This is a genomic window from Prosthecobacter sp., assembly GCF_044373815.1.
In the GTDB taxonomy this organism is placed as follows: Bacteria; Verrucomicrobiota; Verrucomicrobiia; order Verrucomicrobiales; family Verrucomicrobiaceae; genus Prosthecobacter.
The window spans coordinates 1-43,840 of record NZ_JBIPNG010000005.1 but is presented as its reverse complement, the minus strand read 5'-3'; the positions used below and the strand labels follow the sequence as shown (position 1 = coordinate 43,840).

Annotated in this window: 41 protein-coding genes and 1 other RNA gene; 9 read left to right on the top strand and 33 right to left on the bottom strand. The window is 59.4% G+C overall.

Annotated features, from left to right (window positions below; all coding sequences use genetic code 11):
- Window positions 1–1,411, bottom strand: a 1,411-nt coding sequence (locus ACIREA_RS01000) for a sialate O-acetylesterase (RefSeq protein ID WP_397379655.1), incomplete at its 3' end; no start/stop codon positions are given.
- Window positions 1,412–1,502: 91 nt separating this feature from the next.
- Here ACIREA_RS01000 and ACIREA_RS00995 point away from each other — a divergent pair.
- Window positions 1,503–1,946 (top strand): thioesterase domain-containing protein, encoded by a 444-nt coding sequence (locus ACIREA_RS00995; RefSeq protein WP_397379653.1) that lies wholly within the window; start codon window positions 1,503–1,505, stop codon window positions 1,944–1,946.
- A 14-nt stretch (window positions 1,947–1,960) separates the two neighbouring features.
- On the opposite strand, the gene ACIREA_RS00990 is transcribed toward ACIREA_RS00995, so the two are convergent.
- The gene (locus ACIREA_RS00990; protein ID WP_397379651.1) at window positions 1,961–3,001 is read right to left on the bottom strand and encodes an OmpA family protein; all 1,041 of its coding nucleotides are present in this window, start codon (window positions 2,999–3,001) and stop codon (window positions 1,961–1,963) included.
- A 158-nt stretch (window positions 3,002–3,159) separates the two neighbouring features.
- Here ACIREA_RS00990 and ACIREA_RS00985 point away from each other — a divergent pair, with 158 nt between their 5' ends.
- A complete protein-coding gene (locus tag ACIREA_RS00985; RefSeq protein WP_397379649.1) occupies window positions 3,160–4,029 on the top strand; it encodes a sugar phosphate isomerase/epimerase family protein in 870 nt (289 codons plus the stop codon).
- 71 nt (window positions 4,030–4,100) lie between these two features.
- Here ACIREA_RS00985 and ACIREA_RS00980 read toward each other — a convergent pair whose 3' ends face one another.
- Window positions 4,101–4,787: a hypothetical protein gene (locus tag ACIREA_RS00980; protein ID WP_397379648.1), complete on the bottom strand. Its 687-nt coding sequence runs from the start codon at window positions 4,785–4,787 to the stop codon at window positions 4,101–4,103.
- Between the two features lie 96 nt (window positions 4,788–4,883).
- Between ACIREA_RS00980 and ACIREA_RS00975 the strand changes: the two genes are divergently transcribed.
- The gene (locus ACIREA_RS00975; RefSeq protein ID WP_397379646.1) at window positions 4,884–5,492 is read left to right on the top strand and encodes a hypothetical protein; all 609 of its coding nucleotides are present in this window, start codon (window positions 4,884–4,886) and stop codon (window positions 5,490–5,492) included.
- A 7-nt stretch (window positions 5,493–5,499) separates the two neighbouring features.
- Here ACIREA_RS00975 and ACIREA_RS00970 read toward each other — a convergent pair whose 3' ends face one another.
- Entirely contained in the window at window positions 5,500–7,134 is a 1,635-nt protein-coding gene (locus ACIREA_RS00970) for an RNA polymerase sigma factor (RefSeq protein WP_397379644.1), read from the bottom strand.
- Window positions 7,135–7,364: 230 nt separating this feature from the next.
- Here ACIREA_RS00970 and ACIREA_RS00965 point away from each other — a divergent pair, with 230 nt between their 5' ends.
- Window positions 7,365–7,883, top strand: a complete 519-nt coding sequence (locus ACIREA_RS00965) for a hypothetical protein (protein WP_397379643.1) — start codon at window positions 7,365–7,367, stop codon at window positions 7,881–7,883.
- 6 nt (window positions 7,884–7,889) lie between these two features.
- Here the strand turns inward: ACIREA_RS00965 and ACIREA_RS00960 are convergent, their stop codons facing one another.
- From ACIREA_RS00960 to ACIREA_RS00945, 4 genes are all read right to left on the bottom strand, one after another.
- Window positions 7,890–8,780, bottom strand: coding sequence for a phosphotransferase (locus ACIREA_RS00960; RefSeq protein WP_397379641.1), 891 nt, complete (start codon window positions 8,778–8,780; stop codon window positions 7,890–7,892).
- A gap of 20 nt (window positions 8,781–8,800) precedes the next feature.
- Window positions 8,801–9,475: a tRNA (N6-threonylcarbamoyladenosine(37)-N6)-methyltransferase TrmO gene (gene tsaA, locus ACIREA_RS00955; RefSeq protein WP_397379639.1), complete on the bottom strand. Its 675-nt coding sequence runs from the start codon at window positions 9,473–9,475 to the stop codon at window positions 8,801–8,803.
- A gap of 63 nt (window positions 9,476–9,538) precedes the next feature.
- Window positions 9,539–10,039, bottom strand: coding sequence for a DUF3592 domain-containing protein (locus ACIREA_RS00950; RefSeq protein WP_397379637.1), 501 nt, complete (start codon window positions 10,037–10,039; stop codon window positions 9,539–9,541).
- Between the two features lie 145 nt (window positions 10,040–10,184).
- Window positions 10,185–10,769, bottom strand: a complete 585-nt coding sequence (locus ACIREA_RS00945; RefSeq protein WP_397379635.1) for a hypothetical protein — start codon at window positions 10,767–10,769, stop codon at window positions 10,185–10,187.
- An 82-nt stretch (window positions 10,770–10,851) separates the two neighbouring features.
- On the opposite strand from ACIREA_RS00945, the gene ACIREA_RS00940 reads away from it, so the two are divergent.
- Window positions 10,852–12,174 carry a hypothetical protein gene (locus ACIREA_RS00940; RefSeq protein ID WP_397379633.1) on the top strand — a complete coding sequence of 441 codons (1,323 nt, stop codon included), beginning with the start codon at window positions 10,852–10,854 and terminating at the stop codon, window positions 12,172–12,174.
- A 71-nt stretch (window positions 12,175–12,245) separates the two neighbouring features.
- Window positions 12,246–13,028 (top strand): DUF1080 domain-containing protein, encoded by a 783-nt coding sequence (locus ACIREA_RS00935; protein WP_397379631.1) that lies wholly within the window; start codon window positions 12,246–12,248, stop codon window positions 13,026–13,028.
- A 132-nt stretch (window positions 13,029–13,160) separates the two neighbouring features.
- On the opposite strand, the gene rnpB is transcribed toward ACIREA_RS00935, so the two are convergent.
- Window positions 13,161–13,598, bottom strand: an RNA gene (gene rnpB / locus ACIREA_RS00930) — RNase P RNA component class A.
- 112 nt (window positions 13,599–13,710) lie between these two features.
- Here rnpB and ACIREA_RS00925 point away from each other — a divergent pair.
- Window positions 13,711–14,193, top strand: coding sequence for a hypothetical protein (locus ACIREA_RS00925; protein ID WP_397379629.1), 483 nt, complete (start codon window positions 13,711–13,713; stop codon window positions 14,191–14,193).
- A 14-nt stretch (window positions 14,194–14,207) separates the two neighbouring features.
- Here ACIREA_RS00925 and ACIREA_RS00920 read toward each other — a convergent pair whose 3' ends face one another.
- The 6 genes from ACIREA_RS00920 to gcvT form a co-directional block, all read right to left on the bottom strand.
- On the bottom strand, window positions 14,208–14,675 hold the full coding sequence (locus ACIREA_RS00920) for a DUF3828 domain-containing protein (RefSeq protein WP_397379628.1): 468 nt from the start codon (window positions 14,673–14,675) through the stop codon (window positions 14,208–14,210).
- A 46-nt stretch (window positions 14,676–14,721) separates the two neighbouring features.
- Window positions 14,722–16,251, bottom strand: coding sequence for a sulfatase (locus ACIREA_RS00915; RefSeq protein ID WP_397379626.1), 1,530 nt, complete (start codon window positions 16,249–16,251; stop codon window positions 14,722–14,724).
- A 25-nt stretch (window positions 16,252–16,276) separates the two neighbouring features.
- Window positions 16,277–19,105: an aminomethyl-transferring glycine dehydrogenase gene (gcvP, locus tag ACIREA_RS00910; protein WP_397379624.1), complete on the bottom strand. Its 2,829-nt coding sequence runs from the start codon at window positions 19,103–19,105 to the stop codon at window positions 16,277–16,279.
- 53 nt (window positions 19,106–19,158) lie between these two features.
- Window positions 19,159–19,983: an aspartyl/asparaginyl beta-hydroxylase domain-containing protein gene (locus tag ACIREA_RS00905; RefSeq protein WP_397379622.1), complete on the bottom strand. Its 825-nt coding sequence runs from the start codon at window positions 19,981–19,983 to the stop codon at window positions 19,159–19,161.
- A gap of 85 nt (window positions 19,984–20,068) precedes the next feature.
- Window positions 20,069–20,449: a glycine cleavage system protein GcvH gene (gene gcvH / locus ACIREA_RS00900; protein WP_397379620.1), complete on the bottom strand. Its 381-nt coding sequence runs from the start codon at window positions 20,447–20,449 to the stop codon at window positions 20,069–20,071.
- 20 nt (window positions 20,450–20,469) lie between these two features.
- Complete coding sequence (gcvT, locus tag ACIREA_RS00895; RefSeq protein WP_397379618.1) at window positions 20,470–21,585, bottom strand: glycine cleavage system aminomethyltransferase GcvT; 1,116 nt, start codon at window positions 21,583–21,585, stop codon at window positions 20,470–20,472.
- A gap of 145 nt (window positions 21,586–21,730) precedes the next feature.
- Here gcvT and ACIREA_RS00890 point away from each other — a divergent pair, with 145 nt between their 5' ends.
- The gene (locus ACIREA_RS00890) at window positions 21,731–23,854 is read left to right on the top strand and encodes a M3 family metallopeptidase (protein ID WP_397379616.1); all 2,124 of its coding nucleotides are present in this window, start codon (window positions 21,731–21,733) and stop codon (window positions 23,852–23,854) included.
- 185 nt (window positions 23,855–24,039) lie between these two features.
- On the opposite strand, the gene ACIREA_RS00885 is transcribed toward ACIREA_RS00890, so the two are convergent.
- The 17 genes from ACIREA_RS00885 to ACIREA_RS00805 all read right to left on the bottom strand — a co-directional run bounded on the left by ACIREA_RS00885 (window position 24,040) and on the right by ACIREA_RS00805 (window position 42,086).
- The gene (locus tag ACIREA_RS00885) at window positions 24,040–24,504 is read right to left on the bottom strand and encodes a hypothetical protein (RefSeq protein ID WP_397379614.1); all 465 of its coding nucleotides are present in this window, start codon (window positions 24,502–24,504) and stop codon (window positions 24,040–24,042) included.
- Window positions 24,501–24,959, bottom strand: coding sequence for a hypothetical protein (locus tag ACIREA_RS00880; RefSeq protein WP_397379612.1), 459 nt, complete (start codon window positions 24,957–24,959; stop codon window positions 24,501–24,503). The genes ACIREA_RS00885 and ACIREA_RS00880 overlap by 4 nt, the downstream gene beginning before the upstream one ends.
- 29 nt (window positions 24,960–24,988) lie before the next feature.
- Window positions 24,989–27,502, bottom strand: a complete 2,514-nt coding sequence (locus tag ACIREA_RS00875) for a hypothetical protein (protein WP_397379610.1) — start codon at window positions 27,500–27,502, stop codon at window positions 24,989–24,991.
- 79 nt (window positions 27,503–27,581) lie between these two features.
- Window positions 27,582–29,183 (bottom strand): hypothetical protein, encoded by a 1,602-nt coding sequence (locus tag ACIREA_RS00870; protein WP_397379608.1) that lies wholly within the window; start codon window positions 29,181–29,183, stop codon window positions 27,582–27,584.
- A gap of 12 nt (window positions 29,184–29,195) precedes the next feature.
- The gene (locus ACIREA_RS00865) at window positions 29,196–29,666 is read right to left on the bottom strand and encodes a hypothetical protein (RefSeq protein ID WP_397379606.1); all 471 of its coding nucleotides are present in this window, start codon (window positions 29,664–29,666) and stop codon (window positions 29,196–29,198) included.
- Window positions 29,663–31,924: a hypothetical protein gene (locus ACIREA_RS00860; RefSeq protein ID WP_397379604.1), complete on the bottom strand. Its 2,262-nt coding sequence runs from the start codon at window positions 31,922–31,924 to the stop codon at window positions 29,663–29,665. Before ACIREA_RS00860 ends, ACIREA_RS00865 begins: the two co-directional genes overlap by 4 nt.
- Window positions 31,925–31,945: 21 nt before the next feature.
- Window positions 31,946–32,383, bottom strand: a complete 438-nt coding sequence (locus ACIREA_RS00855; protein ID WP_397379602.1) for a hypothetical protein — start codon at window positions 32,381–32,383, stop codon at window positions 31,946–31,948.
- A 44-nt stretch (window positions 32,384–32,427) separates the two neighbouring features.
- Window positions 32,428–33,366 carry a hypothetical protein gene (locus ACIREA_RS00850; protein ID WP_397379600.1) on the bottom strand — a complete coding sequence of 313 codons (939 nt, stop codon included), beginning with the start codon at window positions 33,364–33,366 and terminating at the stop codon, window positions 32,428–32,430.
- A 6-nt stretch (window positions 33,367–33,372) separates the two neighbouring features.
- Window positions 33,373–34,194 (bottom strand): chitobiase/beta-hexosaminidase C-terminal domain-containing protein, encoded by an 822-nt coding sequence (locus tag ACIREA_RS00845; protein ID WP_397379598.1) that lies wholly within the window; start codon window positions 34,192–34,194, stop codon window positions 33,373–33,375.
- Between the two features lie 96 nt (window positions 34,195–34,290).
- Window positions 34,291–34,878 (bottom strand): hypothetical protein, encoded by a 588-nt coding sequence (locus ACIREA_RS00840; protein ID WP_397379596.1) that lies wholly within the window; start codon window positions 34,876–34,878, stop codon window positions 34,291–34,293.
- Between the two features lie 148 nt (window positions 34,879–35,026).
- Window positions 35,027–36,568, bottom strand: a complete 1,542-nt coding sequence (locus ACIREA_RS00835) for a hypothetical protein (protein ID WP_397379594.1) — start codon at window positions 36,566–36,568, stop codon at window positions 35,027–35,029.
- 82 nt (window positions 36,569–36,650) lie between these two features.
- Window positions 36,651–37,121, bottom strand: coding sequence for a phage protein Gp36 family protein (locus ACIREA_RS00830; RefSeq protein WP_397379592.1), 471 nt, complete (start codon window positions 37,119–37,121; stop codon window positions 36,651–36,653).
- A gap of 71 nt (window positions 37,122–37,192) precedes the next feature.
- Window positions 37,193–38,221 carry a hypothetical protein gene (locus ACIREA_RS00825; protein WP_397379590.1) on the bottom strand — a complete coding sequence of 343 codons (1,029 nt, stop codon included), beginning with the start codon at window positions 38,219–38,221 and terminating at the stop codon, window positions 37,193–37,195.
- 58 nt (window positions 38,222–38,279) lie between these two features.
- Window positions 38,280–38,867, bottom strand: a complete 588-nt coding sequence (locus ACIREA_RS00820; protein WP_397379588.1) for a hypothetical protein — start codon at window positions 38,865–38,867, stop codon at window positions 38,280–38,282.
- A 67-nt stretch (window positions 38,868–38,934) separates the two neighbouring features.
- Window positions 38,935–39,240 (bottom strand): hypothetical protein, encoded by a 306-nt coding sequence (locus ACIREA_RS00815; protein ID WP_397379586.1) that lies wholly within the window; start codon window positions 39,238–39,240, stop codon window positions 38,935–38,937.
- Window positions 39,241–39,294: 54 nt separating this feature from the next.
- The gene (locus ACIREA_RS00810) at window positions 39,295–40,557 is read right to left on the bottom strand and encodes a phage protease (RefSeq protein ID WP_397379584.1); all 1,263 of its coding nucleotides are present in this window, start codon (window positions 40,555–40,557) and stop codon (window positions 39,295–39,297) included.
- Window positions 40,554–42,086 (bottom strand): DUF935 family protein, encoded by a 1,533-nt coding sequence (locus tag ACIREA_RS00805; RefSeq protein WP_397379582.1) that lies wholly within the window; start codon window positions 42,084–42,086, stop codon window positions 40,554–40,556. Before ACIREA_RS00805 ends, ACIREA_RS00810 begins: the two co-directional genes overlap by 4 nt.
- Before the next feature lie 353 nt (window positions 42,087–42,439).
- Here ACIREA_RS00805 and ACIREA_RS00800 point away from each other — a divergent pair, with 353 nt between their 5' ends.
- Window positions 42,440–42,616, top strand: coding sequence for a hypothetical protein (locus ACIREA_RS00800; RefSeq protein ID WP_397379580.1), 177 nt, complete (start codon window positions 42,440–42,442; stop codon window positions 42,614–42,616).
- Here the strand turns inward: ACIREA_RS00800 and ACIREA_RS00795 are convergent.
- On the bottom strand, window positions 42,611–43,840 hold a 1,230-nt coding region (locus ACIREA_RS00795; protein ID WP_397379578.1), incomplete at its 5' end, for a hypothetical protein. The two genes, ACIREA_RS00800 and ACIREA_RS00795, sit on opposite strands and share 6 nt — an antisense overlap.

The following is a 43,840-nucleotide window of genomic DNA, read 5'->3' as shown; positions in this document are numbered from 1 at the left end:
CGATTTTCGCATCCGCCCAATGCCAGACACGATCTGCGCCGGCAATTTCGAAACGCTTCAGGGTGGTTCCATCACGTGATTTCAATCCTTTGCCAGCATGATCAAAGGTCACACGAACAGCTCCATCTTTGACTTCACTCGATTTGAAAAGCGGACTGCTGTACAACAGATCGCGCCCGTAGTCTTTTGCCAGCGCCCAGCGTGCAAGCCGGTAACCCGGTGTCATTTTATCCTTCGGATGAATGTCGCTTGCCTCACCCACATCATTGATGACGGCCATGCCGGTTTTGGGCGTGCTTTCCAAGATATGGCGCATGCGGTCTTGCAGCAGCGCCCAGGGATCCGGCGTACCCGGCACTGTGGATGACGCGTGGAAGTTGGCCAGCTGCACAAAGTAGAAGGAGAATTCATCGCCCCAGCGCTTGCGCCAGTCGCGGATCATCAGTGGCAGCGTCTGGTCATACGGCACCGCGCCGGCTTTGGCATTGCCTTCCCCCTGGTACCAGACCGCCCCGCGCATGGTGTATCCGGCGAAGGGATGGATCATCGCATTGAACAGCACCCCCGGTTTTCCTTCCGTCTCCAGAGGCGGCTTGGGCTCGGAGGGCTTCTTGGGAAGTCGCTTGCGCTCCTCGGCAGATTTGCCCTTCGCCGCAGCCATCGTGGTCTTCCATTTTTCCAACTGTGTTTCGTAGTTCGCCTTGGCTTTGACGGGATCATAAGCGGCGGCCTCAGACATCAATTTGTCCACCATCTCCTTCGTTCCCGGCAGCGTGTTCAGCGCCTCGCGGCTGGTGAAGGTCTCCACCGGCTTGCCACCCCAGCACGTTTTAAGCACGCCGACAGGCATGCCGAGCTCCTGATGCAGTTTCAGCGCGAAGAAAAACGCGACCGCCGAGAAACCCGGCACCGTTTCCGGAGTGCACAACGACCACTCGCCTGCGATGTCGGCCTGCGGCTTTTCTGCAGTCACCAGAGGTGCATTGAACATGCGCAGGCCCGGGTGGCTGGCCTTGGTCATCAGCTCCGCGTAGGCAGGCGAACGGTTCATGGTGTAAAACATGTTTGATTGCCCCGAAGCGAGCCATACCTCGCCGACGAGCACATCCTTGATCGTTGCACTGTCGGCACCTGCTTTGACCGTCAGTTCCGCGCCCGTCGCGTCGGCTGCGCCTGTCGGGATTGCTGCATGCCAATGACCTTGGTCATCGGCCGTGGCAGTGGCGGCCTTGCCTTTAAAACTCACCGTCACCTCGGATTTCGATGTCGCTGTGCCCCAGATCGCCACCTCTCGCTCGCGCTGCAGCACCATGTGATCGCTGAAAAAGTGTGGCAGCGTGAGCTCGGCCAGCAGGCTGGCGGGCAGGCCCAGGCAAAGGGCGACGGCAAAGAGGCGCGAGAGAGATTTCATGGTGATTGAGTGGGGTGAGAACGATCTGAAAGCACCGGCCTATCGCGAAGATCGTTGCGAATTCGCGCAGCATCCCCACAGTTCCGCATCCATGAACGACGACCTTCTGCGTGACACCGAACGCTTCCTGCATGAGCAGATCCCGCTCACGCAAGCCATGGGTGTGAAAATTGAAAGCTACGACGACACACAGCTCGTGGTGACGGCACCGCTGGAGCCCAATCACAATCATCTCGGCACCGCCTTCGGCGGCAGCCTCAGTGCACTGACCACCCTGACCGGCTACGCCATGCTCTGGCTGCAACTGGGCGACCGCAATGCACACATCGTGATCCGCGAAAGCAACATCCGCTACAAACGCCCGGTAGCAGGCATGCTCCGTGCCGTGTGCACAAGACCGGATGATACCGCACTGGCAGCGTTCAAATCAGTCTTTCAAAGCACCGGCAAAGCGCATCTCAAACTCCAGGTGCAGGTCGTCCACGCAGAGCAAATCTGCGTGCTGTTTGAGGGCGACTTCGTGGCGCTCCGATAGCAACAGCAGCCGGATCACTTGGCCTTCGCCGCGCCCATGTCCACGAGTTCGACTCGGCGGTTCTTCGCACGGCCTTCCTCGGTGGCATTCGTCGCCACAGGAGAAGCGAAGGAAATGCCCACCGGAAACAGCCGCTCTTTGGAAATGCCTTTTCCCGCCAGATTTGCCACCACGGAATCAGCGCGCTTTTGTGACAGGCTGCGATTGTACTCAAAGCTGCCTTCCGTATCCGTGTGGCCGACGACGAGCACGCGCAGGTCCGCCTTTTCCTGCAGCAGTTTGGCGATCTCCGCCAGCGTGGCTTCGGAGTCCGGGCGGATGGTGGCTTTGTCGGTGTCAAACTGGATGCCGTAAAGCGCCACTTTGCCATTGAGGGCAATCTGACTGGCCATTTCTGCCGCCTTTACCAGCACCATCTTCTGCTCCATCGGTTTCACTTCGCAGATGTCCACACGCACAAGGGTGCTCTTCTCAGGAACCTTCAGCGAGGCCGCGGTCCATGAAGCTTCAAATGACCAGACGGAGCAGAACACATCCCCTTCAGGACGTGAGAGGCGGGTGGCAAGGTAGTGCGACTTCGTCTTGTCGGGCCCCTGCATGGCCATGATCTGCGGATGATCCTGGTTCGTGTTCTCCGGCGTCATGCCATAGACTTCCATCGCCAGATTGTTGCCTTTGTTTTTCTCGATCTCCTCGCCCGAGGCACTGAAGAGCATCTCGAATCCTTTTTCCTTCAGTTCATTTTCATACTGTCGCACGCCTTCCAGTGTGCCGATGCCTGCAGGCAAATTATAAAACAGCGTGGTCTTGCGGCCTTCGACCTCCACTTTTTTGAAGGGCTTCATCTTTCCTTCACCATAATCAAAGACGATGCACTCCAGCGCCATCTTCAGTGCGTCGTAGTTCTTCTGCTCATACGCTACCAGCGTGGAGCCTTCGTAGCGCTTGAGCAGCGGATGGTCCTTGCCGCCCTTCACATCTGCGGCAGTTGAAGCCCCAGCACACAAACCACAGACAAACACGGCGATGATCAAGGCGGGCTTAAGAAGCTTCATAATCGGGAAAATGTACTCGGCGCACCGTCTCGCAAGCAAACTCCTTGGATAAAAGGCCGAATCTTGAGAGGAGCTGAACTTGATTTGCTTCGATTCTCGGAATCCCGCTTCCATCCAAGCTTGCAAGAAGTGCGCACGCCTGCCGTTCAAACTTCCCCATGATTCGACAGACACTCCTCTCCATTCTCCTCGGCACGGCCTCCCTGGCTTTGGCTGGACAAACCCTGCCCGAAAGCGCCAAAGTAGGACAGTTTTATGCTGGCTGCCAGGCTTACACCTTCAAGTCGTTTGACTTGATGACGGCTCTCGAAAAAATCGCCGCCGCCGGTGGCAAGACGGTGGAATTTTTCCCCGGCCATCTGCTTTCCAAGGCCGATCCGAAGTCCAAGTTCGATCACAACACCACGGCGGAGCAGCGTGTTCCAGTGAAGGCCAAGCTCAAGGAACTGGGTCTCACACCCGTGGGCTATGGCGTGGTACGCCTGCCGAACAACGAAGAGGAATGCCGCAAGATTTTCGACTTCTGCAAGGACATGGGTGTCGGCCTGGTCGTCAGCGAACCAGCCGATGACGCCTTCGACCTCATCGAAAAACTGGTGAAGGAATACGACATCAAGATGGGAATCCACAACCACCCCAAGAAGCCGCTTGATCGCAGCTATCGCTACTGGGACCCCGAGTATGTGCTCAGCCTGGTGAAGGACCGCGATGCTCGCATGGGCTCCTGTGCTGACATCGGCCACTGGGTGCGTTCCGGCGTGAAACCCACCGACGCCATCAAGATTCTCAAAGGCCGCATCTTTGACAGCCACGTCAAAGACCTCGACGCCTTCGGCGTGCGTGAAGCCAAGGACATGGTCTGGGGCACAGGCCAGTCTGACATCCCTGCTGTGCTGAACCTCTATGCCGAGCAGGGCTTCATGGGCCCGCTGGATGTCGAATGGGAAAAAGACTGGGAGACCAGCCTGCCTGACGTGACCAAATGCCTGGAGTTCGTCAAAAACTTCAAGCCCACGACGAAGAAGTAACCGTCACTTTCTAACTTCATTCCGCAGCGGCGCAGGATCATACATCCTGCGCCGCTTTGTTTTGCTGCCGCTCAAGGCGTGCTGACTCGCACATCATCAATCTGCAGTTTCTTCCCCTGACCGATGAGAAACACCAGGCGCGACTTCGCTACATCAAACACCGTGCCCTGTGCTGAAAGCTTCTGCGTGTCATTCACCACCACCGTCACGTCGTTGCCTTTCAAGGACACATCCAGTTTGATCCAAGTCCCCGGCTGCGCTTGCAGCGGTATGCTGGCCAGTCTTTCGGTGCGGTAGAATTGCGGGTCGGCCAGCTGCTCCGCCGTGGGCGGTGGAGCTTTTTTCCCTCTCTTTGCAAGTGCGGCGCGCAATTTGCCCTGCTGAATATGCGACTCCGGCGTGCCGCGATCCTGGGCGAGGGCCAGGGTGTTGCCATAGATGGATACGCGCAGCAGATGCGCGGAGCCACCGAAGGCGGATTCACCATCGATGAGCATCAGGCAGTTGCCCTTTTCATCGAGCTTCACCTTGCAGCTCACGGCAAGGTCACGCCCTGCCAGAGGCGCGAAAACCGCAGGTCCGTGATCATCCTCCTTCGCGCAAACGCCTTGCAATGCGCCTTCCACCACGGTCCAGGAATTGGCTCGTCCGCCCGTCGTCCAGCCCTTGGGCAGACCGGCAGCGGTGAAATTTTCGTGAATCAGTTCACCCGCAAAAGTGGAAGAACAAAACGCAAGGACAAGCAAATGAGAGCGCATGAAAACGAAACGGCCTGACTCCGTAGGCTGTTGCGATCAGCGCATGAATTAATATCGGAAGCCGCATCCAGCATTGACCGCACAACGTCCGCCACCATGATTCTCACCATGCAAAGCCGCATCCTCCTCATCTCACTTTTCCTTTTCTGCCTTGGCGCAACTCTAACCCGTGCCGATCAGTTCGTGCTCTTTGATGTGACCTTCACTTTCACCCAGGAAGACGCTTTGAATTCGAAGCCCAATCAGTCGCACTACTATGTCAAAGGCGACATGCTGAATGCTGCGCGCCCCAAAGACTGGACGGCACCCGTGGACTACCGCAATGGCACTGTGCATGTACGGCTTGAAGTTCTTGAAAAGCCCGCGGGTGATCAACCCACGACATGGAGCGTCTGCTACATTCCCTACAAGGGCCAGAACCACGGCTACGGCTGCATCGGCACCGGAGTTTATAAGACCACCGGCGTGCATGAGAAGGACCTCGACATGACCACCTTCTGGCAAAACAACGACATCCTCTGGGACCAGGGCATCAAGGAAATGCACCTCGTCATCAAAGACGATCACAACCTCCACGCTCACAAACGCCCTGATCCCGAAAAGTTCTTTGCCACCAAAGTTCGCATGACGCTCGTCCAGGTATCGAAGGGTGCGAAGTATGATCCTTCGAAAGTGCCAGGACTGACGGCAGTAAAACCAAACTGACCTGGTGCTATGCCATGCCCGAGCGGCGCTGCATTTGCCGCGATTTGCGCCAGAGCAATACGAGCGGCAGGAACCAGAAAATATTGAGCAGGACCGCGTAATTCAGCGCCCGCCGGGTGAACTGGAAAAACACACTCTGGTTCATCACCGCCCTGGCAGCAGCATCATTCACATGCTGCGCCACGGCCACATCACCCAGTGCATAATGACGAGCGGCCACCAAGGCGCCCTGCACCGCCTCCCAGCCCACGGCACAGCCACCGTAGGCGTTCCAGCCGAGGGCGCAGCCACCAATGGCCCATACACCGACGGCGAGGCCACCCCAGCAAGCCACGCCTGTCGCCAGTCCGCCCAATGAGACCAGTCCCAATGAACAGGCCCCCAGACTGATGGGCGCAATGGTGCAGGCACCAAAAGCCCCGATCACACCGATGGCAAAGTCCCCCACCGCGAACCATGCCTTCACGGGGCGGACAGGCTCACCGCGTTTCCGGCCCAATCGCATGTGCACAAAGGGCAGTCCCAGCAGCGTCAATTTGCTGCGATACTCGAGCACTGGCACGGCCCATTTTCCGACGGACAGAATTGGTGCTTCTTTGCCCGCTGCTTCCTGAGATGCCAGTCTCCGGTTCTGCCTCAGAGACCATACCAAACCTCCTGCACAGAGCAGCAGACATGCGGCGATCATCCCCGTCAGCAGCGTGACGTATGCTGCAGGATGCTGCAGAGCCAGCCATTGGCCGTTGTATATGAGCGCCACCGTGAATGCGCAGAAAAACAGGATTCCCCCCAGCTGAACCAAGAATAACTTCTTGATCATCCGCTGCTCCTCCACGGACCGCGCGCTGTCCAAGCTCACCTTGTAGCCGATGCCTGCGGCCACAAAAGCAAGCAGCGGGCTCAGCACTCCGTTCATCAAAAAGACAATGAAGGTCTTGCCGCCCGCACCACCTTTGACCAGCGCCACCCCGGCCGTGGCGGCGGAGGCAGACGTGGTGGCCAGCGGCAGCGCCGCGAGCACGCAACAGGTGAAGGCTGCGGTGGGCATGGTCTGGCGCAGTGAGTTTCCCAGCCTGCGCTCCACGTGCTCCACCAGCATCGCACGGCCACGCGCCAGCCGCTGCTTCACCGCGTCTTCAGACAGTCCCAGCGACTCCGCCACCGCGCCCACGGATTCCTGCTGGCGATAGTACAGCACCATGGGTTCTCGATAATTCGATGGCAGGGTCTGCAGCGCGCGCCAGAGCATCGCCGTTTCCTGTTCATTGATCGCGCACTCATCGGGGGAAAGTTCGCCTGATGCCGGATGCATCACCTCATCCAGCTCAGTCGCCATTGCTGTGGGCGTGCGCTGCTGCCGACGCAGGAAATTATGGATGACATGACGCGCGATGCCGCAGAGCCAGCCGCGAAAATTACCCTTCTCACGCAGATTGCGCAGCTGCTGCCAGGCGGTGATGAAGGTTTCCTGAGCAAGGTCTTCGCTCACATGCACATTGCCGCAGGCGCTGTAAGCCAGCCCGCAGACGAGCGATTGGTGCCGCTCCACGATGCGGCCGAAGGCCCGTGTGTCGCCCAGAAGGCTGAGTTCCACGAGTTGGGTGTCGTCTGTAGTTCCAGGGATGAGTGTTGCGGTATTCATGTCATCCTCCAGTGGTCGCCGCCGCACCTGCGGTGACAAAAAATGTGTTCTTTCCCGCGAAACGTCAAACACAACGCAGCCACCAACCACTCGAGCCCGAAACTTGCGCTATCTTATCCAGCAGGCCGTGCCAAAAATCCCCCATGAAATTCCCCGGCTCTTCTTTCTTAACCGGTCTGCTCACCTGCCTTTTTGGAGCTATGCAGCAGACATCGGCTGAACCGATTCAGGTGAAAGCACAATTTGTGCATGAGGATGGCCGTGCGATTTCTGGCATGAACGTGCGCATGGTCATTGGCAGCGAGAAAGATTCACGCGCTCCGAATGCGGGAAAAATCCTCACCACCGACGGCGAGGGCCGCGTGAGCTACACAGTCGATGCCCCCATCAAGGAGCGGAAGATTCAAACCGGCTCCGCCTTCTTCCGTTCGGCATCGCAATTGATCGAGGTCGGCTTCGAGATGGAACTGCTTGGACGTCGGGCGTTGTATTGGATTGAACTGGATCTCGTTAAAGCCGGTCCATTGATGGGCCAGGCTGCCTACGTAGCAGGCTCCAGCGGTCGCTTTGACCAGATGCTCAAGTTCAATGAAAAAACGCATAGCTGGTCTTTTCCTGACGATCCCAAAGGCATGCAACTGACCGGCACGGGAGCCAATGTTCTACAGCATGACATGAAGAAAAACGCAGCAACAGGCCGCTGGGAAATCGATATGAAGGTGGAAAAGCAGAAGTGGGAGCGGCGCTGAAGCAGTTCAAGCCACGGCTATGCAGGCTCCATCCGTGAATGTCTGAAGCCAGTCGATGCGTCGCTGGAGCCTCGATTGACGTTCCTCGTTTGGATTCGGGTAGAGGATCGGATACCAGGCGGTCATCACCGCCGCGCGGCCGATGAGGCTTTGCTGCAAGGCGCAGGCGTCAATGCTCCCGCCTGCCTCGCCATACGCATCACAAATCGCCTGCACCGTGGCGTGGTCTTCTTCCAAAATCTGCGCATTCCAGATGATGGAGGCCACATCCCATTCGATGGGCCCGGCGAAGGTGTCTTCCCAATCGGTCCATAGCAGTCCGCGCGTGGTGTTCATGAGGTTGCCCATGTGGGCATCTCCATGCAGAGCCTGATGCGGATAGCGGTTGAGTACGTCAATGGAGCGCGTGAGGTGATCCCTCAGCATCTGTTGCGTGGCTGCAGGAAACAGTTCACGGTCCTGCAAAATCGCGAGGCTTTCAGTGAGGATCGCCAGCTTGGGAAGAGGCGCCTCAAAACGGCGCATGATCTCGTGGCATTGGCGCAGCGTACGGCCGATCTCGCGAGGATCAGGCTCGGCATCCACGCGGGTGACGAACTGCCAAAAATTCATCGGATAGCCCAGATGCTCATGGGGGCCCGGCGGAAGATCAGGGTGCAGCGGGATCACCGGTGCACCGTTCCCTGTCAGATGGTGGGCGATCGCGTTCTCCCGCGCAAACCACTCCGTGCCCTGCCGTGGCCCGTCCACATCCTGCACCACGCGTGCTACCAAGGTCTCCGTGAGGCGCAGCACCAGCGTGCTGCCGTTTTGCAGAATGTCGCAGCGGTCCGGCGTGATGCCATGGGCGATGGCTGTTTCCGTGGCGGCGCGAATGGGAAGTTCAGTGTCAGTCATAAGCATGAAAGCTCCAAGATTCAGCCCACCCACTCACACGATTTCACGCACGCGCCTGCGAGCGTCGCTGCCCAGCGCACGCGCCAGCCGGCGATCTCCGTGGCATATTCCCGAGCTTCGTCGTCGTGGTAAGCAGGCTGTGGCTGCAGGGCGAGCGATTGGTCAATGATCACACGCACTTCATCCGGCACGCTACTGTCGCAGTCCCAGCGCACTGGCAGCCGTTGCGGGGCTTCATCCGCGAAACCGCTGTGCGCATCAGGCAGCGAATCGGCAAATCGCACGTAGGGTTTGATGTCGAGAATGGGCGTGCCATCGACGAGATCGACGCCCGAGACAAACAGACGTGGTGCGGCATCTCCTTCAAGTTCCACGCGATCCAGCTTCACCACGCTGAGGGTCAGCCGGTTTGGCCGAAAGGGCGAGCGTGTGGCAAACACCCCGCGCCGCTCATTGCCCCCGAGTCGTGGCGGGCGCACGGTGAGGGATGTCGGCTCTTCGGTGACCAGATGAAACTGCGTGATGAGCCACAGGTGGCTGAACTGCTCAATGCCACGCACCGCCTCCATGCGCCGATACGCCGGCTCAAACTCCACGACACCCCACGCGCTGGGCACCAGCCCGGACTGCCGTGGCACACCGAACTTATCGGTGTAGCACGTGCGCAGCGTGGCGATGATGTTCATCGAGATCATGCCGCAACTAGGGCGGACTATCCGGCACGGCAAGGCAGAAGCTCTTGAAACCTGCCGAAGCCCTCACACATTCTCACGGCCCAAAGCGCCAGCACCGCCTTCTCTCCGTGAAGTCTTGAGGAGCCAGAGCCCGGCTGACGCAAAGACCAGGCCCAGCAGCGGCAGCATTATATTTATCATCTCGCATCCAGGTTCCAGCACACTGGCGGCAGGATCCTTCGCTTTGTAGTGAACCTTCACTTCTGTGCCTGCCGGATAGCGTGCCACCACGGCCTCCGCATCCGATGAGCGACTCGACTGATAACTGCCAAACGACACCCGCTGCGACCCGAACTTTTTTCCACCGACAACAAACTCATACTGCACCACGGGAGTGTAGAGACTTTTGGCGCCTGTTCTGGGTGTGCGTACAAACGAAGCCAGCACCTTTCCTTGAGTGGCAGGCCAGGCCTTGCTCGCGCTGGATTCCCAGACTTCCTTCACTCCCACACAAAACATCACCAGACCGACGATGCTGAAAATGAGGGCGAACTGGCGCGGATTGCCTTTCTTGCTTTTGTTCATGCTGAATAAGAGAAGTGAATGCAGGCTGGACTTATCCCGTCGCCTTCCTGCTGTGACACTTCACAGCCAGGGAATTTTTTCCTGCGGGCCATTCAGTCACCGCAGGCACTTCACCATTCACTCCACACGATCTAAAAATCGCCCCCTACTCCAGCACCTTTACCTCGCTGGGCAGCAGCTTGGCGTCTTTGGAGAGTTCTGGGAAGAGCTGCCAGAGCATCTCCGGCTTTTTGCTCACACTGGCATTGTCCAGAAATGTCCATTTCCCGTCCTCCAGCACACAGATGAAAAAGGCCACACTGCTCACCCGCTTGCCCTGGACGGCGATCACCGACTTGCGCGGCAGAAAGCAGAGCTCTCCATCTTTGATCTTCCAGCATTCGGTGGGTTCTCCGTAGACGTTGGACTCGAACTTGAATTCCTTCATCGACACCATCACCTGCCTTGTGAGCGCCTCGAACTGCTCCTGAGGAATGATTTTCGTGATGACCTTGTTGGTGCCCTGGATGATGACGTCCGCATCACCGTTCTCAAAACCCTTCTGCATCGCCTCCGCGGCGGTCAGAAGATAAGTTCTCTCCGCATCCGTTAATTTGCGCGAACCCTCAGCAGCCTCGGCGTACACCTTGCTGACCAGTCCAACCACCAGCAGCATCCCGAGGATGCGGCTGAACATCGCGAAAAAAGAAACCGGCTTCATCGCCCCATTCCAGCGGTTGGGCGCTGGCACGTCAACTCTGGAATGACTTCTCGTCTGCATGTTCTTTCTTCACTCCTTGCCGAATCTGACGGACGCCTCATCTTCAGCTTTCATGCATCCTTCCCGCCTGCTGCTCTCCATCCTGCTCCTCTCCACCTCGGCGCATGCGGAACGCATGAGCTGGCTGGAGATTGACCGCATCAAACTGGGTGTGGATCTTGACCACGGCGGTGCCATCACCTTTCTAGCGAGCGCAAAGGATGGGGCCAATGTGATCAACAACTTCGACCTCGGGCGGCAGGTGCAGCTTTCATTTTACTCCGGCCCAGTACCCTTTGAAGCGAACGGGCAAAAGCCTGCAGAGCACTGGCGGCACATCGGCTGGAACCCCATTCAAACGGGCGACGATTTCAAAAACGCCAGCCGCATTTTGACGCACGAAAACGACGGCAGGCAGATCCACCTCACCTGCGTGCCGCTGCAATGGCCCCTCAACAACGTGCCGGGAGAATGCACCTTCGACTCCTGGCTGGAACTGGACGGCGCTGTGGTGAAGGCGCGGGCACGGCTCACCAACACGCGCAGCGACACCACGCAGTATCCCGCACGCTTGCAGGAGCTTCCCGCCGTCTATGCCAATGGCGCATTCCATCGCGTGGTCAGCTACATGAATGACAAGCCCTTCACTGCGGATGCCATGTCCGCAGCGCCCGTACCTCAGGGCAAACATCCGTGGTCATTCTGGACCGGCACAGAGGGCTGGGCGGCGCTGCTGGATGAGAAAGATTACGGTCTCGGACTCATCACTCCGGGGCGCGTGCACTTCACCGGCGGCTTTGCCGGCAAGCCCGGCCCTAATGACACCCATGGCAACAGCACCGGCTACCTCGCCGGACAGGCACTGGAAATTCTCGATCACAACATCGCCTATGAATTCCGCTACGAGCTCGTGCTCGGCACCGTGCAGGAGATCCGCGCACGTGCAGCCACGCATCGCCCACAGGGATCACCCTCCTGGAGTTTCACGCAGGATCGCCAGGGCTGGCACTACCAAAACGCCCGCGACACTGGCTGGCCGTTGAAAAATCATCTGCACATACAGCTTGAGCAGGACGATCCTCAGTTCATCAGCCCGCAGACTTTCTGGCAGGCGGCAGATGCACCGTATCTCATCATTGATGCCGCATTTCATACCAAGCAGAAACAGGGCACCGTGATGTGGCAACAGCATGGGACACAGGGCTACTCGTCAGAAAACAAGATCGCCTTTCCCATCATCGCTGACGATGAGTTTCACCGCCATGTCATCCTGCTGTCCTCCATCCCTACCTATCGCGGCGGCATGTTGCGCCTGCGGATCGATCCCGTGAGCGGTGCTGAAGCGGGCGCATGGATGAAGGTGCGCAGCATACGGCTCTCGGCCAGGCCCGAGTGAGTTGCATATGGGTGAAACAGTTCACAAGAGTCGGCTTCTTTCTTCGTTAAGTGGGACACCTCTCCATCACCATGCTCCGCTCCGCCCTCTGCTTCTTGTCAATCGCTATTGTTTTACCCCTCGCTGCCAAAGACCAGTCAGCTCCGGAAGGTTTCACCGCCATCTTCAATGGCAAAGATCTCAGTGGCTGGAGCGGCAGCGACAAATACTGGTCTGTCGAAGACGGCTGCCTCACCGGCGTCGCCGATGGCAAACTGGACTACAACCGCTTCATCACCTGGAAAGACGGCAAGGTGAAAAATTTCGAGCTGCGCGTGAAGGTGAAAGTCACCCCCGGCGGCAACAGCGGCCTGCAGTATCGCGGCCAAGAGCGCCCCGACCTCGGCGAGTGGGTCGTCACAGGATATCAGTGCGATGTTGTCCCGGCGAAGGACGACTACAACGGCATGCTCTACGAAGAGCGTGGCCGCCGCATCCTCGCTCACACCGGAGAGAAGGTCATCATCGATCCCCAAGGCCAGCCCTGGGTCGTCGGCAAGCTGCCCATCCAGAACTTCCCCGCCGACCAGTGGCACGACTACCGCATCCTCGTCGAAGGCAACCACCACCAGCACTGGATCGACGGCGTGCAAACCGTGGATGTCATCGACCTCGACGAAAAAGGCCGCGCGCTCGAAGGCGTCATCGCCGTGCAGGTCCACGTCGGCCCCGCCATGAAGATCCAGTACAAAGACTTCTTCGTGAAGCACCTCCCCGCCGATCTGCCCATTCGGACCGCTGCCGAAGCGATCATCCCCGCAGACGCCGTGAAGGTCGTGCCGCAGGGAGGCAAGCCCAAGAAAGCCACGAAGTAATCAGTCACCCACGCGCACACGCTTCCAGTTCCGGACACATCGGATTGAAGAGCCTCACAGCGCGCCAGTGGAGCACCGCGCCCCTGTGGCGCAAAAAAGGCGAAGGCGCCGGGATTTCTCCCGACGCCTTCATTGTGGATCGGCCCTCATAAGCCGGATTCTGTGTCCCCGATGCCCTTCGACACCTGGCTGTGATCATTTATCTGTCAGGCTGATCGCTCAGCCTGCCCCCGCTTGCGCAGTGGAGCGACTATTACCCGGAGGTATCCATCCCTTGCGGGACTTGCGGCCAGGCGGGCCTTTCTCCTGTTCTGTCTTGCACCGCATGAGGTTTGTCGTGCCCCCTTCCTCGCGGTTGGGGCGGTGGGCTCTTACCCCGCCGTTTCACCCTTACCCCCTTTCGCTCTTGCGAGTTACGGAGGGCGGTTTGTTTTCTGTGATACTGTCTGTGACTGCGGCTTGCACCGCAGCCCCCACGCTTTCACGTGGCATGCTGCCCTATGGTGTCCGGACTTTCCTCTGGCATCTCCGCCTTGCAGCAAAAATACCAGCGATCACTCCGACCGACCCGCCGTGAGAGTAAGGGCTTCAGCGAAAAGGGCAAGCCGGGTCTATGTGGAAAGATGTCGCGAAACTTATTCCCCGGCTCCGGTGTTGAAACGCATGCACCCACCACCGCGCCATGAAACTCCTGCCTTCCTTTCTGCTCGCCCTCACAGTCAGCTTCTCTCTGACCCACGCCGAAGACGCCCCGAAACAACGCCCCGATGCTGCAGGCACCGGAGGCCCGGGCCGGGAGAAGATCAAAGAGATGATGCTGCAAAAGTTTGACGCCAATAAAAACGGCACGCTCGACCCCGACGAGAAAGCGGCAGCCATGAAAGCCATGCAGGAACGCCGTGGCGGCAGCCCCAAAGGCGGAGCACCCGGCTCCACCGGCGAGCCCGCAAAAGGCGGCGGCCCGATGCAGGCGATGCTTCTGCAAAAATTTGATGCCAACAAGAATGGCGTCCTCGATCCCGATGAAAAAGCTGCCGCGATGAAAGCCATGCAGGAGCGCAAGGGCAAGTCCGGCGGGTTCCCCGGTGCTGGTGGCACCAGCACGGAGAGTGGCAGCAAGTTCCGCCGTCCGCCAGAAGCGCCGAAAGAAGGCGACGCCAAATAAACCGGCGACCCTCCTTACTTCACAACGCTGTCTTTGAGCAGCTTCAGCAGCGCATAGTCCGCATACTGGATGTCGCTGATTTTCCATGCGCCGCCCTGCTGCACGCATTGGAAGGTGATGCGCTTCTTCTCTTCAAAGTTCACAAAGGTCACCAGGATGGTGGCCTTGCCCTCTTCCGTCTTCGCCGGGTGGATCAAGAAATTCTTGATCTCCATGTCCTGGGCGTCGTAGAGCGGGTCGCCATCGAGCGCGCCGACTTCACCTTTGGAGTCGATGGTATCCTTCCAGAGAAGATCTCCAAGCTCCTTCGTGAAGTAGTGGTCCACCAGCGCCCGGTTCTTGTCTTGGAAAAACGGTGACGCCTTTTTCTTCTCCGACTTGTAGAGCTCCGCGACCAGCGCGTCTGGCGTGGCCGCCTTGTCAGCAGCGTGAAGAGTCAGACCGCAGGAAACAAACAGCAGGAGCAAAGTCAGGAGGCGCATGCGGCTGTTATCGCCGCAAACGCGCCAAAGTCGAGTTCATCGTGCCTCACTCGTCAGCGTCCTTCTTGCCCTTCTTCTTGGGCGCTTCAGGCAGTGGCACGCCGCGCTGGCGGGCCTCCCATTCCGCGTAGCCTTTCTTGCTGTGATTTCCCACATACTGATAGGTGTCAAAAATCGCTCCATTGCCCAGCACGCGGGGATCTTTTTCCTCTTTGAGCATACCCTCTAGCTTCGCCCGCAGTTCCTGCTTCTTCGCCGCAAATTGCGGATTCTTTGCTAGGTTCTTCAGACACTCAGGATCTTGGGCAATATTATAGAGCTCCTCCTCCGGGCGGTAGTTGAACGCGAGATCATAGAAGAGCCCCTTGTTCTCCACGATCCATGATTTCGTGGGCCCATCGTCGCAGTTGCCGTAGCCAGTTTCGGGATTGCAAGCGGGCCAGCGCTCCGGGTGGTAGTTGTGACTGTAGAAAAACTCCGGCGTGCGGATGGCGCGCACGGGATAACCCCAGTCGTTCGGACGCCCCAGATCGTGGCGCTCCTTGCCAGCCAGCATGACTTTGCGGTCTTCCACAAAGCCGCTCTTCTCACTGCGCAAAATGTTCACCAAACTGCTGCCGCTCATCTGCTCATGCTTCGGCAGTCCGGCGATTTCGAGGTAGGTCGGAGCAAGATCGCGCACGTTGATAAAATCTTCGACCACGCGCCCCTGCTTGATCCCCTTCCCCCAGCGCATGGCAAGCGGCAGGTGATAACCGTCCTCATAAATCTGCCCCTTCACCCGTGGAAACGGCATGCCATGATCCGAAGTCACGATGACCAACGTGTCCTCCAGCAGGCCGGACTTCTCCAGCATGTCGAGCGCCTGCCCGATCTGTTTGTCGCCCCATTCCACCTCGATCGCATAGTCAGCCAGATCACCGCGCACCGTGGCGTTGTCAGGCAGGTAACCAGGCACCTTCACGTCTTCAAGTTTCTTGCCCAAACGAACACCGGAATCGAGTTCGTAGGAGCGGTGCGGCTCCTTGAATCCCATCCAGAAACAGAAAGGCAGCGCCTTGTCGCGCTGCGCCAGAAAGGCCTCAAAATTGCGCGGGTAGTCCGTAGTCGTGATGCCCTTCGCTGGCACTTCCTGCTTGAACTCATCAAACGCCGGCCCGGCAGGATTGCGCGTACGGCCTTCCAGTTTGAACTCGCCCGGCCCCCAGCCCTTGCCAGTGAGGCCCACGGTGTAGCCGCCTTTTTCCAGCAGGTCTGGATACACGGCAAACTTCGGCGGGAAGATGCCGCCATGACAAACCGCCTCCTCAAGCTGCCAGGAGTTGCGCCCCGTGAGGATCGTGGCGCGGCACGGACTGCACTTCGGATTGGAGGTGAAGGCGTTCTTAAACAGCACCCCTTCCTTCGCCACGCGGTCAAAGTTCGGTGTCTTCACCCAGTCACAGCCATAGGCGCCCGCATGCTGCCAGCCCCAGTCATCAAAGATGATGAAGAGGATGTTGGGGCGCGGCGCATCCGCAGCACGAATGCCGGCAGCGAAGACGAGAGCAGCAAGGACGACCAGATGGAATTTCATGCGCCGTGAAACGCATGAGAAATCCTCAACTTGCAGCCGCTTCTTCCACACTCACACAGGTGCAGATGAGATGGCGGTCGCCATACACGTTGTCGATGCGCGAGACCGGCGGCCAGTACTTGGACTCCTGCACCCACGGCAGCGGGAAGGCGGCGGCTTCACGCGTGTAGGCGTGCGGCCAGTCGCTCTTCGTGACGGCGGCGGCGGTGTGCGGGGCCTGCTTGAGTGTGTTGTCCGTCGGATGATACTGGCTGCTTTCGACACCGATCATCTCCGCGTGGATGCACTGCATCGCCTCGCAGAAGCGGTCGATCTCCGCCTGGCTCTCGCTCTCCGTGGGTTCGATCATGAGCGTGCCTGAGACCGGCCAGCTCATCGTCGGCGCATGATAGCCAAAATCCATCAGCCGCTTAGCTACATCTTCCACGGTGACCTTGTGGAAATGGCTGAAGTCGAGGATGCACTCGTGCGCGACAAACCCCTTCGAGCCTTTGTACAGCGTGGGGAAATTAGCCTCCAACTTTCTGGCGACATAGTTGGCGTTGAGGATGGCGTACTTGGTCGCATCGACAAGGCGAGGCCCCATCATGGCGATGTACATCCAGGAGATCGTGCAAATGCTGGCACTGCCCCAGGGAGCGGAGCAAACCGCGCCTTCACGGCGGTCCGTCTGCCACGTGTGGTGCCCCGGCAGATGCGCACGCAGATGCGCGGCCACCGCGATGGGCCCGACGCCCGGCCCGCCACCGCCATGCGGAATGCAGAAAGTCTTGTGCAGATTCAGATGGCACACATCCGCACCGATGCGTCCCGGCGAAGTCAGCCCCACCTGCGCATTCATATTGGCGCCGTCCATGTACACCTGGCCGCCATGGTCATGCACCAGTCGGCAGATTTCGACGATGGACTCTTCAAACACACCATGCGTCGAAGGATACGTGACCATCAGCGCAGCCACCTTCTCTTTGTTCGCCTCCAGTTTCGCCTTCAAATCATCGACCGAAATATTGCCCTGATTGTCACAGGTCACCGGCACCACTTTGAAGCCGCTCATCACCGCGCTGGCCGGGTTTGTGCCATGCGCCGAGGTGGGGATGAGGCAGACATCGCGGTGGTCCTCGCCACGAGCGGCGTGGAAGCGCTTGATCGCAAGCAGGCCTGCGTATTCGCCCTGAGATCCCGCATTCGGCTGCAACGACACCGCATCAAAACCGGTGCATTCGGCCAGCCAGCCTTCGAGATCACTGAACATTGAGCGGTAGCCCTCGGTCTGATCATGCGGCGCGAAGGGGTGCAGGCCGTTCACCTCCGGCCAGCTCAGCGGCATCATCTCAGCCGCTGCGTTCAGCTTCATCGTGCAGGAGCCCAGCGGAATCATGCTGCGGTTCAGCGCGATGTCCTTCGACTCCAGACGGTGCAGGTAGCGCATCATCTCCGTCTCGGAGTGGTAGGAATTAAACACCGGATGCGTCAGAAACGCGGACTTGCGGTGGTGCCGCGCAGAGCAGTGCAGCGGATTTTCATCATCCAGCACCGGCGGCTGCTGCGCCTTGGAAATGCCAAAGGCCGTAAGCAGGTTGAGCAGCTCTTCCTCCCGCACACGTTCATCCAAAGCGACCCCAACCGTGGTGGCGTCGATCTTGCGCAGATTGATGCCGAAGATCAGCGCGCGCTTCAGCAAATCATCGGCGTTCGGCACGCGCACGCTCAGCGTGTCAAAGAAGTCATCGCTCAGCACGTCCAGTCCCGCACGCAGCAGCTCGCCAGCCAGCCAGACCGCCGCACCATGCACACGGTGCGCGATGGTCTTCAGTCCCTGAGGCCCGTGATACACGGCATACATGGAAGCCATCACGGCAAGCAACACCTGCGCGGTGCAGATGTTGCTGGTGGCTTTCTCGCGGCGGATGTGCTGCTCACGTGTTTGCAGAGAAAGGCGATAAGCCGGCCTGCCGGAGGCATCCTTGGAAACACCGATCAAGCGTCCGGGCAGCCGGCGCTTCAGCGCATCACGCACGGCCATGAAAGCGGCATGCGGTCCGCCAAAACCCAGCGGCACACCAAATCGCTGGCTGTTGCCCACGCAGATGTCCGCTCCGAATTCACCCGGTGGCCGCAGCACTGTGAGCGCCAGCAGATCAGCACTGACGACGAGCAAAGCTCCCGCATCATGGGTATCTGTCGCCAACTCGGCAAAATCATGAATGACCCCCTGCGTGTCAGGATATTGCACGAGCACGGCGGCCAGCCCCTTGGTGCCATCGTGCTTCCATTTGAGTACATCCCCCACCTCCACGCGGATGCCCAGCGCGTCCATGCGCGTACACACCACCTCGATGTTATGCGGGTGGCATTGGTCGGAGACAAACACGCGCGATGCGCCAGCCACCTGCGCCACGGCCAGTCCCAATGCCTCAGCACACGCGGTGCCTTCATCGAGCAGCGAGGCGTTCGCAACATCCAGCGCCGTGAGGTCGCGGATCATTGTCTGAAAATTGATCAATGCCTCAAGACGGCCCTGCGCGATCTCCGCCTGATAAGGCGTGTAGGCCGTGTACCAGCCGGGATTTTCGAGGATGTTCCGCTGGATGACCGGCGGCGTGAAGGTGTCATGGAAGCCGAGCCCGATGAACGAGCGCATGACCTTGTTCAAACCCATGATCTGCCGCATGCGGCGCAACGCCTGCTCCTCGCTCAGCGGCGGTGCCAGATTGAGCGGCTCACGCACGCGAATGCCTTCCGGCACCACCTGATCGATGAGTTCATCGAGCGTTTTGAAACCAAGCGTTTGCAGCATGCTCTCCGCCTCGGCGGCGGAGGGACCAATGTGACGGCGGGAAAAGTTTGTGGGCATCGAAATCGGAGCGGTTTGGGGAGGCCGCCACGGTATCTAGCCGAGGGCCGGTGTCACTTGCCAAACAAGGCCCAGAATTTTTTCTCGGAGGCCTTCTGCTTGCCCTTGGCTTCGCGCAAAAACGGTGCCAGCGAGGCCAGATTCAAGATCAAGTGATTGAGGAAATTGAACGGTGCCCGCAGCGGACGCTCGAAATCCACGAACAGCACCACGCGATAGCCGTCGGTGTCGTTCCAGACTTCATGATTGTAAGTGTCATCAAAGATGATCGCGCTGCCCTCCTGCCAGGAATAGACCTGATCAGCGATGCGGATACGGCACTGATGGCGCGGCTCCGGCACCATCAGCCCCAGATGCATGCGCAGCACTCCCGCGAAGGGACCCCGGTGCTCAGGAATGTGCTTGTTTGGCGAAAGGATGGAGAAAAAGCCGGTCGTGCAGCCGGGGATCTTGGCCAGCACCTTCATCGTCTCCGGGCAGTGGCGGGCGTTTTCTTCGCAGTCCATGCCGACCCCTTTGAGAAAGAAGGTCTTCCACTGGTCGTCACCTTGGATCATGCCGACCTCCTTCACGATGTCCTGAAAGCTGGGCATCGCATCGCGGTATTTCATCACAGAGTCGACTTCGGCGCGCACCTTCTTCCAGTCTGCCTCGATGTCCTTGACCCAGGGGAAGTGCCGCGAGTCATAGATCGGCGGATCACCGTGAATGGAACAATGCGCAATGACCGCCTCGACAACGTCCTGCAGACGATTGGTGATGCGCTCCACCCAGCCGCTGGCCGGAAAAGTGCGGTGACGCCGGTGATAGGCGTCAATCGGCTTGAGCTGAAAGCCGGCCGGGACAGTGGCGATGGAAGAGGATACTTCGGAAGGCATGGGTCTAAAGTCCGTGACGAGTAACGAATCTGTCACTTTTTGCAGCCAAAAAAGAACGCGTCAACCGCTCAAAACCACACCGCGTTCAGGCAATGTGCTTGCCGTAGGCGGCGGCGTCCATCAGCGCCTCAAACTCCGCAAGATTGGAGGACTTGATTTTAAAAATCCAGCCACCGGCATAGGGATCACGATTGAGAAGGCCCGGATCGCCGGTCAACGCCTCATTGATGGCCACGATTTCTCCAGACACCGGAGCATAGATATCACTCGCCGCTTTGACGGACTCGATCACGCACACCTGCTGCCCCGCAGTGACCTGGGTGCCCACCTTGGGAGGATCCACAAAGACCACGTCCGTCAGTTCCGCCTGCGCATGATCCGTGATTCCGACCGGAGACGGGCTTTGGGTGGGATCGATCCATTCGTGGGAGTCACGGTAGCGGAGGTTTTCGGGGACGTTGCTCATGGGGATGTCTGTTGGGAATGTTAAAGGGAGGGCTTGCGATAAAACGGCTTCTTCACCACTTCCGCTGGGAAGCGCCGTCCGCGGATTTCGATTTCCAGCGTGCTGCCGATCGTGGCGGCGCTCAGTGGCACATAGGCCATGCCTATGCCGGTTCCGAGGCTGGGAGACTGCGTGCCGCTGCACACCTCGCCGATGATCTCCCCGGCAAATGCCACGGGGTAATGTGGGCGCGGTGGAGGGGCCGCTCCAGTCATGCGGAAGGCGGCCAGCTTGTCGGGCAGTCCGGCGGCTTTTTGCGCCACCAGCGCCTCTCGTCCCGTGAAATCACCTTTGTCGAGATCCACAAAGAAGCCGAGTCCGGCCTGCAGCGGCGTGCGCGTTTCCGAAAGATCATTGCCATTGAGAGGATAGCCCATCTCAAGCCGCAGTGTGTCACGGGCCCCGAGTCCGCAGGGCATGCCACCGGCAGCCTTCACGGCATCCACGATTTTGCGGAACCACATTTCCGCCGTCTCCATGGGCATGAAAAATTCAAAGCCTTCCTCCCCGGTGTAGCCGGTGCCGCACAGCCACATCGGCCCTTCGCTGGTCATGGTGACAAGGATGGTGTTGTGCTCAGGAAAGGAGGCGACACTACCAAAGACCGCAGCCGCCACTTCACGGGCCTTCGGACCTTGGATGGCCAGACCGGCGGTGAAATCACTCGCGTTGGCCATCATCACTTCATCATCCTTGTTGAGCTGGGTCTCCAGATGCGCCCAGTCCGCATCAATACGCGAAGCATTCACCACGAGGTAAAATTCACGCTCGCTGGTGCGGTAGGCGATCAGGTCATCAATCACGCCGCCGAGTCCGTTCAGCAGCAGGGTGTACTGCCCCTGGCCGGGCTGCAGCTTGGTGATGTTGTTGGTAAGCACCCGGTTCAAAAAAGCTTCGGCACCGGGGCCGCTCACAATGAACTGCCCCATGTGCGAAATATCGAACACGCCGACGCTCTGCCGCACGGCTTTGTGTTCATCGACGATGCCCGTATATTGCACCGGCATGTCCCAGCCGGCAAAGGGCACCATGCGGGCACCCATTTCCACATGCACGGCGTGTAGGGGAGTACGGCGAAGAGGAGTGGTATCAGACACAGTGCGGGCATGTTGTGAAGCGCGGAGGCTTTGTCAATTCTCGCGCTATTTTAAGCCAATTTCTGAATGCCAATCTTATTTGCAGGCCATCGCATCCACTCCATACTCCGCGTCCCCCAAACGCCCGCGAAAAAAAGCCCCAACCATGGCAGCCCCTTTCCTCAATCAGGACTTGCACATCCGCTGGTCCACCCTGACCCCCGAACACATCGAAGCCGACATCCGCGCCGCTCTTGAAAAAGCGCAGGCGAATCTGGATGCCGTCATCGATCAAGATCGTGGCAAGCTGATGAACTTTGATTCCGTCGTGCTCGGTCTCGACGAATGCACCCGCGAACTGAACGAAGCCTGGGGCCTGGTCACCCATCTCGATTCCCTGTGCAACTCCCCCGCCCTGCGTGAGGCGCACAACAAGATGCTGTCTGAAGTCAGCTCCTTCTTCGCCAAGATCCCCCTCAACGAGCACCTCTGGGACCTCTTTGTCACCTACAGCAAGACCGACGAGGCCAAGCAGCTCCCGCCCGTGCGCAAACGCGCCCTGCAGGAGGCCATGGAAGGCTTCATCGAGGCCGGTGCCGATCTGCCGCCGGAAAAGAAGAAACGCATGGAGGAGATCGAAGCCGAGCTCTCCAAGCACACACAGAAGTACTCCGAGAACGTACTCGACTCCACGAACAAGTGGGAGCTTCTCATCGAAGATGTCGATCGTCTCAAGGGTCTGCCGCAGACCGCCATCGAAGCCGCCAGGGCGGATGCGCTGGCCAAAAACCTCGGCACGCCGGAGAAGCCCGTCTATCGCTTCACCCTGAAGGCCCCCTCGATGATTCCGGTCATGGAATACCTCGAAGACGAAAGCATCCGCCGTCAGGTCTGGGAAGGTTCCGGCAGCATTGGCCGCGGCGGCGATCACGACAACACCGAGCTCGTCTGGAAAATCCTGCGCCTGCGCCATGAGAAAGCGCAGATCATGGGCAAGGCGAACTTCGCCGATCATGTACTGAACCATCGCATGGCCAAGAACGGCCAGAGCGCCCTCCGTTTCATCACCGACCTCTACGAACGCGTACACGAGGCCTTCCAGCGTGAAACCATCGAGCTGCAGGAATTCCGCGCCGACAACGCCCACCAGAAAGTCGATCTCTTCGAACCCTGGGAAGTCTCCTTCTGGAGCGAACGCCAGCGCAAATCAAAGTACGACTTTGATGAAGAAGAGCTGCGCCCATTCTTCCCCATCGACAAGGTGCTCAACGGCATGTTCCAGCTGGCGGAAAAGGTCTTCGACCTGCGCATCACCAGCCGCGAGGTCGTTTGTGTCGAGCCCGGCAAGGAAGCCCCCGCCAATGTCAGCACCCAGCCCGGCAAGGCAGGCCCTGTGGAGGTCTGGCACCCCGAGGTGAAATTCTACGAAGTCCGCAATGAAAAAGGCGTGCACATCGGCTCCTTCTACGCCGACTGGCATCCGCGTGACTCCAAACGCGGCGGAGCCTGGATGAACTATCTCAGGATGGGTGTGCCACCCAGCGGCGAGCGCGACCGCCGCCTGCACCTCGGCCTCATCTGCGGCAACATGACGCCGCCAGTGGATGGCAAGCCTGCGCTGCTCACGCATGACGAAGTCACCACCGTCTTCCATGAGTTCGGCCATCTGCTGCACCAGCTCTGCGGCAATGTTGAAATCCCCTCGCTCAACGGCGTCAGCGTTTACTGGGACTTCGTGGAGCTGCCCTCGCAGCTCATGGAAAACTTCTGCTGGGAGCGTGAGAGTCTTGACCTCTTCGCCCGCCATCATGAAACCGGCGAAACGATTCCCGCACGCCTATTCAAGAAGCTGCTGGCCGCCAAGAACTACCGCAGCGCCAGCGACATCATGCGCCAGCTCGCCTTCGGCAAGCTGGACCTCGAACTGCACATGCACCACGCCACCGATGAAGACGTGGACCTCGACAAGCTCGCGCGCTCCATTTTGAAAGGCTACATCATGCAGCTCAAAACCGAGCAGCCGACCATGGCCCGTCGTTTCGGCCATCTCTTCAGCAGCCCCGTCGGTTATGCCGCCGGTTACTACAGCTACAAGTGGGCCGAAGTGCTGGATGCCGATGCCTTCACCCGCTTCCAGCAGGAAGGCGTGCTTAATCCCACCGTGGGCCGCGAATTCCGTGACACGATCTTGAGCAAGGGCAACTCCGAAGACCCCGCCAAGCTCTTCCAAAAATTCATGGGCCGCGATCCCGATGCCATGGCGCTGCTCGTCCGCGCCGGTCTGGCGTAAAGTACGTTGGGTGTGTTTGGCGAAAGTGATTCCTCAATCACACGAACGCTGCTTCGCCAAACCACCCGACTTCTGGGGGAGCGTCCGCAAACCGTATAGCCGCGACACCGAGTTTGCGCAAAAATGACAAAGGTTTGCGCAAATAGCCCGCTTTCAGCAGATCTGCTGCACTCGCCTTGCAGGGCTCATGCAGGCCATAACCCCTCCGGGCAGGGCTTTCCAGCCAGCCAGAGCAAGGGATGAGCGCACCGGCAGCGCACACTGTCGCAGCTCCCCCGGCCATCCCGGGCGCGCTCGTTCCATAGATTGCAGCCCCGGCAGGCGTCCAGACGGGCGCGGAAGATCTCTTCGCTTACCACCGCCCCCTCAGCATTCAGAGCAGCCGTTTCAGGGCCATAGCCGCCTTCCAGCACGGCAATGGAGGGCTCTTGAACGGTGGCGGCCTTCCTGCGCTGCAAATGCGCCAAACGCGCTGCAAATGCAGGGCAAAGCAGCGCGGCGGCAGGGTCCAGCTCAGTGCGGTTTGGCTCGCAGATCAAGGCAATGCCGTCCCACGTCACTGTGGCAGCGGGAGCGATGAAGGCTCCCGGCTCCGGTTTCCAGACGCGCAGCCACAGCCGCACCAGCTCGATGTCGGAGATCGCCGTCATCCTACGATCTCCACATCAAAGGTGATGTCACAGGCGGGCGCGGTGGTCGCGCCGGTGCCGTCAAACGACAACACCAGCTCCATGCCGCAGATCACCTGGAAGGTCACATCGTCATCACCGGCAAGGCCCGCGCTATCACAGGCCACGCCGCCCGTCTCGCCAAACAGGCTGATAGCATCCTGAATGGACACGCCAGCGCCGTCGCGCAGCAGCAGTTGAGAGAAGGCAATAGGCCGTCCAATTGTCGCGCCGCTGGTGCCCGCCGCTGTCAGATGCACCCGCCCGCAGCCGTTGAATTTGAGGCTGCATGAAGCGTAGGCGTCGATCTCCGAGCCCGGATCTCCACCAGGGCAGTAGCGGCCCGGTGGGAAATGAACTTCCCAGGTGCCGTGCGAGGCTGAGGCCGCTGTCCAGGTGGATGTGGCCCCGCCACCCTGCACGATGTTCGGGGTCAACGTCGTCAGATCGATGCACTTCCCCAGCCTCATGCAGGAGTCACCGCCCCCCTCAGCACCTTCGTCGTGGTCGTGATCGGCTCCTCAGCATCATCCACATCACAACCATCAGTGTCTTGGAAACTGATCGCCTGCTCTGGCACCGGTGTGATGTCCACCGTGCCGCCGCTGCCGTTGTCCAGCTGCACCGAGCCAACGAACATCATCGCCTCGTTGCCGGAGTAAATATTCCTGAAGCCACCTTCAGCGCTCACCGACGAATAATTGCTGCCGCCATCATTCACACGCACTTCATTAGGCTTGATGGTCACATCATCCCCGGTGCCATTCTGCACGGTGGTTTGGCCCGCTTCGATGACTGTCATATCGCCGCCATCACTGATCACGATCTGCTCATCCGTCACTGAGTTCGTTTTCCCGCTGCCATTGTTATGAAGCAGCTGCAGCAGGTTGTAGGTTGAGGTTGCCGTGCCATCGCTGATCACCATCCCAGTCCCCGGCTTGATCTGCAAAGTAAGCCCGCTGTCAGTCATCACCAGCCCGTCAGTAGCCGAAAGCGTGATGCTAAATCCATCCTCTCCCGTGATGGTGAGGATGCCCGCCTTGAGCTGCGCCGTCTTCGTCTCCGTGAGCAGCTTGAGGCCATCGGCCACACTCAGCTCCGCCGTGTCAGTCTCGCCGCTCTTCAGGCTCTGCTTGTCAGGCGTGCTCGTGTTGCTCTTTTCGGAGGAAGTATTCTGCACCGTCTGCTTCCCGGGCGTCGTCACCACTTCGTCACCGCTGCCCGTGTCCTTGTTGCTGATCGTGGGTCCGGCCTCGGCCGTCATGTCAGTCAGGTGCACCGCCGTGGATGTCGTGATCTTGATCTTCTGCTCGCCATAGCTCACGCTGGATTTGATCGCGCCCGGCCCCACCAAGTCATCGAGTTCATCAGGGTCGGGATCACTGGACGGCACCTCCCCCATCGCTTGCTGGTCCAGATCTGTGGCCACCACTGTGCGCAGTCGGCTCATGGGCAGCAGGCTGGCATATTCTTCGATGCCCAGATGTTCCGCCGCACCCGTCTGGATGGTCGTGGTGCCCGTGTCGATGTCTCGCGTCAATGAATGCACCTGCGTGTTCATGTCGACCCACTCAATCAGGCCACCTGTCACATTGATCACATCGCCTAGTGTTACGGGTTCATCACATTCACTCTTCACCAGTTTAAAGGTGCCATCATACTGCGGCACACTCCAGGAGGCTAGCAGCTGCGCCGCCAGTCCCGGGGTTATATAACTGCCCGTCATGATCTGCGGGATGACACCATTGATGCTGGTCGAAGCTTCGGAGATCACCTGCTCATACTCACCGCTCAGCTTGGTCACAGGCACCAGCAGCTTCACCGTGCGCCGCTCTTGGATTTCTGTGTTGGTGATCGGCGCTGCATCAGAGTTCTCCGCCTTGTTGGTTCGCACCGTGAGGTAGCCTGTCACCAGTGCCACTCGTGTATTGGCGCTGAGACGTGTTTTCGGCATGCCACCTTCCAGCCACTGCCGGTCACATCCACCCAGGTCATCTTTCCCGGCGTTCTCTGGCGCGTTCGGCGCAAACTCCATCTGCGAGCCATCCCCCACCACGATGTCCGCAGCGGTCAGAGCCCCCGTGTCCCCGTATTTAAACCACCAGTCACGGGTCATCTCGATGGCTTCACTCACCACCGTGTACTTGCGCGTCACAGCAGGTGTCACTGTCGGATTCGTCGCCGCAGCACCACGCGCATTGCCGCCGCAGTCGATCACCGCCTTGAGCAGCCGCGTGCCTGTTGTTTCCCCGGCTTGATCCGCGATGCGGAAGGACAGGCCCGCAGAATTCAGCCCCGCATAAGTGATCGCGATGCCGCGCACCACTAGGTCATCACGCTTCATGAAGTCGCGCTCCACGATGACACCATTGTCAGCAAACGAATACGTGCGCGCCGTAGCCTCGCCGCGCTGCACAAAAGACAGCGTCGGAGGTGTCGTCGAGTAGTCCCATTGCTGGATCGCATCAGGTACCCACCCCAGCGCCTGGCGCAGCACGCTTTCAAACGTCGCATTGTTCATCCGCTGCGGGATGGGGTTCGCGGTAAAGCCACTGCCCAGCATCTCGCCCATCTGCATCACACCACCGCCAAAGTAGGCATTGCACGCCTCAATGATGACTGGAATCTCCGCAGAGATCGGACGCTTCAACCAGGCCTCCCCAGGGCTGATGCTCGCAAACAAAGCCACCATGGCCGAATCCTGCGCGCCGCCGCCCCCGGGCACCCACCACGGCTGCTCATACGTCCCCTGGCTCAGGTACCACCACGGATCTGCAAAGCGCAGCACGATGTTCTGGCTGAAGCCGTTGTCAGCTCGCTTGGGGCTCAGCGCCACGCCTTTAAATTTCACCACGCCATCAAGCTTCAGCGTGATCACGTCCTCATACTCCCATGGCAGCTCCGCCAGCATGTTGCCCGGGATCTGCGCGCTAAACATCCCCGCTGTCAGCGACTGCTCAGAGATCACACAATGAGTCATGCCCCACCCTCTTAGGGTGCGGGTTTCATCTTCAAAGGTGAGCGTCCATTCAGCCATTATGGTATCAATTCAGGAGACTTTAATTTTGCTCGCAAATCGCATAGACGGTCAGCGTGCCGCCATCAGTCACCGTGCCAATAAGCCGAGCAACCAGCGACCCATTCAAAAGACCGTTGATCCAGCGAACTTGATAAGCCCCCATCGGCATATTGCCTGTGGCACCAAGAATCTCACCAGCTGCAACGACGGTGCTAAACTCGGCGCACAGCGGGTAGTATGAGCCGCCCTCTTTTAGACACACGTCAACGGTCATCCCGGAGAATGCGCCATCGCCCAATGCAAACACTCGCACTGGAAGGATTGTCTTGCCTGACACAGCCGGGATGATTTCGATCTCTGTCACCGCCCCGTATCCCTCGGCACCATCTGTGCCCGCTACGTATCCGCTGGTGGCTATGTTGCTCATCGTCGTCGTGGCGTTCACGTAGAGCGCGCTGCCGGTGCCGAAAGTGTCAAATGTCACATTGAATTCGCTCCTCGCGATATTCGTCAGGTAGGCACTAAAAAATGATGTGAGCTGACTCTCGATTGCTAGAGCGTAGTCAAGGCTTCCAGAAAACGACGTGATGTCGATGAAGACGGAACCATCCATGGGATCGGTGGTGTCAAACGTCATGATCAGGACGGTGCCGTTCACATCCACTGTGATCGTGCCGCTGCCGATGCTTGAGACCGTATTGATGGAGTAGCCGGTCACAGCCGTGGGAGATCCATGCGGGGTCGTGTTCCCTTTCAATTGCCCGCTGCCGCGCACCAGCGCGCTGCCGCCTCCACCACCGCCAGCAGGCTCAGCCCATGAGCCATCGGCGCGCAGAAAGTTAGTCGTGCCACCGCCGAGCTTGGGCAGCAGGCCATGCGCGGAGGTGGTGGCGTTGAGCGTGGTGACATCAGTGGGCGCGGCCAGCTCATCGAGCTTGATCGCATCCGCGCCGCCAGATTTGTGAGCGGCAGCGTGCGCCGATGGCGCAAACGTGCTCGGCTTGTTCGCAATGACGCTCCATTCAGGCGTGACATCCGCCGTCTCGATATAGCTGGCTTCAGTTGTCTTGCTGCCGCTGCCTTTGTAGATCCAGCGCCGTCCATCGGTCGTCGTCACAATGGCACCGCTTGTGACGGTCGCCTGCTGCGGGCTGGTGAGATCAGCAATCGCACCGCTGCTCACCACCTGCACGCCGCTGTAAAGCAGAGGGATGCGTGCCACGTCGATGGTGCCCGTTGTCAGCGCCGCTGCGTTGAGGTTGGTCAATGCGCTGCCATTGAGCGCAGGCAGCGTGCTGGGGAAGCGCGCATCGGGGAGCGTGCCGCTGGTAAGATCCGCCGCGCTGTGATTGTGCGCCACGGCAGCGTACACCAGATCCGCCTTGGCCTTGATGGCCAGCCAGAGATTGGCCCATGTGATTTTCTTCGTCGCATTGCTCGCCGCGCTGTCGGAGAGCGGCAGCTCATCCGCGTCCACCAGCGTCGTCTTGGCAGTCGCCGCATGCGTCTGAGTTCCCAGCAATGAGCCGATCAATGAATTGAAAGCGGCGGCAGTCAGCTGCCGCACACCGCCTGCGATGTTCACAAACCAGTTCGTGGGTGTGGTGGTGGTCGTGGCCTGGTCTTGCAGTTTCTTGCTCATAAAAAAAGGGGTTCAGTAAGTGAATTCTTCGTCGTCTTCGCCATCCGTGAAAATCTCGCCATCGCTGTCCAGCACCAGCTCCTCAGCGGTTGGGCGCACTGCGGTCAGAGAAAAAGTAAAGCGGTTGCTCACACCAGTGCGGTCAGTGGAGATGCGGTTGATCCATGCCTGCGCGTATGTGATGCGCACACCGGCATGGTATTCCTTGAGCACACCGCCCTTGGGGCATTGCGCTTGGATCAAGCGCGACTGCATCAGCGCATCTTCCAGGCTGGCACATGCCGGGAATGCCACGGCATAGCTCAAGGAGACGCTGCGCACGGCATGCTCAGGAAAGGCCGTGGGTGCATCATCGCGGCTCAGCGTCGCCACCTGCGTCTGCTGTTGCATGTCCACGCTCTCATCACCCAGCACTTGCAGCGTGCGGTCATCGCCGTTGGCGATCGCAAAGTCAGTGCCTCCATCATGCAGATCAATCGTCATTGCCGGGAAGTCCTCAGTTTGGCGTTCAGCGTTGCCACCGCCTGCTTCAGGGAGGCGATCTGTTTGTCTTGATTGCCGAAGCGCTCGGTGATGATCGGTGTCAGCGCCTGCACGAGCTGAACCACCTGCTGCAGTTCCTTCGCTGTGGCACCACCCTGGCGCAGCTGCTGCACGGCTTTCGCAAGGTCAATGCCAGCCGGTCCTAGACTCTTCGCCAAGTTATCAAGCGGCGCAGTGATCTGGCTTGCGTCAACCACACCTTCAGGCCCGCCCTTGGTGGCGTTCTTCGCACGCTGCCGCTGCTCCAGCTCCAGCGCACGGCGCTGCTCGTCTGTGGCATTGTCCGGCAGCTTGGCGCGCTCGGCTTTCTTCCGCAGGTTTTCCGCGCCCTTCGTATCGCCGCGCATTTCTGCTTCCTTGGCATCGTTTTCGAGTTTGCGCGCCTGTTCCTCAAGCTGCTGCTTGCGCTGCTTTTCAGCCGCTTCGCGTTCTGCCATCGCCTTTGCGGTTCCAGCCTTCACGAAGTCCTCGGAGTCCTTGGCCTCAGCAGCCTGCAATTGCAGCTTTTTGAGGGCGAGCTGCTTCTCGTTGTCCGCTTCAGCTTGCCGGATTTTAGCCACGGCTTCAGTGGCCGTTTTGAGAGCTTCATTAGCGGCCTTTAATTCAGCATCTATTTTTTTCTGCTGATCAGCGGCTTCCTGCAAAGCTTGCGCGAGAGACTGCGCTCCACGCCGCTCCTCATCATCCTTGGAATCCTTGGCCTTATCAGCCTGGCCTTTGAGGCGGTCAAAAGAAAGCCCCTTGCCAGATTCGAGATCCTTGCGCGCCTGATCAAGGCCCGCCGCTTCTTTGGCGATCGTGTTGTGCAGTTCTTCCAGCTTGGCCTGAAGCTCCTCATACTCACCTTCATACGAGCCAGTGCTCTCCATGGTGGCACCGGGAGCATTCAGCTGCTTCATGCGCTCAAGAGCCTCATCACGCTGCTTGGCGGCTTCTTCATAAGCTTTCACCTGCTGCGCCTGATCACTGAGCCCGCCGAATTTTTCCCCGTAGGACTTCTGTGCGTTGTTCGCCTCTCCAATCTTCCCCTCGGCTTCATCCTTCTGATTGTGGACGTTGGAAAACTGGCGGCGCAGCATTTCGGCCTGTGCCTTCTCTGCTTCAAGGTTGCGCTTTGCCTGCTCGATGGCGCTGGCGTCATTCAGAGCCGCTTTTCGTGCGTCATACTCGGCATTGACGGCCTTCTTTTCATCATCGGTTTTAACACCAGTCAGCGCAGTCTGGCGGGCAATCTCCAGTTGAGAGTTGGCGATCTCTGTTTGCACCTTGGCCACCTCGTTGTGGTAGCCCAGCACTTTCGTGATCTCGGCACCCATCGTCGTCCAGGCCGTGGAGGCGCGCTCCACATCGGCAAGGTACTTGTCCAGTTCCAGCTGGAAGGCTTTGTTGGAAGCTTCACCTGCACGCGCAAGGCTCTCACGCAGCTGCTCGACGGATTCGTTGACCTCGTTGGTTTTATCCTTCGCTTCCGTAGCCCCGCCAAACTTGTCCCACAGCAGATTCACCGCCACGGCGGCAATGCCTATGACGCCTGCAAGTCCAGTGCCCAGCCCGAGGACAGAGATCAACTGCGGGATCTGGCCGGTCACAGCACGCAGGCCATACTGCATGTCATCAAAGAACTGCGCACCCACCAGCAGCGCACCGCCGATGTCACGGCGCGTACCCTGCATGGCAGTACCCAACTGCTTCGTGTTCTCGGTGGCCTCGCGTGCGAGTCGCTCATTCTTGAGCCGCACCATGATTTCCTGCTCCAGCTTCTCGGTATTCGCTTGGAGCCTGCGGCCTTCGGCCTCCATGTATAGCTGATCTTCCTGACGGCGGCGGCGCTGGTTGGCCTCCGCTTCCTCCTGCACATCCTTTTCGTGTAAAGCGTGCTCAAAGTTGACCTTGAGCTGCTGAATGCGCTTGGCCTCCGCAGCTGCGGCGGCTTGCAGATTCTGCTCCAGCTTCGCGATTTTCTGCGCCACCTCGTCACCGCTCGCCCCGGTTTCTTTCAGCTCCGTATTGAGCCGGTCAAACTCATCCGTGACGTGGGTGATGAGCTTGCTGTCAACGCCTTCACCTTTGAGAGCGTTAGCCACGCCTTGCTTCAGATCTTCAAACAGCTCATCATACTGACTGCGCGCCTGATCGACACCGCTTGAATCAGCGGTGGTGACGATTTTGATTTTGACCTGACTTTCATTGTCACCCATGGCGGCGGTGGTCGGCAGGTGTTAGCTCACGGGCGGCGGCGCAGGATCGGCTTTGCCGCCGCGTGGTTTTTTCACCACCGGTGCGGCTTCATCCGTCGTCACAGCGGGCGCTGCCGCAGTTTCTTCCGTGGTCACCACTGCCACCGCGTTAGGATTGAGCGCAGCTTCAAAACGCTCCACGTCCTGTTTCTTCAGCGTGCTGCCCAGCGAGATCAGCAGACGGTTGGCCGCGCTGTAGCTCGCCGCCAGTTCATTGTCCGGGTAGCGCGCCGCACTGGTGGCTGCAAGGCGCGTGCAGAGTGCAGGCAGGTTCTCAGACTGCTTGACTGCCTGTGCTTCGATCTTCGCCCAGCGGGGCGCATCAAAGCAGCCCTTGAGCTTGTTGAAGGCTTCCATGCTGATGATGGGCGCGGCGGATGGCGCGGCTGTTTCTGAGGTGGGTGTGACGGGCGTTTCCATAAGTGACGGATGAGGTGTGGAGTCGTGGGGGTGTGAATCAAAGATCAGGCGGGCTCGGCTTCGCCCACGTAGAGCTGCGCCACTTCCACGCCGGTATCGAATGAGCGCGTGCTCTGAAACTTCAGCTTGCCCACGGCACGGGGTTCAGCGCCAAAGGAGAAGTTGGCACCCGGCACCAAGGCCGCGCCACGCACGGCCACATAGATGCCCGTGCCCTGACACACGATTTCCATGCCAGATGCGCTCTTGCGGCCGCCCAGGGCAGTTCCCCATCCCGCCATCGCCATGACGGCGGCGCGGGTCAGGTTCATGGGCTCCAGCTCGATCTCAACGCCGTAGTCAACGATGGCCACATTGTAGGTGCCAACGCCATTGATCTTGTCCTCAACGAGCTTGGGCGTGGTTTTGAGGGTGAAGCCGCTGTCTGCCAGATCAACCGCCGTGGCACCCAGCATCACCGTCCATGCTGGCGTGATGATCGCGCTCGTGTCAAAGAGCGAGTCCCCCGGGTAGCTCACGCTCGTTTCAGCAAAGAAATTCGCCAGCGCGTCGCCGTTGCCACTCAGTGGCACGATGCCCCAGAACTCCACTTCACCCAGCGGCGTCTTGCGCACGTCTCCCCGGATGTCGGGCTCCTTGTACACAAAGCCGTTGGGGATGCGGCAGCGCTTGCCGCTCGTCGTGTGAATGTCCAGCGTCTTGTCAGTGCTGGCAAGGATGGAGGCACCGCGTGCCTTGGCCGCAAACGGATACAGCTTGGCCACAGCACCATCGCTGAACTGCTGCACGATGCCTTTGATCTTCACCAGCCGCCCCACCGGGATGCGGTCCAGATCACCAAACATGGAGGATGGCAGTGAGACGACTTCCTCCATCATCTCCACCGTCCAGGGGGCTTCAGAGTAAAACGTGGCGGGCGTTCCGGCTGCATCAATGATGATGTGGCCTGGTTCACGGAGGATGAGTGTGCGATTGTTGGACATGGCGTGTTAGTCGATGGTGATTTCTGCGCTGAGATCGTTGCTGGCCTGCATGCCTTCATGCTCGGCGGCGGTGCGCAGCCGGTGGTCACCAGCTGCAAGGGTGAAGGGTTCGGTATAGGTCAGCACGGCTGCATTGCCGCTGCCCGGATAGCCGCCATCCAGCGTGTAGTAGATGGCCGCTCCTGCCGTTGTGCAGGCCAGCGTGATGAGGGTGCCTGCGGCGCTGATGGTTGGCGTTGCAACCTTGGGTAGTGCATCCGGCGTGATGTTTTGGATGAACACGCACTCATGCGCTTTTTCGTCATCCGGCAGCGGCACTTCCTGCACCATGGCCTTGAGATCACAGTACAGCGCATTGCCACCACGGAAGGCGCGGCGGTTGAGCACCTGCACCACATGCAGCGACAGCTTGCTGGCTGTGATGCCAGTGCCACCCACGCCTTCATTCGTGAGCCGGTTCTCAATGAGTCGCACCTTGATGATGAGCTGCATGGCCGGGGCTGCGCTGTTCACGCTCTCACCCTTCACGTCCGGCAGCATCACCACGCAGGCCAGACCTGCCTTGCCACTGGTGGCACAAGCGATTTTCCACTCATCTTCTGTTTGCCCTGGGGTGCGTGCGATGAACTTCTCCATGCCCGCCAGCGCACTCTTGATCATTTCCTCAATCTGCTGGCTCTGCCCCATGATGGGATTGCCTTCGTTGTCGAGTTCCAGCGGCGTGCGGGATTGATACACCGGCACATACATGAATCCGGGATCGCTCGAAAGAGCGCCGGAAACATCGTCATGCAGCTGCTGGATGAAGTCATCAATCACAGCGGCCATTCTGCATGCCGCATGGCATCTCATCACCGCGCCCGGTGGGACGAGTGCGCAGCAGGAAGTGTGGTGATGCTGTAACGGTTTACAGTATCGAGATCGTCAGTTCCGCAGCAGCTTGCTCAAATAGCCGCGTGCTCCGATCTCCGCACCTTGCGCGTACTGCTCCTCAGTCGGCAGCAGGCCGGTGTCCTGTTGCAGCACGACCATGCTCTTGAGCAGGTAGTACAGCTGGATCGTCTTGCCTTCACGCCGCGCCAAAAAGGCCAGCCCTTTGCCGCGCTTGCTCACATACACAAACAAATCTCCGAACTCACGCGCCCGCCTGCCATAGGCCTCGGCACGCCATGGGATCGTCAGCATCTTGCCAGCCACCGGCTTGATGGTCACCGGCCCAAACACGCGGCGGAAGATCGCGCCCGTGACAGCCAGCTCCACGCCTGCGCTGCTCGCCGTGTAGCTCACCAGTTCGGCGCGCTTCGTGAGGTAGCCGGTGGGAGTGGCACCCAGCGCGGCGGATGTTTCATGACGGGACTCAGCAGCGCTGCGGATGTGCAGGCGCGTGCCTTCTGCTGCCGTGCTGCCAATGTATTCATTGAGGGGTGTGAGATCCGTCAATTCCTGCATCAGATGCTGCAACACCGGCGTGCTGTCATCCACCACGATTTCGACATTGATAAAAGGAGTCATGTGGTTAAAATGGAATCCTTCACAGCACCCTTTCGCGCCTCGGCAAACAGTTGGCGTGAATGTGTAGAGCCAGGGAACTCCAGCCCTGTTCTCACCTGAGTCGTAGGCCCGGTTGACCGCAAGGGAAGCCGGGCTTTTTCATGTCTGCTCATGAGCGTGGTTTTTTCCGGCCCCGGATGTCATCATGAATCAGCGTCGTCACACTCCAATGCCCGGGCCTTGAACGTTTGACCACCGCCGTCCATCCAGCATGCCGGACGTAACGTTTGTCCGCCTCTTCATGTTTGCCAGTCTTGCCATGGGCCAGCACCACAGGCAGACGCCTGATGGCAGTCATGCCACGTTTTGAATGGATGTGATGAATGCCCCATCCGCCCGCATGCGTGGCCCCTTGATCATTCTCCGCCTTGGCACCGCGTGCACCCCACAGAAAATCAATGCCACCCAGTCCCTTCACATGCATGGCTTCCGGCTTGTCTTCATGGTTGAGCATGACCTTTTTCAAGGCATCCGCTCCCAGTCTTGCCTGTTTCTTGCGGCGTCGGGTCTCCCATCCCTTGAGCGCACCTGCACGGTTGCCCATGTTGATCCTGCTCACATCAGCAAGCAGCAGCAGGCAGTCCAGGCCATCGCACAGGCTGGCCGCATTCATGCGCTGCTTGCGCGGCGGCGGCGGTGCATTGCCAAAGACACTCTTCAGCGTGAGCCTGCCGTCTTTGGCCTCGGCATTGTCCATCGTCTTCTTCAGCCGCGCCAGCGTGGCCGCGCTCAGGCCGTTGGTGCTCACCGTCGCAGGCGGCAGCGGCAGCGTCATATCACGCGCCAGCTTGGCCATGGTCTTAGCCAAGGCAGGATCTGCCTTCTGCTTGGAGAGCGCCGTTGCAAAGGCCAGCGCGATGGTGTTGGGCTTCCTCTTCTGCAAGTCCGCATCTTCGCTGAACTTTTGCAGGCTGAGGCCGAACGCTTCCGCCTCGGCACGGTCCTTCACTTCCCAGCCCATGCCGCTGTTGAAACGGAAAGGCGGATGACTCACATCCAGCGCATCAGGAAACAGCGCGCTGCTGCCCACTGCCGCCCAGATGGGCGAGATCTTCAGCGCGATCATGCGCCCCTGTTTGAAGGCTTCTTTGGAGACGCCTTCCCAGTTGATGTTGTCCGCAGCGATCTCCCAATCACGCAGCCATTCACGCGGTACACGGCGCGACTCGATGCGGATGAGTTCATACGCGGGGAACAGATCCAATGCGGCGAAGCTCAAGCCCTGCTGTTCCTGCCCCTTGCCAGCCAGCAGTTTGAGCTGCGTGTCGAGGATGAGGTTGATGCGCTTGTCACTGCTGAGATCTTGCAGTGAGCCTGCACGCGCCGGTGGGATGCCAAGCTCCTCATCACCGGGAAACCCTGTCACCGGATCGTATTGCAACCGCAGGAGGATGTCTTTCAACTCCAGCCTCAGCTTGGCCTGGTCTCCATCATAGCCATTGGCAACGAAACGCTCGATGCGCTGCTTGAGTTCATCGAGGTACACCGCATTCGTCGTGCGTGCACTGAACACGGCGCGCTCCTTGATCGCCTTGGTCAATTCGCGGATCTCCGCCGTCCCCATCCAGGTGGGATAGATCCCGCGCTCACGCGCCAGCTTGAACGCCGCGCTGATCGTGCTGCCGTAGGGGTTGGTTATGAGCAGGGCCATGATGTCTAGCGGTGAATGATTGAATGCGCGCCCTCCCACTCGGCGCGTTCGATGTCGCCAAACTCAGGAGGTGGCCGGGGCATCAGAACAGCCCTCCCGTGTTCTCCCGTCTCATGCGTTTCTTGCCCTTGCTCACCAGCCCGACACTGCCACCACCCGCCTGCTGGGCAGGCTCCGCCGGCGTCACGGGCTGCACGAGCTTGAAATTGCCTGCCGAGACATCACGCAGCTTGCGCATCGCCTCGTCATATTCTTTGACGCGCAGGTCATCCAGCAGCGCCTTCATCTTCGGCAGGCGTGTGAAGATACGGTAACGCACGATCACCAGCAGAGTGGCGCGCAGCTCATCCGGCACGGTGCCTTCGATGCCCAGCACATTCGAGGCTTCCGCCGCGATGTAGCCGCGTGCTTCCGCGATCGCATTGCTGATCACCTCCTCAACAAGCTGCGTGCCAGTCTTGCCATCCGGCAGGGAGGCCGTGGTGATGCTGTTGTACTCAGAGGCGCTGACTACGCCTTTGACATCGTCGATGATGATCGTGTTCCAGGCCATGATGGGGATTGCTGTGTTGCAGCCTCAAGACTGCGCACCGCCGAAGCGGTGCGCAGGGTTTGAGGCGGCGCTTAGCTGATGGTGAAACTGCGGATCGCCAGATTGCTGGTCAGACGCAGATCTTCATAATGCTCCACGGCGATGATCCACTGCTTGACGCCATGTGGGATGCTGTGGACGGCATACTGCGTGCCCTGGTCGGTCGGGGTCCAGAAGTCCTTCACGTTGGAAGGATCTTCCTCATCCGCGTTTTGCAGCGCGGTGAACATCAGCACCAGCTGGCCGAGGACTTGAGCCTTGGCGGTCTTGGTGGAGGCATAGCGGGAATTGCTGTGCCTCACCATTTCCACGCCAAGCAGTCCAGCCAGCATCTCCGGCGTCATCCCCGCAGAGGAGAAGCCACCCGCAGAGTTTTGGGCGCGGTGAGCAATGGCGCGCTTGCTCCAGGCGGTGTCACCATAACCGACCCGCAGAGGCTTCTGCCCCAGAAGGTCAGCGGCTGTCACCAGCTCGCTGATCACATCCATGTCAGGATCTTTGCCATCGCTGGTGTCCCACGTCTTGCCGGTGTTCACATCGGCGGCGGTGTAAAGCGCGATCGCACGGCGCAGCTTGTTCATCATCAGGCGGCGCTTGAGCTTGGCCACGCGCTTCTTCTCCCAGTCGATTTCTTCTTTCACATCATCGAGGTCAACGACGATCTGAAGCCCACGGTTGGACGTTTTGCCAAGCGTCTTGGTGGTGTTGTATTTGACGCTCTTGAAGTCGGCACCGCTGGCGCGCAGATCTTCATCCGCGTCAGAGAGGAAGGACTCCCAGTTGATGTTTTCAGCATACTCGAAACGCCGCGTCACACGCACGGCGGGCGCGAAGAAGTCGAGCTCGTCTTGCAGCCCGCCATCGTCTCTCCAGCCGGTGGCGTAGGTGGTGAGCGGTTCGGAGAAGCTGCCCTGGACGATGCTGGAGGCATTGAGGCGGGTGATCTCCTCTTTCTTCCCGGAGAACTCCGGGTCGGTGTTGAGCGCCATGATGGCGGCGACAGCGGTTGTCATGGCCTCGAAGCGCTTCTGCGCATTCAGGCGTGTGGTGCGTTTGATCATAAAAGGTATGAGTTAAATTGAATGACTGCGTTGATCGTTGAATGGATGAGAAACGAGTTTATGCGCCGAGGACGATGACCACGGCACCGTTGACCATTGCGGCCTGGGTGGTGGCGAGGTTGGCGGCATTGGCCACGACTTTGGTCAGCACTGGCAGGCAGGGCTCCACTTCCATTTCGAGGCCCGCAGAGCCTGCGGTGCGTGACTTGCCCACCTTCCAGAAGGTGCCAGCCGTTGCGGGTGTCGTGGTGATGGTGCCATCCCCGTAGGAATACACATCCACGTCCGCATTGATGCTGCCTTGCGCCACCATGAGCACCGTTTTCTTGACAGTGCCCAGCAGCTGGACGGCAATGGGATCTTCAACGGCAGCGGCTTCATCGGTGGAAACCCCGAGAGGTTCATCGGATGCAGCCGCACAGACCGCCGCGTGTTTGGCATCGCTGCCACGTTTCACCAGCAGGAACTTGGTGGCGATGGCGGCATCAGCCCGGAGGCTGAGCGTGTGATGCGTCCCGTCCCCAAGTGCATTGAAGCGCACGCGGCGGCGGGTATCTTGACTGAAGGCCATCTTCCACATGGGGATGATGACCGCGAGGAGAAAGGCTGCGAGAATGAGGCAGCCCATAACGAGTTCGATTTTCATTGGTTATGTCTTACTTGGTTTCGGTTTGTTGTGAGCTGCCTCAAAGCGCATGCCGTGAGGCAAAGGGTTACTTGGACTTGGCTTGGTCCTTGAGTTTTTGATCGTGGTCTTTTTGTGCAGCGTGGGCTTGCTCAGCCTGCTTGCGAGAGATGCCGCCAGCCATTCGGCGCCGGATTTCTTTTTCGTCCGCATTGTCCGGGACGGGCGGCTTCTCCTTGCCGCTGGCCGCGAGTGCCTTTTCAAGTTCGGCGACCTTGATCGTGAGCGCCTCGTTGTCGGCTCCGAATTTTGCGTTGTCGGCTTCGAGGGTGCCGATTCTCTTGAGAGCTTCTTCAAGCTCCTGCTCCAGCTGTTCTTTCGTTTTAGCGGCCATGATGGTGTGTGGTGGCGGGTGGTGGTGGGTGTGCGTTGAACGCGGTTAAAAAAATCATGCGGCAGGCGCAGCGGCCTTCATCGCCTCAAACAGCGGCTTGAGTTCCGGGGCGGCTTCAGCAGCCTTGTAGGCCTCGTCATAGCCGACGCCTTTTTTGACCATGTAGTCATCCGTCCAGGCGTTGATGCGCGTCATGCGGTCGCGTGCATCCATGATCGCAGGCTTCTGCCCGCCGATCTTGAGCCCTTCCGTGTTCAGCCTGGACGGCACCGCATTGAGTTCCTTGAGCGTCTTGTCCGTGTCGGCATTGAGTCGGGCACGCACACTCTCGGCTCCATCGGCATCGGCTTCAGCCTTGGTCAGACGTCCGGTTTCAACGAGGCGGCTCAGCTCGGCATTGATGCGGGCCGTGCGGGCAGCATCACGTTCGGCAGTCAGAGTGGTGATGCTCTCATTGAGGGTCGTCACCTCAGCTGCGCCTGCATTGATGCGTGTGAGCGTGGCTTCAATACCAGCGTCAACATCTGTGACGTCAGCATTCAGCGCGGTTTTGATTCTCTCCTGCCTGGCCTTCTCTTGCGCGGCCCAAATTCGGTTCTGCCCCATCTGCGAGATCAAGTTGCCGATGTGAGTTTGGATAAGGTCGTCGCTATCGTCATCTTTGCCGAGTCCGGCGTCGACGAGCGCCTTTTTGATTTTCGTGATCATGGTGTTTTCAGGTTCGGGTGTGGGTTCAGGTTCTGGATTGTCTTCAGGCAGGGCATTGATGGCGCTCTTCACGCCTTTGATATTCGGGCGGCTGGTCATCCCCACGCTCCACAGCATCACGGGGCGCTCCTTGCCGGGTTCCTGCTCGTCGGTGTCCCAGGCCACGGATGGGAAGCCGTGCTTTTTGAGCTGCTCGCCCGCGTCGTCATTCCAGCGGATGCGACCATTCAAGCCGTCATCATCCGCACTGACTTCCACCACATCCCCCAATTCGATGCGCTTGGGCCAGATGTCGGGAGCGAAGTCGGGATGCCCGACATAGACCTTGCATGAATTGAGACGTGCCAGTCGTGCGATGCGGCGATGCAGGGCATTGAAGCGCTTCACCAGCGCATCACCATCCGCCTTCGTGAAGATCTGCACAGCCTCAGGCGTGCCGTCATCCTTGCGCTCGCTCGTGGGCCACTCGCCATACGGGGCCAGCTGAATCCAGTCCGGCAGCTCCGCGTTGATCTGCGTGCGCAGGCCGCTGGCAAAGATGCGGTGCAGCTCCGCGTTGAGACGCACGACGGCCAGCTTGCCAAAGAATGAATGTAGGGGAGTTTTCATGATTCGTTTGCGTTGTGGGCCCAGCCATTGACCAGCGCGGAGGCCAGCAGGTTTTCCCACGCGTCCTGTTGCGCGCTGTCATGACCGATCTTGTCCGGCAGCTGCGCCACGAAGTCAGCCAGGGCATTGAGCCGCGTGGCATCCGGTGCGTTGAGCACCGCCTTCATCTCTGCGACGAGTTCGGCGCGATCTTCGCGGCCTGCCTTGGCCAGCAATCGTGCAGCCCCGGCCAGAAACTTTTCCTCTTCAGCATCAGCATTGAGTCTTGCGGCATCCGCCTCTGCGGCGGGATCGGCCGGCACTGCGGCTGCACGTGCCGCTGTGAGCAGGGCATCGCCCTCCTTGGGTTGTGCCATGCCAAAGCGTTCCAGCGTTTCATTGACGGCAATCGGCGCACCCAGGGGAACCAGCGCCTGGATGACCTGCAGAAGCAGTTTCAAATCCTCGCTCTGTGGCACGATGAGGCGGATGTAGGCCTTGGGCGTGGCGGCGGCGGCCGCACCAAAGTGGAACTCCAAAACGATGCGCTCGATCTCGTTGAGCTTCTCAGAAATCGTGAGCGCATCATCCTGCTCAATCAAATCAGTCTCGCCACCTTGGAGGGATGCGCCGGTGTTGTCCTTGGCGCTCATCGTGCTCAGATCCGCACCACGCCACAGCGCCGCAAAGCGTTTGTCCACGCGGTCAATGATCAACGGCATTGGCAGAGATCCAGAGCCGCCCTCGGCACGGATGAGCTGGATGGGATCTTTGACCTGTCCATCATCACCATACAGCACAGCGGCCCAGTCTTGGCCGAAGGCTTCCACGGCCTCCGCCATGGCGATGCCGCCTTCTGAATCCTTGCCATGCTTCGTGCGGCCCAGCAGCCCGGGCATGCCGAACTTGTCAGAGAAGGCCAGAAAGTCAGCCAGCGCATTGCGCTTGCAGAAGTAGCCGATGGAACCCGCCACCATGAGGCCGTCTCCCACCGTGGTCATCCACTCCGTTTCTGCCAGCGTCTGGCCCTCCATTTCAAAACCGGTCGGGCAGAAGCGCAGCAGGCCGGTGCGGTTCTCAAAGAATTGCAGCGGCACGTACTCAAAGGTGCAGTCGAGCCGATCCCGTGAGGGCTTCCAGATGAGGTGATGATTCGCGTACTGAAAACTGACGCTCTCCATCATCTGTCGCACCAGCAGCGCGAAGCCGCCCTTTTGATTGAGATCAAAGGCATTCACGGCGCGGACATTGTTCCAGAACTCCGTGAGCACCTGCTGCTGGGCCTTGGCGGCGCGGGAGCCATCCACCGTCAACACCTGCCACTCGCGTCGCGAGACACTCTTTTCCCGCTTGGGCTTCACAATGGAGATCATGTCATCCCGCCGCGCCATCGGCTGCCACATCGTGGCCGCCTGCCGCAGATCCCCCCGGTCAAAGCCGTCCAGGGCACAAGCCAGCGTCTCGCCGCTCAAGCCGCGAAACATGGCCGTGCGGATCTCCCGCACATAGCGGAGCATCGCAGCAGAGAAGATGGAGGTGCCGGGTTTCAAGTCCGGCTAGATTGCATGCCCTGCCGCACCTCATCACCGCGCCCAGTGGGACGAGTGAGCAACGAAAACAGGGCTGCACAGCCCTTGCAGCTATCCTGCCAAAACCTCAAAACCAGAGCCGCCCCTCCCACCCACCGCAAACCCACCCCGGCCCCACTCCGCCAAAACCCACCTCCCGACCCGCCGCCAGAACGGCCCTGCAAGCGTCCTGCAAGCTTTTCTAGCCCTCCAGCCCCCTATTCCGGGGTGATGACAGCGAAAATGGGGGGCTGAGGCGGAATTTCGAGACTTACGGCTCAGGTCTCCCAATTGATCCCTTTACAAGCTAGACCGGCCTTTCAGACTGGCGGCCTATGAAGACCTACATCGTTTATTTCATTGATGGTTCCAAAGTCGAAATTCAAGCGGAGTCCTACCTCGTCATCGGGGCTCAGCCTGTTATCTTCTCCGCGAATAAAGTTCAAGTGGCCTTGATCAACTTCAGCCAAATTCGCGCCATCATCGACAAGTCAGCCACCGTAAGCTCATAGCCCGATCATCCTCTTCATCCGCGCCCGCAGGCCACCCTCCTGCGGTGCGTGGCTTCCCGGATTCGCTACCCGGCTAAAGCCGAACTCCGCGCCGTTGCCGGTCGCTTCAGTATGATTAGCCAGCATCTTCGCCGCGCACATGTCCCCATGGCTGGCTGCATTGAGAGGGTTGGTGCCGAAATCAAATGTCAGCACGCCATTCGTGATCGCTTTCTGCGTACTGTAAATGTCCATGGCGACATCATCATTGCCGGTGGCAAGGCGGCACTCGCCACTGGTGAGCGAGTTCATCAGGCGTGATCCCATCTCGCTCTTGCTGTTGCGCGTGAAGGGCACGCCGACAAAGCGGCCTCCCGTGCGCTGCTCCGCCGTCCATGTGATCTGACGGCCCAGGCCGGTGGCATCCCCGCAGCCTCGCGCATCCGGCAGCTCCATGAACCACATGAGCGCCGTCGTGAGGAAATCCCAATCCTCTGTCTGCGTGGTCAGCAAGGCGCGCTGCTCAAGCCCACGCGGTGTCTTGGCATCGATCCACATGGCTGCAAGGTCTCCATCCCCGGAGGCCGCCACGTCAAAACCAATGCGCATCTTCTCCTTGCCATTGAGCACACCAAACTGTGCGGCCATCCACGCATGCATTTTCTTCATGCGGTATTCCGCGCTCGTGTCTGGCAGGCCGAACAGTTCCTTGATCTGATGATCATGCAGATGATGCCGGTAGATGAACTGATCACGGCAGCGTTCGATCACCGACCAGGGCACAATGCTGCTGCCGGTGTCAGAGGGATTGCACTCAAAGCGTTCAGCGAAGATCGCAGGTGTGAGCGCACGCCGCCGCGCATCCTCCAGAAACTCTTCCCGCGTCATCTTCATGCCGCTGCGTTCATTGATCTTCTCCACCAGCCCTTCGGCAATGGCGTCATGAATGGTGTAGATGCGCACCTTCCAGCCGGAGCCCGGTTGACTGGCAAGTTTGAAGAGCACCTGGTTCACCCAGGTATTGACGCCATTACACGCCGACCATGCGATATAGTCATAGCCAAATTGAATACGCGTGGAGAGCGCCGTGTGCATCTGCTCCTGCCGTTCATGGAACTCACACTCATCCCAACGCACATCACCTTCAAAGGTCTGGATGGCCCAAGGAGATGAAGAAAACAGAATGATGCGTGAACCTCCATCAAACTTGTAGATGCCCACCTTCTCCTGTGTGGCGATGCTTCC

What these genes read in the sequence shown, in the direction of transcription:
- ACIREA_RS00890 (WP_397379616.1), top strand. Translation starts at nt 21,731, where the DNA reads ATGGCAGCCCCTTTCCTCAATCAGGACTTGCACATCCGCTGGTCCACC.
- ACIREA_RS00840 (WP_397379596.1), bottom strand. Translation starts at nt 34,878, where the DNA reads ATGACTCCTTTTATCAATGTCGAAATCGTGGTGGATGACAGCACGCCG.
- ACIREA_RS00990 (WP_397379651.1), bottom strand. Translation starts at nt 3,001, where the DNA reads ATGAAGCTTCTTAAGCCCGCCTTGATCATCGCCGTGTTTGTCTGTGGT.
- ACIREA_RS00860 (WP_397379604.1), bottom strand. Translation starts at nt 31,924, where the DNA reads ATGGGTGACAATGAAAGTCAGGTCAAAATCAAAATCGTCACCACCGCT.
- ACIREA_RS00905 (WP_397379622.1), bottom strand. Translation starts at nt 19,983, where the DNA reads ATGCCTTCCGAAGTATCCTCTTCCATCGCCACTGTCCCGGCCGGCTTT.
- ACIREA_RS00825 (WP_397379590.1), bottom strand. Translation starts at nt 38,221, where the DNA reads ATGATCAAACGCACCACACGCCTGAATGCGCAGAAGCGCTTCGAGGCC.
- ACIREA_RS00920 (WP_397379628.1), bottom strand. Translation starts at nt 14,675, where the DNA reads ATGCGCCTCCTGACTTTGCTCCTGCTGTTTGTTTCCTGCGGTCTGACT.
- ACIREA_RS00875 (WP_397379610.1), bottom strand. Translation starts at nt 27,502, where the DNA reads ATGACTCATTGTGTGATCTCTGAGCAGTCGCTGACAGCGGGGATGTTT.
- ACIREA_RS00885 (WP_397379614.1), bottom strand. Translation starts at nt 24,504, where the DNA reads ATGACGGCGATCTCCGACATCGAGCTGGTGCGGCTGTGGCTGCGCGTC.
- ACIREA_RS00830 (WP_397379592.1), bottom strand. Translation starts at nt 37,121, where the DNA reads ATGGCCTGGAACACGATCATCATCGACGATGTCAAAGGCGTAGTCAGC.
- gcvH (WP_397379620.1), bottom strand. Translation starts at nt 20,449, where the DNA reads ATGAGCAACGTCCCCGAAAACCTCCGCTACCGTGACTCCCACGAATGG.
- ACIREA_RS00800 (WP_397379580.1), top strand. Translation starts at nt 42,440, where the DNA reads ATGAAGACCTACATCGTTTATTTCATTGATGGTTCCAAAGTCGAAATT.
- ACIREA_RS00815 (WP_397379586.1), bottom strand. Translation starts at nt 39,240, where the DNA reads ATGGCCGCTAAAACGAAAGAACAGCTGGAGCAGGAGCTTGAAGAAGCT.
- ACIREA_RS00975 (WP_397379646.1), top strand. Translation starts at nt 4,884, where the DNA reads ATGATTCTCACCATGCAAAGCCGCATCCTCCTCATCTCACTTTTCCTT.
- ACIREA_RS00865 (WP_397379606.1), bottom strand. Translation starts at nt 29,666, where the DNA reads ATGACGATTGATCTGCATGATGGAGGCACTGACTTTGCGATCGCCAAC.
- tsaA (WP_397379639.1), bottom strand. Translation starts at nt 9,475, where the DNA reads ATGATCTCGATGAACATCATCGCCACGCTGCGCACGTGCTACACCGAT.
- ACIREA_RS00870 (WP_397379608.1), bottom strand. Translation starts at nt 29,183, where the DNA reads ATGAGCAAGAAACTGCAAGACCAGGCCACGACCACCACCACACCCACG.
- ACIREA_RS00940 (WP_397379633.1), top strand. Translation starts at nt 10,852, where the DNA reads ATGCATCCTTCCCGCCTGCTGCTCTCCATCCTGCTCCTCTCCACCTCG.
- gcvP (WP_397379624.1), bottom strand. Translation starts at nt 19,105, where the DNA reads ATGCCCACAAACTTTTCCCGCCGTCACATTGGTCCCTCCGCCGCCGAG.
- ACIREA_RS00820 (WP_397379588.1), bottom strand. Translation starts at nt 38,867, where the DNA reads ATGAAAATCGAACTCGTTATGGGCTGCCTCATTCTCGCAGCCTTTCTC.
- ACIREA_RS00995 (WP_397379653.1), top strand. Translation starts at nt 1,503, where the DNA reads ATGAACGACGACCTTCTGCGTGACACCGAACGCTTCCTGCATGAGCAG.
- ACIREA_RS00835 (WP_397379594.1), bottom strand. Translation starts at nt 36,568, where the DNA reads ATGGCCCTGCTCATAACCAACCCCTACGGCAGCACGATCAGCGCGGCG.
- ACIREA_RS00935 (WP_397379631.1), top strand. Translation starts at nt 12,246, where the DNA reads ATGCTCCGCTCCGCCCTCTGCTTCTTGTCAATCGCTATTGTTTTACCC.
- ACIREA_RS00810 (WP_397379584.1), bottom strand. Translation starts at nt 40,557, where the DNA reads ATGAAAACTCCCCTACATTCATTCTTTGGCAAGCTGGCCGTCGTGCGT.
- ACIREA_RS00950 (WP_397379637.1), bottom strand. Translation starts at nt 10,039, where the DNA reads ATGAACAAAAGCAAGAAAGGCAATCCGCGCCAGTTCGCCCTCATTTTC.
- ACIREA_RS00985 (WP_397379649.1), top strand. Translation starts at nt 3,160, where the DNA reads ATGATTCGACAGACACTCCTCTCCATTCTCCTCGGCACGGCCTCCCTG.
- ACIREA_RS00845 (WP_397379598.1), bottom strand. Translation starts at nt 34,194, where the DNA reads ATGGCCGCTGTGATTGATGACTTCATCCAGCAGCTGCATGACGATGTT.
- ACIREA_RS00970 (WP_397379644.1), bottom strand. Translation starts at nt 7,134, where the DNA reads ATGAATACCGCAACACTCATCCCTGGAACTACAGACGACACCCAACTC.
- ACIREA_RS00925 (WP_397379629.1), top strand. Translation starts at nt 13,711, where the DNA reads ATGAAACTCCTGCCTTCCTTTCTGCTCGCCCTCACAGTCAGCTTCTCT.
- ACIREA_RS00850 (WP_397379600.1), bottom strand. Translation starts at nt 33,366, where the DNA reads ATGTCCAACAATCGCACACTCATCCTCCGTGAACCAGGCCACATCATC.
- ACIREA_RS00980 (WP_397379648.1), bottom strand. Translation starts at nt 4,787, where the DNA reads ATGCGCTCTCATTTGCTTGTCCTTGCGTTTTGTTCTTCCACTTTTGCG.
- ACIREA_RS00960 (WP_397379641.1), bottom strand. Translation starts at nt 8,780, where the DNA reads ATGACTGACACTGAACTTCCCATTCGCGCCGCCACGGAAACAGCCATC.
- ACIREA_RS00855 (WP_397379602.1), bottom strand. Translation starts at nt 32,383, where the DNA reads ATGGAAACGCCCGTCACACCCACCTCAGAAACAGCCGCGCCATCCGCC.
- ACIREA_RS00915 (WP_397379626.1), bottom strand. Translation starts at nt 16,251, where the DNA reads ATGAAATTCCATCTGGTCGTCCTTGCTGCTCTCGTCTTCGCTGCCGGC.